This window comes from Streptomyces sp. YGL11-2 (genome assembly GCF_050054615.1).
GTDB lineage: Bacteria > Actinomycetota > Actinomycetes > Streptomycetales > Streptomycetaceae > Streptomyces.
The window spans coordinates 37448-94529 of the sequence record NZ_JBNHIN010000020.1 but is presented as its reverse complement, the minus strand read 5'-3'; the positions used below and the strand labels follow the sequence as shown (position 1 = coordinate 94529).

Below are 57082 nucleotides of genomic sequence, written 5' to 3'. Positions count from 1 at the left end.
CATCGGCGAACGCATCGGTTGGTCCGTGCTGCTGTGCGCCCTCGCCTTCACGCTCGCGGTGCTCGCCGGCACCCTGCTCGGGGTGCTGGCCGCCCGGCGCCGCGGCGGCCTGCTCGACCGCGCAATCACCTCCGCCGCCTACACCCTCGAAGCCGCGCCGCCGTTCTGGCTCGGACTGCTCGCCGTCTGGCTGGGCGCGATCGAACTGGGCGTGCTGCCGCCCGGCGGACTCACCGACACCGGTAGCGACGTCGCCACCGCGGGCCAGATCGCCCGCCATGCGCTGCTGCCCGCACTGGTGCTGGCCGTCTCCCAGCTCCCGTGGTTCGTGCTCTACGTACGGCAGGGCGTCGGCGACGCGCTGGACGAGGACCCGGTACGCGGTGCCAGGGCGCGCGGACTGCGGGAGCGGACCGTACTGCTCGGGCACGCGCTGCGCTGCGGACTGCTGCCGGTGCTGACCCTCGTCGGCTCCCGGGTCCCGGAACTGATCACCGGTGCGCTGCTGGTCGAGACCGTCTTCAGCTGGCCGGGCATCGCCGCCGCCACCGTCCAGGCGGCCACCGGCGTGGACTTCCCGCTGCTGGCCGCGCTGACGGTGCTCGCCACCGCCGCCGTGCTGGCCGGCAACCTGCTGTCCGACCTGCTGTACGGACTGGCCGACCCGAGGGTGGGGTTCGATGGCTGACACCACCAAGGCCCTTGAGGTGCACGGTGGTTGGCGCGACGTACCGGCCGCCGGACGCGCGGCCGGCGGCCGTACGGGGCGTGCCCTGCGGATGCGGGTCTGCGCCGGGCTGCTCGCGCTCGTCGTCCTCGCCGCGCTCGTCGTCCCGCCGCTCCTCCCGCTGGACCCGCAGGCGGTGGACCTGGCCGCCAAGCTCCAACCCCCCTCCCCGGCCCATCCGTTCGGCACCGACGAGGTCGGCCGCGACCTGCTGCTGCGCTGTGTCCACGGGCTGCGGGTGTCGCTGCTGGTCGGAGTGGTCGCGGCGCTGGCCGCCAGCGTCCTCGGCACCGCCGTCGGCGCGCTGGCCGGCGCCCTCGGGGGCTGGGCCGACCGCGCCGTGATGCGCGTGGTCGACCTCTTCTCCTCCGTGCCGCACCTGCTGCTGGGCATCTTCGTCGTGGCGATGTTCCGGCCCGGCGTCTGGCCGGTGATCGTCTCGGTGGCGCTGACGCACTGGCTGTCGACCGCCCGCATCGTCCGCGCCGAGGTGCTCTCGCTGCGTTCCCGGCCGTATCTCGACGCCGCGCTCACCGGCGGCGCCTCCCGCCGCCGGGTGATGGTCCGTCACCTCCTGCCCGCCGTACTCCCGCAGGCCGGACTCGCCGCCGTCCTCATGGTCCCGCACGCCATCTGGCACGAGTCCGCGCTGTCGTTCCTGGGCCTGGGGCTGCCCGCCCACGAGGCGAGCCTGGGCATCATGGCCAACGCCGCCCGCGGCTCCCTGCTGGCCGGGGCCTGGTGGCCCACGCTCTTCCCCGGCCTGTTCCTCATCGTCCCCACCCTCGCCGTCGCGGGCCTGGCCGGCGCCTGGCGGGAGCGGATCAACCCGCGCCGCCGATCGGAGCTGATGCTGTGACCGCCACCGACCCCACGGGCGCCGGTGGCCGGCCCGTGCTGTCCGTCCGCGGGCTGTCCGTCCGCTTCCGGATGCCCGGCGGACGGTCGGTCGCCGCGGTCACCGACGCCACCTTCGCGCTGGCGCCGGGGGAGTGCCTGGCCCTGGTCGGGGAGAGCGGCTGCGGCAAGTCCGTGCTGGCGTCGGCGCTGCTCGGACTGCTGCCCGGCAACGCGCAGACGGCCGGTACGGCGCTGCTGTCCGACGGCCGCGCGGAAACCGAGCTGCTGACCGCGTCCGAGGCCGAGCTGGCCCGGTCGGTCCGCGGCCGGCGCATCGGTCTCGTACCGCAGAGCCCGGCCGCGCACCTCACCCCCGTACGCACCGTACGCGCCCAACTGGAGGAGATCGTAAGGGAGTTGGCCGGGGTCAGGGGGCGGGTGGAGCTGCGGGCGGCGGCGGAGCGGGCCGCCGGGCGCGCCGCCTTCCCGCCGGACCACCTCGACCGCCACCCCCACCAGCTCTCCGGCGGCCTGGCCCAGCGCGCCGCGACCGCGCTCGCGCTGGTCGGCGACGCACCGCTGCTGCTCGCCGACGAGCCGACCACCGGCCTGGACCGCCCGCTGGTGGACCGTACCGTCGACGAGCTCAAGCGGCACACCGGCGGCGACCGTGCACTGCTGATGATCACTCATGACCTGGCGGCGGCCGAGCGGATCGCCGACCGGGTCGGCGTGATGTACGCCGGCCGGATCGTCGAACTCGCCGACGCCCAGCGGTTCTTCGGCACCCCCGGACCCCGGCACCCCTACGCCCGTGGACTGCTCGCCGCGCTGCCCGACCGGGCCTTCACCCCCATCCCCGGCATGCCGCCGGAGCTCGGTGCGCTGCCGGACGGCTGCGCCTTCGCCGCCCGCTGCGACCGGGTCACCGCGCGCTGCGCGCAGGTCCCCGCCCCTTATGACGGTGTCGCCTGCCACCACCCGGTCACGGCGGGGAAGGACGCACGCCATGCTTGAACTGCGCGACATCACGGCCGGATACGACCGCCGCGCCCCGGTCGTCCGTGGCCTCTCGCTCACCGTCGCTCCCGGGGAGGCGGTCGGGCTGCTGGGTCCCAGCGGCTGCGGCAAGTCCACCCTGGCGCGGGTCGCTGCCCTGCTGCACCGGCCCGACGTCGGCACCGTGACCGTGGACGGCGAGCCCGCCCGGGGCTGGCGGTACCGCGCGCCCCGGGAACTGCGCACCGCCTTCGGCGTGCTGTTCCAGCAGCCCCGGCTCTCCGCGGATCCCCGCCTGCGTCTCGCCGAGTTGATCGCCGAGCCGCTGCGCGCCACCGGCCGCCGAGCCGAGGTCCCGTCCCGGGTGGGGGAGTTGGCGGACCGGGTCGGCCTCGGCGCCGACCTGCTCGCCCGCCGCCCGCACGAGGTCAGCGACGGCCAGCTGCAACGCGCCTGCCTGGCCCGCGCCCTGGTACTGCGGCCGCGCTGGCTGATCTGCGACGAGATGACCGCGATGCTGGACGCCTCCACCACCGCGGCGCTGGTGGCCGTCGTGGAGTCGTACCGCCGGGAGAGCGGTGCCGGACTGCTCGCGGTCGGCCATGACCGCACCCTCCTGGAGCGCTGGTGTGACCGGACGGTCCGCTGGGCCGAGTTGGGCGGCTCCCCGGAAATGCCGCCCGCCCGCTGATCACCGCCGCCTACGATGGCCGACCAGGAAGCCGGGAGCGGGTACCCGTAGCGGGGACCCAGGAGAAACGGGAGAGATCGTGGCGGACGGGGCGAAGGCAGTGGTGGACGCGAACGGGACTCCGGAGGCAGGGGCGGCCGAGCCGTTCACCGTGCCCGTCACCGTCCGGGGCTATGAGACCGACACCCAGGGCCACCTCAACCAGAGCGTCTACCTCCAGTACGCCGAGCACGCCCGCTGGTCGCTGCTCCAGGCGTGCGGCATCGGGCAGAGCGCCATGGTGGCCACCGGCGTCGGCCCGGTGACCGTCGAGACCACCATCCGCTACCGGCGCGAGCTGCGGGCCGGCGACGAGGTCGAGGTGAGCGCCGCGATCGTCTGGGGCGAGGGCCGGACCTTCGTCTTCGAGCAGACCGTGCGCAAGACGGACGGCACGGTGGCCGCTGAGATCAGCGCTGTCTGCGGGCTGCTGGACCTCACCGAGCGCAAGTTGCTCAAGGACCCCGGGTCGGTGCTGCGCACGCTCGCTGACGACCCGACACCGCTCGGCCTGACCGCGAAGTGAGGCGGCCGGGGGAGACGCACCCCGCGCCTCCCCCGGGTCACGACCCGCCGCGCGCCGGCACCACCAGTACCTCCGTGCCGCCCGCGCGCACCGCCCGTACCTGCTCCGCCGGCAGCCCGTCGTCGACGATCAGCAGGTCGAAGTCGGCCAGCGGCGCCAGTGCGTAGAGCCCGTCCTTGGTGAACTTGGTGTGGTCGGCGACCAGCACCCGCCGCGCCGCGCTCTCCATCATGGCCCGTTTGACCTGCACCGTCTCCGGTGAGGTGTGGTAGCAGCGGCCGTTGGCGACGGCCGTGGTGGACAGGAACAGCACATCGGCGCGGTAGGCCCGTACGGCGTCCGCGGTGTGCAGCCCCATGAAGGCGTCATAGGCCGGGAAGTACGCCCCGCCGAGCGTGATCAGCGAGATGCCGGGCTCCTTGGCGAGCGTGGTGATGGCCGGCAGCGAGTTGGTGATCACGGTCAGCGGCGTGTGCTCGACGGCCTGGTGCGCCAGCAGCAGACAGGTGGTGCTGTCGTCCAGCAGCACCGTCTGGCCGGGAACCAGCAGCCGTGCGGCGGCCCGCGCCAGCAGCTGCTTGGTCGCCGCCATGGTCGCCATCCGCTCCGCCACGCTGCCGTGGAACTGCGCCGACGGCAGCCCGGTCGCCCCGCCCCGCACCTTGCGCAGCCAGCCCTGTGCCTGGAGCGCGTCCAGATCCCGGTGGGCCGTCATCAGGCTGATCCCGAACTCGGCGGCGAGGTCCGAGGTCCGGACGAACCCCCGGGCGATCACGCTCTCCCGTATCCGGCGCCGCCGTTCCTCCTGCGCCTCGACCCGGTCCATGGCCCCGTTCCTTCCCGCCGCCGCGCGGCGCACCGCGCTCCCGGCACGGCCCGCCCGCGTGAACTCGCCACGTTATGTTCGCACGGATTTAACACGGTGCCCGCGGGCGAGCGCACCGCAGATGCCGATTCCGCTCCGACGCAACACGGCAGGTCGCCGCCCCGATGCGAAGATTCCGGCCACCCTTGACGCCCCTTTCACGCCAGCGGTTGCATCACTGCGTCCTCCACCGGCCGCCGCCGAAACCCGCCGCAGAATCCCGCCGCAGAAAGGGGAGCTTCGATGACGAACCCTCCTCCGCGTCCGCCGATCACCCGCCGGACGCTGATCACCCGTCTCGGCATCCCGCCCACCCTCGCCTGGGGCTACCTCGGGCTGCTCCTCTTCATGGTCGGAGACGGAGTCGAGTCCGGCTACCTCTCGCCGTACCTCATCGACCGCGGCATCCCGGAGTCCCGGGTCGCGCTCCTGTTCACCGTCTACGGCATCGCCGCCGCCCTCGCCGCCTGGCTCTCCAGCGTGCTCGCCGACCTGTGGGGCCCGCGCCGGGTGATGTGGACCGGACTCGTCATCTGGGCCGCCTTCCAGCTGCTCTTCCTCGCCGCCGCGATCCCGTCCTCCAGCTATCCGCTGATGCTGCTCGGCTACGGACTCCGCGGTCTGGGCTACCCGCTGTTCGCCTACGGGTTCCTGGTCTGGATCGCCGGCGTCGCGCCCCGCGCACGGCTGGGCACGGCGATGGGCTGGTTCTGGTTCGCGTTCACCGGCGGGCTGCCGACGCTCGGTTCCCTGGTCGCCGGCGGGCTGATCCCGCGCATCGGCGCCTACGCCACGCTGTGGGCGGCGCTGGCCCTGGTGGCCGCCGGCGGGCTGATCGCGATGCTGCTCGTCCGCGACGACCACGGCGGCAGGCGGCAGCGGCCCGAGGGCGAGGGGCCGCTGGCCACCCTGCTCGGCAGCGTCACGATCCTCTGGCGCAACCCCCGGGTCGGCGCCGGATCCGTCGTACGGGTCATCAACACCGCGTCGCAGTTCGGGTTCTTCGTCATCCTGCCGATCCACTTCACCAAGACCGTCGGCTTCGGCCTCACCCAGTGGCTGCACCTGCTCAGCGCGATGTTCGCCACCAACATCTTCGCCAACCTGCTCTTCGGCGTGGTCGGCGACCGGCTCGGCTGGCGGCGCACCATCGCCTGGTTCGGCGGCGCCGGCTGCACCCTGAGCACCCTGCTCCTCTTCTACGTCCCGACGACCGCGGGCCCGAGCTTCCCGCTCGCCTTGGCCGTGGCCGCGTTCTACGGGGCTACGCTGGCGGGATACGTACCGATATCAGCGTTGATGCCTTCTCTGGAGCCGCGGCACAAGGGACAGGCGCTGGCCGCGCTCAACCTGGGCGCCGGCGCCAGCACCTTCGTCGGACCCGCCGTCGTCGCGGCCTTCGTCGGGCCGCTCGGCGTCGAAGGGGTGGTCTGGATCTTCGCGGGGATGTACGCGGTGAGCACCGTACTCACCCTCTTCCTGAAGCTGCCGGACGAGTCGGCCGCGGGGGCGGGCGCCGGCCGGGACGCCACCGCGCCGCACACCGCCTCGGCCCGGGCGTGAAAGGACACCACTGATGTCCGTACTGACCATCGACGTCGGCACCACCGTCATCAAGTCCGTCGTCTTCGACGACCAGGGCACCGAGATCGCCGTCTCCCGGGTCGCCACCGAAGTGCTCCGCCCGCACCCCGGCTGGGCCGAACAGGACATGGACGCCGTCTGGCACGCCGTCGTCCGCACCGTCCGCGAGGTCCTCACCGAGCTGACCGACCCGGTCTGGCTGGTCTCCTTCACCGCACAGGGCGACGGCGTCTGGCTCGTCGACGACCGCGGGCGCCCCACCGGCCCGGCGATCCTCTGGTCCGACGGCCGCGCCGGGGACCAGCTCACCGCCTGGCAGCGCGCCGGAGTCCTGGAAGCGGCCTTCCGCCGCAACGGCTCGCTGACCTGCACCGGCATGCCCAACGCCCTCTTCAGCTGGCTCGCCGCCCACGACCCGGACCGGCTCGCCCGCTCCGCCACCTCGCTCACCGCCGCCGGCTGGCTCTTCCTCCGCCTCACCGGCGTGTGCGCCAGCGACGAATCGGACGCCTCGGCGCCGTTCCTCGACCACACCACCGGTGACTACGACCCGGAGATCCTCGACCTGTTCGGCCTGGCCGCGTACGCCCGGCTGCTGCCCACCGTCCTCGGCGAGTCCCAGCGGATCGCCGAGATCACCCGCGAGGCCGCGGACCAGCTGGGGCTGCCGGCCGGGCTACCCGTCGTGATGGCCCCGTACGACATCGCCGCCACCGCCCGCGGTGTCGGCGTCGTCAACCCCGGCCAGGCGTGCAGCATCCTCGGCACCACACTGTGCACCGAGATCGTCCGCACCGAGATCGACACCACCGGCGAACCGTCCGGCATCAACATCGCCTACCGCGGGCGCGAACGCGTGCTGCGCGCCTTCCCCACCCTCAACGGCGCCGAGGTCCTCGGCTGGGCGGCCCGGCTGCTGCACCTCCCCGGGCCGCCGGAACTGGCCCGCCTGGCCTTCGAGTCGCGGCCCGGCGCCCGCGGCCTGATGTTCCTGCCGTACCTCTCCCCGGCCGGCGAGCGCGCGCCGTTCCTCGATCCGGCCGCCCGCGGCTCCTTCTGGGGCCTGTCCCTGGAGCACACCCCGGCCGACCTCGCCCGCGCCGTCTTCGACGGGCTCTCGCTGGTCCTGCGCGACTCGCTGGCGGCGGCCCGCACGGACGTCACCGAGCTGCGGCTGTGCGGTGGCGGTGCCAACAGCGACGCCTGGTGCGCGCTGATCGCCGACGCCACGGGAGTGCCCACCGCCCGCTCCTCGGACACCGAACTCGGCGCCAAGGGGGCGTTCCTCACCGGCCTGGTCCGTACCGGCGCGGAGAGCAGCATGCACCGCGCCGCGGACAAGTACGTCCGGATGCAGCGGAGTTGGCGGCCCGACCCGGAGCGCACGGAGTTCTACGCCGCGCTCTACGAAGACTTCCTCCACTGGCGCGCCATCACCCGGCAGGCGGGCTGGCGGGGCGCCGCGACCTGGCCCCCGGACGCCCGGCCAACGGCCCCCGGCACGTCCGGCACATCCGCCACGTCTGGGACGTCTGGGACGTCTGGGACGTCTGGGACGTCTGGGACGTCTGCCACGTCTGCCACGTCGACGGTTCGCCGCATCGACACCACCCACCACCCCGCCGCGACCCCCGCCCCTGGAGGCACCCGTGTCTGACCAGCACCCTCCCGGAACGACCGCCCCCCTCGACGGCATCTGGCTCGGCCTCGACCTCGGCACCCAGAGCGCCCGCTGCCTCGCCGTCGACGGCACCGGGCAGGTCCTCGCCGGCGCCGCCCGCCCGCTCACCAGCCGGCGGGTGGGCAGACGCCATGAGCAGGACGCCGAGGAGTGGTGGAGCGCGCTGTCCGCGGCCTGCCGGGAGGCGCTGGAGGGCATCGACGCCACCCGGGTCCGGGGGCTGGCCGTCGACGGCACCTCCGGCACCGTCCTGCTCGCCGACGCGCACGGCACCCCGCTCACCCCTGGGCTGATGTACGACGACGGGCGCGCCGCCGACCAGGCCGCGGCGGTCAACGAGGCCGGCGGAGCGGTCTGGCGCGAGCTGGGCTACCGCAGCATGCCGCCGTCCTGGGCCTTGCCCAAGCTCCGCTGGCTGCTGGACCACGAGCCGGGACTCGCCAACGGAACCCGGCTGCTGCACCAAGTCGATTACGTCACCTGGAAGTTGGCGGGGAGTCAGCTCCCGAGCGACGCCAGCCACGCGCTCAAGACCGGCTACCACCTCGTCGAGGAGCGCTGGCCGCACGAGGTACTGGACCGGCTCGGCGTCCCCGGGGCCCTGCTGCCCGACGTCGTACGGCCGGGCACCGTACTCGGCACCGTCTGCGCCGAGGCCGCCGACGCCACCGGCATCCCCGCCGGAACGGCCGTCGTCGCCGGCATGACCGACGGCTGCGCCGCGCAGATCGGCGCCGGCGCGCTCACGCCCGGCGCCTGGAACGCGGTACTCGGCACCACCCTCGTCCTCAAGGGCAGCAGCGACCACCTGATCCGCGATCCGGCGGGCGTGGTCTACTGCCACCGCGGACCCGGCGAGAGCTGGCTGCCCGGCGGCGCCTCCAGCAGCGGCGCGGGCGTCATCTCCCAGTACTTCCACAGCGAGAACCTCGACGTGCTCACCGAGCAGGCCGCCGCCCTGGACCCGGACGCGGTCGCCTACCCCCTGGTCTCCACGGGCGGCGAGCGCTTCCCGTTCCGCGCCCCCGAGGCCGAACCCTTCATCCTCGGCGACGTCCCCACCCGCGCCGCCGAGTTCCACGCCTACCTGCTCGGCGTCGCCTGCGTCGAACGGCTCTGCTTCGACTACCTCGACCACCTCGGCGCGCCCACCGACGGCCCGCTCACCTTCACCGGCGGCGGCGCCCGCAACGCCTACTGGTGCCGGCTGCGCGCCGAGGTCCTGGGCCGCCCGGTCCACGTCCCCGAACACGCCGAAGGCGCCCTCGGCATGGCCGTCCTCGCCGCCACCGCCTCCGGCGCGAGCCTCCAGGACGCGGCCGCCGCGATGGTCCGCCCCGGCACCGAACTCCGCCCCGACCCCGCCCGCACCGCCCGCTACCTCCCCGTCTACCTCCGCTTCGTCGACGAACTCACCCGCCGCGGCTGGCTCGACCCGGCCGTGGCCGACCACGCCCGCAGGAGGGCCGCGCAGTGACCGACTTCATCCTCGTACGCCACGGCGAGACCGTGTGGCACGCGGAGAACCGCTACGCCGGCCGCTCCGACGTCCCGCTCACCGACCACGGCCGCGAACAGGCGCGCGCCCTCGCCCAGTGGGCCGCCACCGCCGGCCTCACCGCCGTCTGGAGCTCCCCGCTCTCCCGCGCCCGGCTCACCGCCGCCCCCGCCGCCGACGCCTGCGGACTGACCCCGCACATCGACGAACGGCTCTACGAGGTCGACTTCGGCCAGGGCGAGGGCCTGACCCGGGACGAGATGCGCCGGCGCTTCCCGCAGCGGCTGGCCGCCTTCCTCGCCGACCCGGTCGAGAACCACCTCCCCGGCGGCGAGCACCCGCGCCGGGCCGCCGAACGCGCCGCCGCGTGCCTCGCCGACATCGCCCGCGAACAGCCCGACGGCCGGGTCCTCCTGGTCGCCCACTCCACCCTCGTCCGGGTCCTGCTGTGCCACCTGCTGGGCATCCCGCTCGCCGACTACCGCCGGGTCTTCCCCCAGCTGCACAACGGCGCCCTCACCGAGATCCGGGTGGCGCACGGGCAGACCGCGCTGCTGCGCCTCAACGCCCCCGCCCTCGCCCAGACCCCCGCCCTGCGCTGACCGGCCGCACGGCCCACAACGCCCCACCGCCTCTGAGGAGACACACTCCGCATGACCACCACCGTCCTCGCCGCCGGCAACCACTTCATCCGCCCGAGCCTGTTCAGCGCCGCCGTACGCAAGGCGGCCGGCGACACGCCGCTGGAGATACGCGAGCTCCAATTCGGCTGGCCGCACACGCCGTTCGGCCCGGTCGCCGAGGTCATCGAGGCTTCCGGCACCGAGGACGAGATGATCGAGGCCCTCCAGGGCGTCGAGATCTGCGTCACCGAACACGGCCCGCTGACCGAGCGCATCCTCGCCCACTGCCCCGACCTCCGGCTCTTCTGCACCAGCCGCGGCGGACCGGTCAACGCCAACCTCGCGGCCGCCACCCGGCACGGCGTCGCCGTCTGCCACGCCCCTGGCCGCAACGCCACCGCCACCGCCGAACACACCCTCACCCTGCTGCTGGCCGCCGCCCGCGGCGTCGGCGACACCCACACCGACCTGCGCCGCGGCGTCTGGCGCGGCGACTACTACGACTACGACAACTGCGGCATCGAGATCGACGGCGCCACCGTCGGCCTGATCGGCTTCGGCGCCATCGGCAGCCGCGTCGCCAGGGTCCTGCACGCCATGGGCGCCCACGTCCTCGTCCACGACCCCTACGTGCGCCCCGAAGCGCTGGCCGGCATCGCCGAGCAGGTCTCCCTCGACGACCTGCTCACCCGCTCCCGCATCGTCTCGCTGCACGCCCGGGTCACCCCGGAGACCACCGGCATGATCGGCCGCGACCAACTCGCCGCCATGCCGCGCGGCGCGGTGCTCGTCAACTGCGCCCGGGGCGCGCTGCTGGACTACGACGCGGTCTGCGACGCCCTGGAATCCGGGCAGTTGGCCGGCGCCGGCTTCGACGTCTTCCCCGAGGAGCCGATCCCGGCCGGCTCCCGCCTGCTGACCGCCCCCCGCGCCGTCCTCACCCCGCACATCGCGGGCGGCAGCCAGCAGGTCGCCCACAAGGCCGCGGAGATCGTCGCCGGCGACGTCGGCCGCTACCTGCGCGGCGAGCCCCTCCGCCACCAGGCCAACAAGTAAGCCGTACCAAAAGCGCCGGACGGGCTGGAAAATCCAGCCCGTCCGGCGCCTTGAGGACCGGGGTCCGGGGCAGAGCACCGCGCATCCGGACGGGAAGGTCCGGACGGCGGCACTGCGCGCGGTCAGCGCCTCCGCACCAGCGGGAACGGCAGCGTCTCGCGGATCGACAGACCGGTCAGGAACATCACCAGCCGGTCCACGCCGATGCCCAGACCACCGGTCGGCGGCATCGCGTACTCCAGGGCCTGGAGGAAGTCCTCGTCCAGCTCCATCGCCTCCGGGTCACCGCCGGCCGCCAGCAGCGACTGCGCGGTGAGCCGCCGCCGCTGCTCGACCGGGTCGGTCAACTCCGAGTAGGCGGTGCCCAGTTCGGTGCCGAACGCGACCAGGTCCCAGCGCTCGGCGAGCCGCGGGTCGACCCGGTGCTGACGCGTCAGCGGCGAGACGTCGGTGGGGAAGTCCTTGTAGAAGGTCGGCAGCGTGGTCTTCTCCTCGACCAGCCGCTCGTACATCTCCAGCACGATGTCGCCCCGGCCCATCTCCGGCTTCACCGGCACCGACGAGGCGTTGCACAGCCGCCGCAGCGCATCGGGATCGGTGTCCGCGTCGACCTCCTCGCCCAGTGCCTCGGAGATCGCGCCGTAGACGGTCTTGACCGGCCAGAGGCCCGAGATGTCGTGCTCGACCAACCGCCCGTTCTTGTCCGCCTTACGGGCCGTGGCGCTGCCGAACGCCGCGACCGCCGCGCCCTGGATCAGCTCCCGGGTCAGGTTGAGCATCACGTCGTAGTCGGCGAACGCCTGGTACGCCTCCAGCATCGTGAACTCGGGGTTGTGCTTGTACGAGATGCCCTCGTTCCGGAACGTCCGCCCCATCTCGAAGACCTTCTCCATACCGCCCACGCAGAGCCGCTTGAGGTACAGCTCCGGCGCGATCCGCAGATACAGGTCCAGGTCGTAGGCGTTGATGTGGGTCTGGAACGGGCGGGCGTTGGCGCCACCGTGGATCTGCTGGAGCATCGGGGTCTCGACCTCCAGGTAGCCGCGTTCGATCAGCCCCTGGCGCAGGGCCTGCACGGCCGTGCTGCGCGCCCGCACGTTGTCCCGCGCGTCCGGCGAGACGACCAGGTCCACATACCGCTGGCGGACCTTGGCCTCCGGGTCGGACAGACCGCGCCGCTTGTCCGGCAGCGGGCGCAGGCACTTGGCGGTCAGCCGCCACCCGGTCACGAACACGGTCAGCTCGCCGCGGTCGCTGGTGCCGACCTCGCCTTCGGCCTCGACATGGTCACCGAGGTCCACGTCCGTGGCGAAGCGCTCCAGCAGCTCGGCGCCGCTGCCGTCCCGGGTCAGCGCGATCTGCAGATCGCCCGACCAGTCCCGCAGCACCGCGAACAGCACACCGCCGTGGTCGCGGGTGAGCAGCACCCGCCCGGCGACGGTGACGGTCTTACCGGTACGCTCCCCGGCCGCCAGCTCCCGGTGCTCCTCGCAGACCTGGCCGAGGGTGTGCGTCCGCTGCACGCCGACCGGGTACGGGTCCGTACCGGTCTCCCGCAGTCGCTCCAGCTTGCGGTGCCGCACCCGCACCTGCTCGGGCAGCGCGGCCAGCTCCTGCTCCCGCAGCTCCTTCTCGCCGGCCGGCGGCGCCTGCACCAGGCCCAGCTCGTCCAGCGACGGCAGACCCGCGGTGCTCGCCGGGGCCAGCACCCGCTTCTTGTGTCCCTTGCCCCACAGCTTGCCCAGGCTCGGCACGGCCACGAAGCCCTCGGCGATACCGGAGGCCATACCGATCCGGGCCAGCGCACCGGCGTCCGCGTAGCACAGGAACCGCGGGTACCACTCCGGGAGGTACTTCGAGTTCGAGCGGTAGAGCGCCTCCAGCTGCCACCAGCGGGAGAAGAACAGCAGCAGCCGGCGCCAGAACTTCAGCACCGGACCGGCACCGATCCGGGCGCCCTCCTCGAAGGCGGACCGGAAGACCGCGAAGTTCAGCGAGACCCGCCGCACCCCGAGCGTGCCGGCCTGGGCGCACAGCTGGGCGACCATGAACTCCATCACGCCGTTGGGCGCGCTGCGGTCGCGGCGCATCAGGTCCAGCGAGATGCCGTCCTTGCCCCACGGGACGAAGGACAGCAGCGCGATCATCTTGCCGTCGCCGTCGAACGCCTCGGCCAGCAGGCAGTCGCCGTCCTGATCGTCGCCCAGCCGGTCCAGCGCCATCGAGAAGCCGCGCTCGGTCTCGGTGTCGCGCCAGGCGTCCGCGCGGTGGATGACCTCCTGCATCTCCGCGTCGGTCAGCTCGGAGTGGCGCCGTACGCGGAAGGTCGCGCCGGTCCGCTCGACGCGGTTGACGGCCTGGCGGGTGACCCGCATCTCACGGCCGTCCAGATCGAACCCGGCGACGTGCAGGATCGCCTCGTCACCGAGCTGCAGCGCGCCCATCCCGGCGCGGGCGAACGCCTTCGCGCCGTCCTCGCTGGCGCCCATGACGGCGGGCTGCCATCCGTAGCGTCCGGCGACCTCCAGCCACGCCTCGATGGCCGGCGCCCACGCCTCGCGGTCACCGACCGGGTCACCACTGGCCAGGCAGACACCGGTCTCCACGCGGTAGGTCACGGCGGCCTTGCCGCTGGGGGAGAAGACCACGGCCTTGTCCCGGCGGGTGGCGAAGTAGCCCAGCGAGTCCTGGCTGCCGTACTTGTTCAGCAGTGCCCGGATGCGGGCCTCTTCGTCGCCGTGCAGCGCGGCTTCCATCCGCTGCGAGCGGAAGAGGGTGGCGGCGGCGTTCAGCAGCGCCAGCGCGCCCAGCAGTCCGAGGACAGTACCGGTCCAGTGCGGCGGGTGTCCCTCGACGATCCGGCCGCCGACCAGCCCGCCGCAGACGCGGTTGGCGGCCCACAGCAGACGGTTGCCGCCGCCGTGCTCCAGCGACCCGGGCGCCAGCGAGACCAGCCCCCAGCCGAGCAGCACCGCCACCACGAGCCCGGCGCCCAGCACCAGGGAGGCCCGCAGGAACGCACCGCGCCGGGTGATCGCGTAGAACTCCCGGTGCGCGACGAGCAGCAGCACCAGCGCCCCGGCACACAGCACCAGGGAGACGCTGTACTCCCAGTACCCGGCGGCGAGGAACAGCGCGTCCGCCAGGACGTTCAGCATCATGTACGCGACAACAAACCACAGGGCGACCCGTTTGCGCGCGGCCATCGCCGCACCCAGCAGGAAGAGGAAGACCGCGTACGCGAAGTTCGGGGTCACCGGGATGGTGAGCGCGTCCAGCCAGTAGATCACCGAGTGGAACGCGCGCCGAAGGGGCCCGATCAGCGCCGTCAGGGCGCAGAAAAGCCCCAGCACGCTGAAGATGATGGCGAAGCCATTCGGGATGCGGCGCCGGAAGCGCCGCCACCCCGTGAGTTGATCCTGGTCCTGCACGGTGCTCATTCCGTCACATTAGGCTCTGAAAGGGGTTAGCGGCTCGACACAAGGGGCCCTGTATTTCTGCCACTGGTTTGCTGCTGTGCTGCTGCCGACGGGACCGGCCGACCATCCAGTCTCCGATTCCGTCCCTCTGTTGTCTCTCCCTCGTACGGAGGGTTCGGCGGTCGTTCATGGGGGTCACCCACCTGGACCTTGCCATAAAGCAGGCGTAAGTCCGAGTCCGGGAGTGGTGTAGGCGCCCGCATCGAGGTCCGCTCGCACGGCCCCGCTCCGGCCGATGGTGAAGCTCAGACCGTAGTCCCTGGTGAAGAAACGGCCGCCGCCGGAGTCCACGCCGTTGAGTTCGGCGCGCAGTGTGACTTTGGTCCCTGGCTTCCACTCGTCCTCCGGCCGCCAGGCGATCCGGTCCTTGCCGTCCCTGGTGCGCGCCCAGCTCCACGACCCCTCGGTGGGGCTGTCGGTGATCACCTTCAGCCGCCGCTCCACCGCCGCCCGCTGGGTCACCGGGAAGGCGAAGGTGAGGGTGATCGGCTCGGTGACGCCGACCACATCGCCGTGCGGGGCGGGACTGAGCCTCGCCCGGTTCCGCTTGGCCACCTTGCCGGTGGTCAGCGACTCCTTCGCCTCGCCGGTGTCGCCCTGCGGGTTCTTCGTACGGGCGAGTACGGAGTACTTGGTCTCCGGTGCCGCCTTGGCCCGCGACGTCCACACCGTCCCGCCCCCGGAGAGCCCGCCGACCAGCTGCCGGCCCCGGGGGTCGGTCACCGTCACCTCGGTCAGCACGCCGCCGTCGGCGCTCACCCGCAGCCGGTCCCCGGCCTGCACCGTCGCCGTCCCGCTGGCCGCCCCCAGCCCCACCTTCACCGGCTGCCCCTGGGACGCCGACGCCTTGGTGGCGTCGCACGCCGCGAGCGTGCCGAGCCCGATCAGTGGTACCAGCGCGAGAGCGGCATAGAACGACCGTGTCGGCCGGCGGTGCCGGTCGGGGCTCTGGCTCATGGGCAGGGACTTTCCGTCTGCGGTGGGGGAGGAACGGCGGCAATGTCGGCCGCTAAGACGGGCTTTCGCAACACTCCGTTGCGGGGAGTGATGTGATCCATGCCACAACTTCGCCGCGTTGTGGGGTAGTCCGTGAACAGCTGTGATGTGCCGGGAAGTTGAGGTTCCGCCGACGCGGGACGGGTGCGCACCGCGGCGCCGGAAGAAATCCCCGCCAACGCCCAGTGACCGGCAGTGATCACCTGTTTGGAGCACCCGGACTCGAACCGGACATACCTGGAAATGCGCCAAACTGGCCATCTCTTGCCGCCTGTTCGGGCGGCGGTCGAGGAGGTGTGGTGGCCGTGGCCGTGTCCGTCTCGGTGATCCTGCTGCTGGTGGTCCTGATGGTGATCTTCCTGCGCAGCGGCAAGCTCAAGTTCTCGCACGCCCTGGTCTGCGGGCTGCTCGGGTTCTATCTGGCGGGCAGCAGTCTCGCCCCGGACATCCACCACGGGCTGGCCGGCGCGGCCGATGTCGTCAGCAGCGTGCGCCCCTGACGCCGGCCCGCACCCGGTCACCGTAACCGCGCGGTCGCCGAGCGTGCCCCCTGCCCTGATCGGCTTCGACGGCCTCCTCGCCGCCGGCCGCGGGCGCGATCACTCGGTGGAGAAGACCCCGATGGCGTTCGCCACCGGCCGCTCCTTGCCCGTCGACGGATGGTTGCGCACCCGAAGCTCCTGGTCGTCGGGGTCGCGGCTGACGAACGTCGACGATCCGCCGCCGTCCAGATCCATTGCCTCCCGGGCCCCCAGCCGCACCATCAGCTCCGCCAGCTCCCGCACCGTCAGCCCCGTCTGGTGCCGTCCCTTCTCCCCGTCCGTCGCCATCAGATACAGCGTCCGGCCCCGGTCCGCGATGCCCACGGAGGTCCGCATCGTCACCGCGGCGGCGTTCAGCCCGCCCACCGGACGGGCGTTTCGCACGATCGGGAAGCCGCCGACCGCGAACCGCGGCCGGCCCGGCCGCTGCCCCACCAGCCCGTGGCCGATCCGCACCCGCTCGCCGACATGCAGTGTGCGCAGCCGCCGCGCCCCCTCCTCCCGGCCCAGCAGCACCACGCTCCCGGCCGCGATGCCGCCGTGACCCGGCGGGCCGCCCACCTTGGCCACCCGCCCGTGCCGGACCGTGACCTCGGCGGTGTCCTTGGTGCACCCCGCCCCCCGGTCGGTGTCGGTGCCGCAGACCGCGCGCTTGCGGGACACCGGACCCCATGCCGCGGTGAACGCGCCGATCCCGCCCACCGGCAGCGCGTACTGGTTCAGCCCGCGCAGCGGCCAGGAGCCCTCGGCGCTGCGGACCGTGCCGCGCAGCGCCAGCCGATCGAGCCGGGCCCGGTGGTCGCGGCCGACGGCGAGGACGTCCTCGGTGGTCGCGCCGGGCGGCAGTACGGGACCGAACCGCTGGCCGTTCGGCACCGCGCCCTTCAGCTCCCGACCCGAGGACACCGCGGGCCCGACCGGGGCACCGGTCACCGCGACGCCCGGGTGCTGGGCCTCGCTGATGTTGAAGAAATCGCCGTTGACGGCCCCCACCACGTCCTCGTCGTCGGCCAGCTCGGATACCGGGGCGCGCTCGGCGACCGCCGCCGGGTGCAGCAGGTCGACCGAGACGTCCGGATCGGTCAGGTCGACGGTCAGCAGATGGCCGTGCACGGTGCCGCGCGGCAGCCTCATCCGGAACTCGTCGTAGGTCACGCCGGGTGCCACCCGGACCGCTTCCGTATGCTCGATGCCGTGGTCCGCGGCGACGGCCCGGCCACCGTCCGCCAGTCCGCCGCCGACCACGACGCCCCACGCGACCAGCACCGTCGCCGTCGCCCGTGTCCGGCCGAATCGCTGCTTCACGAGAGCCCCCTGACGTCACGTCAACTGTCGCAGGTGCTGGAAGCGCTCACTATGACCCGCGGGTGTCGGGAATCCGTACACCTGCGGAACGGCCGTCGTGTCGCCCGGCGCGGGCGGCACCGCGGCTGGGTGACGGCCCGTCACATGTCCAGGATGTTCTCCCAGAACGCCGCCCTGTTGACCAGTTCCATGTAGCGGGCCCAGTCCCAGTACTGGCCGGGGTCCTTGTGGTCGGTGCCGGGTACCTCGACGTGCCCGATGATGTGCTCGCGGTCCTTGGGGATTCCGTAGCGGTCGCAGACGGCGGCGGTCAGCAGCGCGGACCGGGTGTAGAGGGCGTCGGTGAACCACTTCGGGTCGTCGATCCAGCCCTCGTGCTCGATGCCGACGCTGCGGGTGTTGTAGTCCCAGTTGCCCGCGTGCCAGGCGACGTCCCGCTCGTGGACGCACTGGGCGGTGTAGCCGTCGGCGGACCGTACGACGTAGTGCGCGGCGGCCTTGTGCGTGGGGTCCTGGAAGAGCCGGAGGGTGTCCGGGAAGGTCTCCTGGGTCACATGGATCACGATCATGTCGATCGGGTACCGCGACGGGCGGTGGGCGGCGGTGAAGTTGCCGGGGTTGGCCGGAGTCCAGTGGACCGGGGGGTAGGCGCCGCCGCCGCGTGCGGCCCGTTTCCGGGGTGCCGCGGCGGCGGTGGCCGTGGTGAGGGGGGTGAGTGCGGCGGCTGCGGCGAGCGCGGCCGCGCCGGTGAGCAGCCGCCGTCGGGCCGGGAGATGCGGGTCGGGCTCCATGTGGACTCCTGACAAGGACCGAGGGGTGGTCGCATACATGTCACGCACATGCCGATGAGTTCATCATGCGCAACAGTGCGCGCCCTGCCAAGGGAATGGCCGTTGTGTCCATGGCTTGACCAAAGACGGGCCGCGGTGGTTCGAAAGAGCCCGATCACCCCTGATCGGACGTCACCCGGGTGCCGGACAGGGATTCTGAGGGGACGCCAGAAGGCGGCGCGGCCGGCACCCGGGCGGGGGCGTGGTCAGTGGCCGATCTCGACGTCCTCCAGCACGCCCAGCGCGTCCGGCACCATGACCGCCGCCGAATAGTAGGCGCTGACCAGGTACTTGATGACGGCCTGCTCATTGATGCCCATGAAGCGCACCGACAGACCCGGCCGGTACTCGTCCGGGATACCGGTCTGGTGCAGCCCCACCACGCCCTGGTTCTCCTCGCCGACCCGCATCGCGATGATCGAGCTGGTCTGGTCCGGGTTGACCGGGATCTTGTTGCAGGGCAGCAGCGGAATGCCCCGCCAGGCGCGCACCGCCGTCCCGTCGATCTCGGTGTTCGCCGGGTAGATCCCGCGCGCGTTCCACTCCCGGCCGATGGCCGCGATGGTGCGCGGATGCGCCAGCAGGAACTGGGTCTTGCGGCGCCGGGAGATCAGCTCGTCCAGGTCGTCGGGGGCGGGCGGGCCGCTGCGGGTGTGGATGCGCTGCTTGAGGTCGGCGTTGTGCAGCAGCCCGAACTCGCGGTTGTTGACCATCTCGTGCTCCTGGCGCTCGCGCAGCGCCTCCACCGTGAGCCGCAGCTGCTGGTCCAGCTGGTTCATCGGGTCGTTGTAGAGGTCGGCGACCCGCGAGTGGATCTTCAACACGGTCTGCGCGACGCTGAGTTCGTACTCCCGCGGTGCGCGCTCGTAGTCGACGAAGGTGCCCGGCAGCTCGGGCTCGCCGACATGGCCGGCGGCCAGTTCGATGGCCGCCTCACCGTGCTTGTTCTGCGCGGGCACCAGCGCCGTACGGAAGTTCTCGACGTGCTCGCGCAGCGCCTCCGAACGGCCCAGCACCTCTTCGTACTCGGCGCGCGACAGCGTCAGCGCGGTGCCGCGGGTGACCGCCCGTACGGTGTGCTCCCACTCGGCGTCCGGCCTCAGCAGCGCCACCTCGCCGACCGCGTCGCCGTCGGCGAGCACCGCCACCACGGTCTCGTCGCCGTACTTGCCGGTGCCGAGCCGTTCGAGCTTGCCGTGGGCGATCAGGATGACCTGGTCGGTCGGCGTGCCCCGTTCGGCGAGGATGTCGCCGGGGGCGAAGTCCCGCTGGACGAACCGGTCGGCCAGTGCCTCCAGCGTCGGGTTGTCGTCGAAGCTGCGCAGCGGCGCCATCTCCCGCAACTCCTGGGGAATGACCCGGACTTCGGCGCCCTGGGTGACGAACTCCACCCGGCCGTCGCCGAGCGTGTGGGTCAGCCGCCGGTTCACGCGGTAGGTGCCGCCGCTGACCTCCGTCCAGGGCAGGATGCGCAGCAGCCACCGCGAGGAGATGCCCTGCATCTGCGGCGGCGTCTTCGTCGTGGTCGCCAGCTTGCGGGCGGCGGCGGTGTCCAGGCTGGAGCGCAGCTGCTCGATGCCGGACGCCTGCGGGCCGGAGGTGGGATCCACCGATGTGGTCATGGCGAGGGTTCACCTGTTCCGTTCGGTACGTAACGCTCTGCACGAGCGGTGGAGAAGACAAGGAAGAAGACGTGCGGGAGGGGGCCGGAACGCCGGGTGCGCGGTCCGACCGGACGGCGAGGTGGTTTCCCCTCAGTGGCCGATTTCCACGTCCTCCAGGACGCCGAGCGCATCGGGAACGAGAATTGCCGCCGAATAATAGGCGCTGACGAGATAGTTCATGATGGCCGTGTCGTCGATTCCCATGAAACGCACCGAAAGGCTCGGCTCGTATTCATCCGGAATTCCACTGCGGTGCAGACCGACCACGCCCTGCTTGTCCTCGCCGGTGCGCAGCAGCAGCACCGAACTCGTCCGCTCCTTCGTCACCGGGATCTTGTTGCACGGGAAGATCGGCACCCCGCGCCAGGACGGCACCGAGTGGCCCATGAAGGAGACCGGGTCCGGGTACAGCCCGCGGGCACTGCACTCCCGGCCGATCGCCGAGATGGTCCTGGGGTGCGCCAGCAGGAAACCCGGGTCCTTCCAGACCGTCGCGAGGAGTTCGTCGAGGTCGTCGGGGGTGGGCGGGCCGGTGCGGGTGTGGATGCGCTGCTTGAGGTCGGCGTTGTGCAGCAGCCCGAACTCGGGGTTGTTGATCATCTCGTGCTCCTGGCGCTCGCGCAGCGCCTGGACCGTGAGCTTCAGCTGCTCCTCGACCTGGTTCATCGGGTCGTTGTAGAGGTCGCCGACCCTGGTGTGGGCGCGCAGTACGGTCTGCGCGACGCTGAGTTCGTACTCCCGCGGGGCCGGCTCGTAGTCGACGAAGGTGCTGGGCAGCGACGGCTCGCCGTGGTGGCCGGAGGCGACCGCGACCGCGGACTCGCCGCTCGCGTTGGTCGGCGGCCCGGCGCCGTCGGTGGCCGAGGCGAGATGCTCGCGCAGCGCGTCGGAGCGGCCGATGACCTCATGGGCGTCCTGCCGGCGCAGTGCCATGGCCGTCACCCGGGTCACCGCGCGGTAGCTGAACTCCCAGTCGCCGTCCGGGCTGGTGAGCGGTTCGTCGCCGAGGTGGTCGCCGCCGGCCAGCGCTTCGAGGACGGTCGCGTCGCCGTACTTGCCGGTGCCGATCCGGTCGACCCGGCCGTGGGTGATGAGCACCACCCGGTCGTGGGGCGTACCGGCCTCGGCGATCAGCTCACCGGGCGCGTACTCGTGCTGAGTAAACCTTTCGCCGAGTGCCGCGAGCACCTCGGTGTCCGTGAACTCCCACAGCGAGGGCAGTTCGCGCAGCTCGTCCGGGATGATCGAGACCTGGGTGCCGATGATGTCGAAGTCGATCCGCCCGTCGCCGACGGTGTACGCAAGCCGGCGGTTGACGCGATACGTACCACCCGAGACCTGCACCCAGGGCAGCAGCCGCAGCAGCCAGCGGGAGGTGATCCCCTGCATCTGCGGCGCGGTCTTGGTGGTCGTCGCCAAGTTCCGTGCGGCTGCGGTACTCAGACTGGAATGCGGGGTCTCTTCGGTGCTTCCGGGCGGTGTTTCGCCGGCAATCGTCACCATGTCACCTATCTCGTGGAGGGTGCGGCGCGGACCGCCCGGAGAGCGCACGGCGCAGCTCCCCGGCAGCTCGCCGCACCGAAGATAGTTGCCTGACTTTTCGCGGCACAATCGCTGGATGGGGTGGCATGGAATTCGGCTTCTCTGGAAAGGGTTTAGCGGTTTTCAGTACCGGGAACGGTGTGCCGGGGAAAAGGTCAGCGGATCGTCCAGAACGGTCCGGAGCGCGGCGTGCGCGGCGCCGAACAGCGGCCCGTCGGCACCCAGTTGGGATACGGTCACCAACGGCCCCCGGGCATCGGCCGGTTGGGCCGCGACGGCCGTCCGCAGCGTCAACTCCCGCTCCAGGGACGGCAGGACCCACGGCGCCAGCCCGGCCAGCGAACCGCCGAGGACCACCGTCCGCGGATCGAGCAGGTTCACCGCTCCGGCGAGCGCGATCCCCAGTGCGGTGCCCGCCTCGTGCAGGGCGCGGACCGTCGCCGCGTCCCCGTCGGCGGCCCGCCGCGCCAGCAGCGCGACCGCGGCCCCCGGCCCCGGGCGGCCGGCCGCCGCCCGCTCCGGTGAGAGCCCGCCGGCGCGCAGCACGGCCCGCTCGCCCGCGTACTGCTCCAGGCAGCCCCGCCCGCCGCAGTCACACGGGCGGCCCTCCGGGTGGACCGGGACGTGCCCCAGCTCACCGGCGAACCCCCGTGCGCCCCGCAGCAGTTGACCGCCCACCACGACCGCGGCGCCGATGCCGATCTCGGCCGAGACGTGCAGGAAGTCCGGCGGTGTGGGCCCGCCGGTGCCGCCGCCCAGCCGCAGTTCGGCGAGCGCGCCGAGGTTCGCCTCGTTCTCCACGGTCAGCGGTATGGCCCCGGCGCCGTACTCCGGGGCCAGGGCGGGTGCCAGGTCGGCGTCCCGCCAGCCGAGGTTGGGGGCGTGCACCACCGTCGTCGAGCCCCGGGCCACCAGCCCCGGGACGGCGACCGCCAGCCCGGCCGGCCGCAGCCCCTCGGCGGCGATCCCCGTGCGCACCTCCGCCACCAGCGCGGACAACCGTCGGAGCACCGGCCCCGGTTCGCTGTGCCGGTTCGCCGCGTCCGCCGCCACCCGGGCGCGGACCCGGCCGCGCAGATCGACCGCGCACACCGCCAGGTGGTCGACGCCTATCTCCGCCCCGATCCCGGCCGGTCCCCGGTCGCCGATCGCCAGTTCGCTGCCCGGCCGCCCGCGCCCGCCGGTCGCCGCCGGCCCGGTCTCCACCAGCAGCCCGGCCCGCAGCAGCGCGTCGACCAGCGGTGCCACGCCCGCCCGGGTCAGCCCGATCCGCGCCGCGACACCCGGCCGGGACAGCGGCCCTTCGGCCGCCACCACCCGCACCACCCGGGCCAGATTGCGGCGGCGGATGCCCTGCGGGGTGTCGTCGGCGGGGGCGGGCATGGCGGTCTCCCGGGAGGGTCGTAAGGGGGTTGTGAGCAAGGCGAGTTGGGGTGATCCGCAACGCGGCGAAGCAGGACCTGTGGTAGCGGGCGGTCAGCGGCGGCTGAGCAGGGCCGACCCGTCGGCGAGCGTGGCCGCCAGCCGGTCGCAGGCGGCGGTGTCCCGCTCCACCGCCTCGAACGCCGCGCCGCGGGCCGTCCCCCAGCGGCGCGCCACCGCCGCCGGATCCTCGCCCAGCAGCAGCCCGGCCGCCTGCGCCGCGGCGCCGAGCGCCACCAGCTCCTGCGCCTCGGGCACCACCACCGGGCGCCCGGAGAGCCGCCGTACGGTCTCCCGCCAGGCGCGGCCCCGGGCCCCGCCGCCGATCAGCAGCAGCGGCGCGTCCGCTGCGGCATCCGCGTCGAGTACCTGCTCCAGGGCCTGGAGCAGCGCGAACACCGCACCGTCGTAGGCCGCTTGGAGGAGCTGGCCGGCCGTGGTGTCGTGCCGCAGGCCATGCAGCAGCCCCGAGGCGTGCGGCAGATTCGGGGTCCGCTCGCCGTCCAGGAAGGGCAGGAGTACGGCGCTGCCGCCCGCCTCGACTGCCTCCCGGTCGCGGCCGAGCAGCGCCGCCACCCGGTCCACGGCGAGCGTGCAGTTCAGGGTGCAGGCCAGCGGCAGCCAGTCGCTGCGGGCATCGGCGAAGCCCGCGACGATCCCGGTCGGATCGGTCGGCCGGCGGGTGGCGATCGCGTAGACCGTGCCGGAGGTGCCCAGGCTCAGCACCGGCTGCCCGGGGCGCAGACCCAGGCCCAGCGCCGCCGCCATGTTGTCGCCCGTCCCGGCGGCCACCAACGCCCCCTGGGGAAGCGGCAGTTCCGTGCTCCGTACGGTGCCCGCCGCCTCGCCCGGGAGCGCCACCCGCGGCAGCTTCTCCGGGGCCAGCCCGACGTGCTCCAGGATCTCCGTGTCGTACGCCTCGGTGGCCGACGCCCACCAGCCGGTCCCCGACGCGTCCCCGCGGTCGGTGACGCCCTGGCCGGTCAGCCGCTGCGTCAGGTAGTCGTGCGGCAGCCGGACCGCGGCGGTGGCCGCGGCGGCCTCCGGCTCGTTGTCGCACAGCCAGGCCCACTTGGCGACGGTGAACGCGGACCTCGGCACGCTTCCGGTCCGCCGCGCCCAGACCTCGGCGCCGCCCAGCTCCCGGATCAGCCGCTCGCTCTGCGGCGCCGCCCGTACGTCGTTCCACAGCAGCGCCGGGCGGACCGGCGCGCCGGACGCGTCCAGGGCGACCAGCCCGTGCTGCTGCCCGGCGACGGACACCGCGGACGCCTGCCGGGCCGCCGCCCCGCACCGGTCCAGCGCCTCACCGAGCGCCCGCCACCACTGCTCCGGATCGCTCTCCTTGCCGCCGGGTTCGCCCCCGTCCGCTCCCGTGCCGCCGCTGACGGTGTGCGGGGCCTGGCCCCGGGCCAGCACCTCGCCGGTCTCCGCGTCCACGACCAGCGTCTTGGTGGACTGCGTCGAACTGTCCACCCCGACGACGAGCGGTCCGGCCGACTGTGCGCCCATCGTGCACTCTCCCTTGGCGGCTGGTGGCCCGGGGTGCGAACTCCCCGGGGTTGCCCGGCGGTCCGGGTTTCTCCCAGGGGGTTCCCCGGTGTGCTGCCGCATATTAATTTGTCCGCGACGCAATTTGTAAAGCTCGTTGACTAAATGGGTGGGGCGCGGCGCCGGACGCCACGACCGGGTGTGCCGGCCCGCACCGCACGCCCCGGACGACCCGACCGAGGGAGCCGCCATGAGCCATCACCCCGTGCCCGCGGACAAGTTCAGCTTCGGCCTGTGGACCGTCGGCTGGCAGGGCCGGGACCCCTTCGGGGACGCCACCCGCCCCGCCCTGGACCCGGTCGAAGCGGTGCACCGGCTGGCGGAGCTGGGCGCGTACGGCGTCACCTTCCACGACGACGACCTGATTCCGCCCGGCTCCGGCGACCGCGCCCGCGAGACCGCCGTCAAGCGCTTCCGCACGGCGCTGGACGCCACCGGCCTGGCCGTCCCGATGGCCACCACCAACCTCTTCACCCACCCCGTCTTCAAGGACGGCGCCTTCACCGCCAACGATCGCGACATCCGCCGCCACGCCCTCCGCAAGACGCTCCGCAACATCGACCTCGCCGCCGAACTGGGCGCCCGCACCTACGTGGCCTGGGGCGGCAGGGAGGGCGCGGAATCTGGCGCCGCCAAGGACGTCCGCTGCGCGCTGGACCGGCTGAAGGAGGCGTTCGACCTCCTCGGGCAGTACGTCACCGAGCAGGGCCACGACCTGAGGTTCGCCATCGAGCCCAAGCCCAACGAGCCGCGCGGCGACCTCCTGCTGCCCACGGTCGGCCACGCCCTGGCCTTCATCGAACGGCTGGCGCGCCCCGAGCTCTACGGCGTCAACCCGGAGGTCGGCCACGAGCAGATGGCCGGTCTGAACGTCCCGCACGGCGTCGCCCAGGCGCTCTGGGCGGGCAAGCTTCTCCATATCGACCTCAACGGCCAGAGCGGCGTCAAGTACGACCAGGACCTCCGCTTCGGCGCCGGCGATCTGCGGTCCGCGTTCTGGCTGGTCGACCTGCTGGAGACCGCCGGCTACGACGGTCCCCGGCACTTCGACTTCAAGCCGCCGCGCACCGAGGACCTGGACGGCGTCTGGGCCTCGGCGGCGGGCTGTATGCGCACCTACCTGCTGCTGCGGGAACGCGCGGCGGCCTTCCGCGCCGACCCGGCGGTCCAGGATGCGCTACGGGCGGCGCGGGTCGGCGAACTGGCGCGGCCGACCGCCGAGGACGGCCTGGCGGGACTGCTGGCCGACCGCGGCGCGTACGAGGCGTTCGACGCCGAGGGGGCGGGTGCCCGGGGTATGGCGTTCGAGCGGCTGGACCAGTTGGCGGTGGACCACTTGATGGGGGCGGTCGGCTGACGGACGGAGCGGCGACCCTGGAGGGGGACGAGGGGGACAAGGGAGGCGAGAGGGCTCGGCTCAGGGGCGGACGATCTCCCCTGAGGCGACCGGCCGAGGGGCCGGGGCGGGTCCCCTCAGCCGAACAGCTCGCGGACGAACCGCAGCTCCGCCGCCCGCTGCTCCCCGCCGCCGCCCTCATGTGCGTTGAACCGCCACACCTGGAGCTCCTTCTCGCCCGCGTAGTGGTGGTACGCGGCGAACCCGGTGGACGGCGGCACGACGGCGTCGCGCAGCGCCGTACCGAAGAGCGCCGGGGCGCTCGCGCGGGCCGCGAAGTTCAGCCCGTCGAAGTGGTCGAGGGTGTGCAGCGCGGTGTCGATGCGGGTGCGTTCGCCCGCGAAGTAGCCGACCAGTTCGCCGTAGGGTCCCTCGTCGGTGATGTCGAGGGCGCGCCGGATGTGCGTCAGGAACGGCACATCGACCAGCGCGCCCGCGAGCCCCGGGACCAGCCCCGTCATGGCGAGCGCGAGGGCACCGCCCTGGCTGCCGCCCGCGACCACGATCCGCTCCGCGTCCACCGCCGCGTGCCCGCGGGCCGCCTCCACGGCCCGGACCGCGTCGGTGAACAGCCGCCGGTAGTAGTAGTCGTCGGGATCGAGCAGGCCCTGTGTCATCTTGCCCGGTACGCCGGGGTGCGGGGCGCCGACCGGATCGGGTGTGTCACCGGGCCGGTTGGGTCCGCTCTGCCCCCGGGTGTCCATGACGAGCGTCGCGTACCCGGCGGACGGCCACAGCAGCCAGTCGTGCGGCAGCAGCCGGCCGCCGCCGTAACCGAGGTACTGCACGACGCAGGGCAGCGGGCCGGCGGCCGCCCGCGGGCGCAGGAACCAGCCGCGGATGCGGTGCCCGCCGAAGCCGGAGAACTCCACATCGGCGGTGTGCAGCAGCGCCAGCCCGGCATCGACCTCGGTGAACCGCGCGTCGAGTGCATGGCCGCGGGCCTCGTCGAGCGTCCGCCGCCAGAACGCGTCGAACCCGGCGGGCTCGGGCAGCGGTGGGCGGTAGCGGCGCAGTTCGTCCAGGGGCAGGTCGGTGAACATGGAGCACCTCCGGGCCGTCGGGCGTACACGTTAGGGTCTCTCCGGGCGATCGCGGACCAGGGCCGGTCCTTGGCCGCTCGTCGCCAACGGTGCCCAGCGGATGGACATTTCAGACCAGGGATGTCCGGGGCTGGCCACCACGTCCCTCAAAACACCGTAAAGAAGCGATCAATTCCGCCATGAGCTATCCGCCGCCTCCGCCGTCGAACCAGCCGCCGCATCAGCAGGCCCCCGGCACCCCCGGTGGTTTCGGCCCGCCGGGCGGCGGCTACGGACCCGGCGCGCAGGGCCCTGGGCAGGGCCCGTACGGACCGGGTGGCTACGGGGCGGGCGGCTACGGGCCGTCCGGACCGGCCGGCCCGACGGGACCCGCGGATCCGTCGACCGGTGGCGGCCCGGCGGCCTCCGGGCCGTACGGCGCCTCCGGGGGTGGCGACTTCGGACCCCCCGGCTCGGGCGGCCCCGGTGGTCCGGGTGGTCCGGGTGGTCCGGGTGGCTGGCAGCAGCCGCCCGGCCCTCCGCAGCGGGGCGGCGGCAACGGCAAGGCGATCGCGCTGATCGTCGGCGCCGGTGTGCTCGTGCTGGCAGCCGTCATCGGCACCCTGGTCTGGGTCAACAGCGGCAGCGACGGCACGCACCAGGCCAAGCCCTCGGGCTCCGGCCCCAGTTACCCGTCCAGCGCGAGCCCGTCCGACTCCGCCTCCGCGACCCCGTCCGGCACCCCCTCGCCGTCCACGGCACCCACCGGCCCGGGAGCCGGCGCGGCCTCGCCCAGCAGCCGCACGATTCCCTTCTACGAGCTGAGGCGGGGCGACTGCTACGACATCCCGCCGGGCGACGACGGCGGCAACAGCAACGCCGCCGCCTGCAACGGCGCCCACGACGCCGAGGTCGTCTTCGTCTACACCCTGCCGTTCGGCCTGTCGTCCGAGAACGAGATCAAGGACAAGGCATCCTCGCTCTGCGCCTCCGAACTGGAGAGCAAGGCGTCCAAGCAGCCGGCCGGAACCGCCGAGGGCACCTACGTCCAGTTCCCCAGCCTCAAGGGGTACAAGCTGGGCATCAAGTCGGTGATCTGCAGCCTGACGGCCAACAAGAGCGGCACCAAGAAGCTCACCAGGCCGCTGGTCTGACCACGCCTTGCCGCTGGTGTGACCACCCCTTGTTTTTTCCCCGCCGCCCACCCCCCTTCGGGGGGTGGGCGGGTGTAGTGGGGAGGTTGGGGGCGGGGGGGGGGCGGGGCAGGCGGAGGGGCGCCGGCGTGCGTAACAGGAGCGCAGGCGCTCGTATCGCGCGGCCGTAGGTGTGGGGCGAGCCGTAGGTGTGGGGCGAGCCGTACCCTGCCACCTCAACGCCCCAGTGCCGCCGCCAGTTCCCTGATCGTCTCCGGGCCCACCCGGCAGCAGCCGCCGATCAGCCGGGCCCCCGCGGCCACCCATGCGGCGACGCGGTCCCCGCTGAACGCCGGGCTGCCGCACCACGCCCGCGCCGCCGCATCCCAGATCTCCCCGCTGTTGGGGTAGACCACCACCGGCTTGCCGGTGACCCGCGCCGCGATCTCCACCGCGCGGTCCGCGTCGTCCGGCGCGCAGCAGTTCACCCCGACCGCGATCACCTCCTGCGCATCCGCCGCCGGCGCGAACGCCTCCGCCAGCGGCTGCCCGGCCCGCGTACGGTCCCCGGCCACGCTGTACGACAGATAGGCCGGAACACCCAGGCCGCGTACCGCCCGCAGCAGCGCCACCGCCTCGTCCGCGTCCGGCACCGTCTCCAGTGCCAGCACGTCCGGCCGGGCGGCCGCCAGTACCTCCAGGCGCGGTCGGTGGAAGCGCTCCAACTCGTCCACCGACAGGCCGTAGCGACCGCGGTACTCGGACCCGTCCGCCAGCATCGCCCCGTACGGACCGGCCGACGCGGCGACGTACAGCGGTCCGGCGACGCCGCCCGCCTGCGCCCGCGCGGCTGCCGCCCGCGCCAGCTCCACGCTCCGGCCCATCAGCGCCGCGGCGTCCTCCGCGGAGATGCCGCGCCGCGCGAACCCCTCGAACGTCGCCTGGTAGCTGGAGGTGATCGCCACCTGCGCGCCCGCCTCGTAGTACGCGAGATGGGCCAGGACGACGGCCTCCGGCTCCTCGGCCAGCAGCCGGGCCGACCACAGTGCGTCGCTCAGGTCGTAGCCCGCGGACTCCAGTTGGTTCGACAGCCCGCCGTCGAGGACGACCGGTCCCGCGGCGAGCGCCTCGGCGAACGACGGCGTCGCCGCGGGGGAGGACGACGGTGTCGAAGGCCCGCTCATGGTCCACACCTCCTGGGGATCAGACGTGCTCGACCGCCTGGATGTCCAGCTCGATCCGGATCGTAGCGCCGATCGCGGCGATGCCCCTGGCCAGCATCGTGCGCCAGTCCAGGGTGAAGTCCTCGCGGTGCAGTTCGGTGACGGCCGTGCACGCCGTACGGGTCTCGCCCGCGATGCCCGTGCCGATGCCCAGGTAGCGGGCGTCCAGCTGGACGTTGCGGCTGACGCCGTGCAGATGCAGCACGCCCTGTACGGCCCAGCGACTGCCGCCCTTGTGGACGAACCGCTCTCCGGCGAACTGGAGACACGGGTACCGCGCCACGTCCAGGAACTCCGCCGACCGCAGATGGTCGTCGCGCATCCGCACACCGGTGTCGATGCTCGCCGCGTCGATGGTCACCTCCACCCGGGAGTCCCGCATCCGCTCACCGATCCACAGCCCGCCCTCGAAGTGGTTGAACCGGCCGTGGATCTCCGCCAGTCCGATGTGCCGGGCGGTGAAGCGGATGGCGCTGTGGTCGGGGTCGATCCGCCACTGCCCCGGGGCGGGCAGCGGCAGCGCCGGCGCCAGTTGCAGGGCGACCGGCCGCGGCACCGTCCGCTCGCCCGCCACGACCACCGCCTCGATGCGCACCGGCCGGAAGCCGTCGGAGGTCACCACGAGGCGGTACGTGGCGGGCGGCAGCGTCACGGTCAGCCGGCCGTTCGGGTCCGTCCGGCCGTGCGTCACTTCCTGACCGTCGGTGTCCCGGACCGATATCTCGACTCCGGCCATCGGCAGGCCGACCGGATCGTGCACGGACAGGTCCAGCGCGCCCGCCCCGTGGGGGAGCGGTGACTGCGGGCTGTGCGGCGAACGGTCGCGCAGGCGCTGGAGGATGGCGAGCGGCATGACAGGACGGGGCCTCTCGGTCGAATCACGGAAAGAATTGTGGAAAAGGTGCAGATGCGTCTCCATCCTGTCATTGCCGTGCATCGGAGTGGTCATCGGGTGTCAAGAGCGGGAGAAAGGTGACGTTGGCTGCAGGGGCTTCTTCAGTGCGCGAGGGGACTTCAGTGCGCGAAGGGGCTTCAGCGGGCGGAGGGCGGCGCGATGGTGGTCAGTCGCCGTCCGAGGGCGTCGTCATCCCGGCCAGGGCCGCCGCCGGGTCGTCCGTGGCCGGGCCGGCGGGCGTCCACTGGCCGGCCTCCTTGCGGTACGGCCACCAGCGCCCGTCGCGGCCGTAGCGGAGCTGGGCGTCGCCGCCGAGCACCGTCCAGCGGTTGCCGGCGGCGCGCAGCCGGGGCCGTGTCCCGCCGTCCTCCCAGGCCGCCGCGAGCCGTTCGCCGGCGCGGGCCAGCACCGCGGGTTCCGGAGTCCAGTCCTCCTCCAGGACCGCCAGGCCGGCCGGGCCGCCCAGCTCCCAGGCCCGTACCGCCCGTGCCAGGCCCCGTATGTCGCGTCCCGAACCGGCGGCCAGGCGCGCCGCCATGACCGTGCCGGGTCCGTCTGCCGCCAGCCGCACGGCGTCCTGTTCCGGCGTCAGTCCGGGCGGCGGCGGGGTGTCGGGGTGCCAGGGGGAGAGCGCGTCGGAGAGCAGCCGCCGGGCGCGCGCCGCCGCGTCGTCGACGAGGAACTCCAGCGCGGCCACGTCGACACCGGGCGCGGGCGGGGTGCCGCCGCCTAGCACCGGAGCGCCGCCCGGCTGCGTGACCACCGGCGGCGGCGCGGGCAGCGGCGGCAGGATGTCCCGCGCGGCGTACACCTCGGCGGCCGCTACCCCTGGCGCGTTCCCGTTTCTATTTCCGTTCCCGTTCCCGTTCCCGTTTCCGCTTCCCTGGCCGGTTGCTGCCGTGGCGTCCGGCGCCTCCCCGGAACGGCCCGCGGGTGCGTCCGCGGTCGCCACTTCGCCCGTGGTCACCGCGGCGCGGGCCGCGCTCCGCTCCTGGAGCTCGTCCAGCAGCGCCTGTTCGCCCCGGCCGCGCAACAGCAGCAGGACGAACGGATCCTCGTCCAGCAACCGCGCCACCTGATAGCACAGCGCGGCGGAGTGCGCGCAGTGGTCCCATGCCCCGCAGTCGCACTCCGGCTCCAAGTCGCCGATGCCCGGGAGGAGTTCGATCCCGGCGACGGCGGCGTCCTCGACGAGGGCCGGCGGCATGTCCCGGTCCAGCAGCGCAGCGATATGCCCGGCCCGGTCCGCGACCAGGTCCAGGAAGCGGTCCCAGTCGGCCGCCCCCAGCTGCTGCAGCAGGACGTCGGAGCGGTGCCGGGTGTGGTCGCGGTCCTGTACGACGGCGGTGACCCGGCCGGGGCGTACCGATACCGCGCCGACCGCCCCGGCCCGCGCGTGCCGGCGGCCGAGTTTCAGCTGCTGCCCGTCCAGCGCGGTGTCCTCCAGTGCCTTCAGCCACGCCTGCCCCCACCAGCTGCGCGCGAACGCCCGCCCGCGCGCCGCCGGCAGCGCGGCGAAGGTCCGCTCGGGACCTTGCCCGTCCGTCTCCAGGCCGTCCCGCATATCTGCCGTATCCCCCATGTCCTGCACTTCCCGCGTGTTCCGTGTGGTCATCGTTCGCTGCTCCCCCTCAGTGCGACCAGGTCCGCCAGTTCCGCGTCGCTGAGTTCGGTCAGTGCGGCCTCGCCGGAGCCCAGTACGGCGTCCGCCAACCGCTGCTTGCGGGAGAGCATGTCGGCGATCCGGTCCTCGATCGTGCCCTCCGTGACGATCCGGTGGACCTGCACCGGCTGGGTCTGCCCGATCCGGTACGCGCGGTCGGTGGCCTGCGCCTCGACGGCCGGGTTCCACCAGCGGTCGAAGTGCACCACATGCGCCGCCCGGGTCAGGTTCAGGCCCGTACCGGCCGCCTTCAACGACAGCAGGAACACTGGGACCGAGCCGTCCTGGAAGCGCCGCACCATCTCCTCCCGCCGGGCCACCGGCGTTCCGCCGTGCAGCAGTTGGGCGGTGACGCCGCGCGCCGCCAGATGCGCCGCCAGCAGCCGCGCCATCTGCACGTACTGGGTGAAGACCAGCACGCTCGCCCCCTCGGCGAGGATGGTGTCGAGGAGTTCGTCCAGCAGCTCCACCTTCCCCGACCGCCCGGCGAACCGCGCCGCGCCGGCCTCCGACGAGCCGCACCGCTCCGTCACGTACGGCTCCCTCTCGTACGGCTCGCCCTCGTACGGTTCCTTCACGTACTGCGCGGGGTGGTTGCAGATCTGCTTGAGCGAGGTCAGCAGCCTGACCACCAGGCCCCGGCGGGCGAACCCATCCGTCCCGGAGATCTCGCTCAGCCCCTCGCGCACCACCGCCTCGTACAGCGCGGCCTGCTCCTTCGTCAGGGCCACCACCCGGTCGGTCTCCGTCTTGGGCGGCAGCTCCGGCGCGATCCCCGGATCGGACTTGCGGCGGCGCAGCAGGAACGGCCGTACCAGCCGGGCCAGTCGCTCCGCCGCCGCACCCGCCTCGGGGGACGCCGCGCCGCCCTCGATGACCCGTGCGTAGCGCCTGCGGAACCGTCCCAGCGGCCCCAGCAGTCCGGGCGTCGTCCAGTCCAGTACGGCCCACAGCTCGGACAGGTCGTTCTCCACGGGCGTGCCGGTGAGCGCCACCCTGGCCCCGGCGGGGATGGTGCGCAGTGCCCGGGCGGTCGCGGAGAAGGAGTTCTTGATGTGCTGCGCCTCGTCGGCGACGACCAGCCCCCAGCCCGCCGCGGCCAGCTTCCCGGCATCCAGCCGCATCGTGCCGTACGTGGTGAGGACGAACTCGCCGTCCGCGGGCTCCCCCAGACTGCGCCGCCCGCCATGGAACCGGCGCACCGGAGTACCGGGGGCGAACCTCTCGATCTCCCGCTGCCAGTTGCCCATCAGGGAGGTGGGGCAGACGACCAGGGTGGGGCCGGCGGATGCCGGGTCGGTCTGCCGGTGCAGATGGAGGGCGATCAGGGTGACGGTCTTCCCCAGGCCCATGTCGTCGGCCAGACAGCAGCCGAGGCCGAGCGAGGTCATCCGGTGCAGCCAGCCGAGCCCGCGCAGCTGGTAGTCGCGCAGGGTGGCGGCGAGGGCGGCCGGCTGCTCCACGGGGGCGGCGTCCGCACGCTCCGGATCGGCGAGCCGGTCGCGCAGTTGGGCCAGCATGCCGGACGCGCGCACCTCCACCCGGTGGCCGTCGCCGTCCGCGACGCTGCCGGTGAGCGCGGCACCGAGCGCGTCGAGCGGGGTGACCTCGCGGTCCCGCCGGTCCCGGGCGGCACGCACCGCCGCCGGATCGATCAGCACCCACCGGTCGCGCAGCCGCACCAACGGCCGGCCGGCCTCGGCGATCCGGTCCAGCTCGGCCCGGTCGATCTCCTGGCCGCCGATCGCGAACCGCCAGCTGAACGAGAGCAGCGCCCCGGCGGACAGCAGGGACGGCATACCGGATCCGGCTCCGCCGGAATCGCGACCGCTCCCGTCCCCGTCCCCGTTCCTTTCCGCTGCCTCGTCTCCTCCCCGGATCCCGGGGCGGGGGCTGTCGTCCGCCGCCGTCCGGTGCCCGTCGCCACGGGCGGTGCGGTACGCGGCGGTGGTCGCCCCCGTCCCGGTCGCGCCCATGGCCCCGGGCGGTCCCACCACGGCCTGCGTGGTCAGCGTGCGCGCCAGCTCCTTCGGCCAGTGGACCGGCACCCCGGCGGCGGCCAGCGCGCCGGACGCCGGGCCCAGCAGTTCCGCGATCTCCTCGTCGGCGAGTTCCAGCGCGTCGGGGACGGCCGCGGACAGCAGCGGTGTCAGCGGAGCCCACACGTGAGCCGCACGGCGCAGTGTGAGCAGGGTGTCCATCCGGGCCCGCGGCCCGAACGCCTGCCCCGTCGGCGTCGTGCCGGCCCAGACCTCGGCGGCATCCGCGCACAGCGCGGGGTCGGTCGCGCTGTGGAGCTGAAGGACGGCGCTGAAGGTGACGTCGGGTGCGGCCGCCCGGCCCAACTCGCCCGGCCCGCAGGGCGCGGCGGGCTCGTGCGGCCCGCGCAGCCCGTCGCGGCCGGACAGCCCGTCCCGTGCGCCCCGCACCTCGACTCGCAGGGAGATCCGCACGCCCGCGTCGTGTCCGGCGGCGACATCCGCGGCCCAGGCGCGCTGCTCCGGGATGTGCTGCGGGGCGGCTGCGGCGAAGGCCGTTCCACCAGCCGCCAGTACGGCCGCGGGAGTACGGGGCAGACCGTCGGCGACCGCGTCCAGGAAGGCCCGGAGATGGCGCTCGGGCTCCGGCAGCGCCACCGGGTCGGTGCCGGGGAGCGGGGTGGCGTGCGCGTACGGCGGCATCGCGGCGGCGAGGTCGCGCAGCCGCCGGATGTCGTCAGGGTCGAGCGGGCCCAGCCGCCAGGCGTCGTGGCCGGCGGGGCTCAGACCGGGCAGCAGCCGGCCGCGGGCGGCGATCTGGAGGGCCAGTACGGAGGCCGCTCCCCAGAAGGCGGCGGCCGGTTGGGTGCCGCTCGCGGCACGGGCACGGGTGAGGACCGGCAGCGCGGCGGCGACCGGCAGCACCAGGGCCGGTACGGCGCATACGGCGATCCCGGCGTCCGTGCCGCCGTTCCGGGTGCGGCCCGCCCCGGCGCCGTCGGAACCGTCCGCCGAGGCCACCGGCAGCGCGACCGGTATCTCCTCCGTCGCCGGCCCGCTCTCGCCGGGGACCTCGTCGCCCCGCGTGCCGCCGTGGTACGTGTCCCGGGGTGAGGCGCCCAAGGCGCCCGAAGTGCCCATGACGGGGTCGCCGTCGGGGCGCCAGAAGGCGATCCGGCCGAGCCGGGGTGGATCGGACGGCAGGAAGACCGCCGCACAGCGGGAGAGGTCGGAGAGCAGATCAGGGGTGACCGCGGTGAGGGAAGCCACTGGAACCGAGAACTCCTCAAGTTTGACTACTTGCCCTTGAGCCGCCCGAGGGTACAGGAGGAACGGCCGCGGCATGGAACCCGCGGCATGAAAAGGGCGTTCAATGGAATACACAGAGCGCGGCATGCGCCGCGGAAGGGGCGTGAAGGATGTCCACACAGGCGAAGGTCGCGATCGGCGGCGTCGTGGTGGGAGTGATCCTGCTGTCGCTGCTGCCCTTCTGGGCGGCCGTATTGGTCATGGTCGGTATCCCGGCCATCGCGTATCTGACGCTCGACCCCTCCCAGCGGCGCCGGCTGCGTCACGCCGGCCGCAAGCAGATCGACCGCTGACCTCACGGACCCCCGTCGTACGCCGGGGGTGCGGGGCCGCGGACGTCCCGCGCCGCCGCGGCAGTCGGGGGTCGGAACGACTGCACCGCAGGCCACCGACCGCGGCCCTGCGAGGCGGTTTTGATGCCGCCCCGCGGCGAGCGTCAGACGGGGCGTGCCGCCAGCGCGTCCAACGACGCGAGCAGACCGGGCAGTTCGGGCCCTCGGCCCACCGGATGCACCTCGCCGGGCTCGTCGTCCAGCAGCACGAACGCGATGTCGTCGGTGCGGGCGACCAGGCTCCAGCCCGGCCCGTCGACCCGCAGCGTACGGGCCTCGCCCACCGCGAACGACGACCGCACCCGGCCGGGCGGCGGCGGCTCGGAGAGGTAGCCGCGGGCCTCTTCCAGTACCCGCCGCACGCCCTTGTGCGACTGCTCGCCCGGCTCGGCGAAGGTGACGTCCTCGTCGTCCACCTGCGCGCGCCACGCCGCCCACTGGAGTGCGATCTCGTCCGCGCCCAGCCGCCGCTGCGCCGGGCCCCACTCCGCGGCGTCCGGCGGCGTGAGCGTCGCCGGGCCGCCCTCCTGCGGTTCCGGGTCGTGCGGCTGCGGCACCCCGGGTGCGGACACGGCGAGGGGGAGCGGCCAGCCGGGCAGCGCCGCGACGAGGCTGTCGTCCGTGGGCGACAGGTCGTACTCCATGCCGCAGTCCCAGGCCGCGATCGCGCAGGCCACCAGCGTCACGTCCTCCGTGGCCACCGTCCAGCGCGCGCCGGCGCCGTCCTGGCCGAGGACCAGCCCGTAGCCTTCCGCGTACGGTTCGAGACCGAGGCCCGCGCACACTTCCGGGTAGTCGTCGCCGAGCACGCTCGGGAACTGCGCGGGCGTCAGCAGCACCGCCGTCAGCACGAACAACTCGTCGCCCGACGGGTCGCTGTCGGCGCTCTCGGTCGTCGGCACGCGGGCCTCCCCATCCATTCCGATCCGCACTACGTCGGCGCACCCTAATTGGCTTGGTCCGGCCTTGTCACCAGCCGTACGCTGCACCGATGTGTTTCTACCGCAGCCGGGTGCACTTCGTGTGCCTGGAGTGCCGCGCCGCGTACAAGAAGACGGCGGGCTCGCGGGGAGCCGACCGTTGCCCGCAGTGCCACGGGGAGCTGATCGACGCGGGCGCCGATCTGGTCGTCCCCAAGCGGCGGGACACCGCGGGCTGGCGGGCGCTGGAGGCGGTGCTGCGCGCCGGGCTGACCTTCCACGGCGGCTGCTGCGGTACGGGCCCCGGCTACCGTCCGCGCACCCCGCGTGAGGTCCGGGACCGGCTGGCGCTCGCGGCCCGCACCGGAATGCCGGTCGCGGCGGCGCTGGCCGTCGCGGACCCCACGCTGATCGACCGCCACGGTGCCACCGCGCGCGCCCGAGGGGGTGCCGGCGCATCCCGTCAGGACACCGGCAGTCCGAGCAGTTCGTAGGCGACCTCCCGGGGGGACTGCGCACGCTCCCGCGCCAGTGCGATCACCGCCCGGCAGGCCAGCTCGTTGACGCCGAAGGCGAGAGCCTCCGGCGACACCCACGCCGCCGCCTGCGCGGCGCACTCCTCGTCCTCCTCGGCGGCTGCCGCCACGTAGCAGGCCGCGGCCTCGAAGAGATTGTGCGGGCGGCCCGCGAGAGGGTGCCCGCGCTCCGCTCCCGGCCGTCTGCCGCTGTGGAACACCCCGACGATCTCGCGTATGAATCCGGTCATCCCGACTCCCGATCCGGCGCCCGTACCGTCGTTGAAGTGTGCCCGCAGCGCCTAATGTTGGAACGTCGGCTGACGAAAGGACGGACAGCAGGTGCGGCGTTACGACTGGCTCAAAGAGATCCGGCGGCTCGATCCGGAGCGGGACTTCCTGCGGATCTACCGGATCACCGCCACCTACGAGTTCCCCTGGGACGTCACCAGGGCCCTGGAACTGGCCCTCTACCGCACCTACGCGGTACCGAGCATCGGCCGACTGCTCGCCGAGACCGCGGAACTGACGGACCGTACGCAGAAGCGCTACGACGACACCGCCCTCCTCCTGGACGCCGTCCTGGAGCACGGTTTCGACGCCGACGAGGGCCGCACCGCGCTCCGCCGCATCAACCAGATGCACCGCAGCCACGACATCAGCAACGACGACATGCGCTATGTGCTGTGCACCTTCGTGGTGGTGCCGATCCGCTGGATCGACCGGTACGGCTGGCGGCGGCTGAGCGAACACGAGAAGTGCGCCATAGCGGCCTACTACCGCACCCTCGGGCGCCACATGGGCATCACCGAAATCCCGCAGACCCACCAGGACTTCGCTCGCTGCCTCGACGCCTACGAGACGGCGCACTTCGGCTGGGACCCCGGCGCCCGCCGGGTGTCGGACGCCACCCTGGACCTGATGGCGGGCTGGTACGGACCGCTCGCACCGGTGGTGCGCGGTGCGAGCATGGCCCTCCTGGACGACACGCTGCTGGACGCCTTCCGCTACGACCGGCCCAGGCCCGCGGTCCGGAAGGCGGTACGCGGCGCCCTCAAGCTGCGCGCCCGGGCCGTGCGGCTGCTGCCGCCCCGCCGCACCCCGCACTACGCCCGCCAGAACCCGGAGATCAAGGGCTATCCGAACGGCTTCCGGGTGGCCGAGCTGGGGACGTTCCCCGCCGCGCGCCGGATGGGCGGCTGCCCCGTTCCTCATGAGGAGGACCCGGCGGCATCGTGAGGCACGGCGTCCGCCGGGGGCTCACCCCCGGCGGACCGCCAGCGCCAGGTAGCGGGAGTCCTCGTCCACGTACCGGACCAGGTCCCAGCCGCTGCCGGCCAGGAGGGGCCGCAGGTTCGGCTCCGCCCGGAGGTCGCCGGGCGTGAGCGGGCGGCCCTTGCGCGCCGCGAGGGCCGCCCGGCCGACGGGGTGGAAGAGGGCCAGCCGGCCACCGGGGCGGACGACCCTGGCCAGTTCGGACAGGCCGCCCGCGCAGTCGGGCAGATGGGAGATCAGCCCGGCGGCGAACACGGCGTCCAGGGTGGCGCCGCGGAGCGGGAGCCGGGTCACATCGCCGAGCAGCAGGGCTCCGTGGGCGCCGCGTCCGGCTCGTACGGCGGCGTGCAGCATCTCCGGGGTGAGGTCCGCGCCCAGCACCGTTCCGCGCGCTCCCACGGCCTCTCTGAGGGCCGGCAGGGCGCGTCCCGTGCCGCAGCCGGCGTCCAGGACGTGATCGCCTCTCCGGAGCGACAGTTCGGCGACGCCCGCCGCGTAGGCGGGGCCGTCATCGGGGAACTTGGCGTCCCAACTCGCGGCGCGCGGCGCGAAGAACGCGCGGACCTCGTGCGGCCGGTCGGCGTGGTGGTCGGTCATCGGGTTCCTTCGGGGGCTGCGGGACGGGGGTCGGCCAACGGGGCGGTGGCGGCGTACAGGGCGCCCGCGACGAGCAGGGCGACCACGACGCCGAGGTTCATGGCGCCCAGGGTGCCGTGTGCGGCGCTGTCGGTCAGCAGATAGCCCACCACCCGGGCGATGTGGGGATCCGCGGAGGTGATCAGGCCGAGTCCGACGGCGGTGGCGACGGCCAGGGAGAGCACCGCCGGCCATCCCACGGCGGGCACGGCGTCCAGAGCGAAGCCGGTCCGGCGGCGGCGCCACTGCTCGACCAGGAAGACCGCCGTCCAGGCGGCCATCGCCACCCCGATGATGGACAGGAACGCCTGGAACGTGGCGAAGAAACCGGGCGAGACGAACAGCACGTACCAGCCACCCGCCGCCATCAGCACACCGTCCACCAGCACCGCGAGATGCCGGCGGACGGGGATGCCGAGGGCCAGCATCGACATGCCCGAGCTGTAGATGTCCATGATCGCCCCGGAGGCGAAGCCCCCGATGGCGGTCAGCAGATACGGCACCAGGAACCAGGTCGGCAGCTCGGCGGCCAGCGCGCCCACGGGGTCGGCGGCCGCCGCCCGCGCGAGCCCGGGGTCACCGGCGTTCAGCAGCACCCCGAAGACCAGCAGCACCACAGGGGCCAGTACCCCGCCCAGCGTCGTCCAGCCGGCGATCGCCCGGCCGCTGCTCCTTCGGGGCAGGTAACGGCTGTAGTCGGCACCGCAGTTGACCCATCCCAAGCCCAGGAGCGTCATCGCGAAGACCACGCCCCCGATGACGGTGCCGAGATCGGCCGGTGGGCCGTGTACGAGGGCGGACGGGTGGACACGGCCGGCCATCAGCACCATGTAGACCACCGTCGTGACGGTGATCGAGGCGGTCACATAGGTCTGCACCTTCATGATCAGCGCATGCCCGTAGATCCCGACGACGACCACGGAGACGGCGGTCACGGCGAAGCACAGGGCCTGGGCCCCGGTGGTCGGGGTCCGCCCGTCGGGCCGGGCGAAGACCTCGGGCGAGACGCGCGCCAGGATGGCGGCTCCGCCCAGCGAGGAGAGCGCGACCAGTACGGTCTCCCAGCCGACGTTCGAGACATAACTGAACAAGGTGGGCAGCTTGTTGCCCTGCCGTCCGAAGGAGGCCCGCCCGATGGCCATCGTGGGTGCCCCCGTACGCGCACCGGCGATCGAGACCACGCCGACGAGGAGGAACGACAGCACATAGCCGATGACACCGGTGGCCACCGCCTGCCAGGGGTTGAGCCCGAGGCCCATGAGATAGCTCCCGTAGGCGATGGACAGCAGGGACAGCCCGGACGCGGCCCACGGCCAGAACAGGGACCGGGGCGCGCCATGCCGCTCGGCTTCCGGAACCGGGTCGATGCCGTTGCGCTCCACGGTGCCCGCCGTGGTGTGCGCGCCCGCGGGCGGGCCGGGCCGCCGCTCCGACTGCTGCTGCGTCATGGGCTCATGTTCTCCCATGAGCACGGGCCGCAGGGGAACGGGTGTGCGGTAATCGGCTTGGCCGGAGACCATCTTGACCAGAGCCTTTGGCAGCTTTCGTGAATTCGAGGACATCCCGATCAGCGGGCGGTACGGTCCTCGCCATGGATTTCGGACGGCGCTCCGTGCCGCCGTCGGCTCCCCCTGCCGAGCCATGGATCCGCACGCCCCGCGATGCGCGGGACCCGCACCCTGAAGGAGACGGCCGATGAACGCCGCACAAGGGGCCCCGGAAGGCGCAGCCCTGGACCCTGACCCCGAATTGTCGCTGAAAATCTTAGTCGCGGGCGGATTCGGGGCGGGCAAGACCACCCTGGTCGGCTCGGTCAGTGAGATCCGGCCGCTGCGTACCGAGGAACGCCTCAGTGAGGCGGGCCAATCCGTGGACGACACCGGGGGAGTGGACAGCAAGACGAGTACCACCGTGGCGATGGACTTCGGCCGCATCACCATCAGGGACGGCCTCGCCCTGTACCTCTTCGGCACTCCTGGGCAGGACCGTTTCTGGTTCCTGTGGGACGACCTGTCGGAGGGCGCCCTGGGGGCCGTGGTGCTGGCCGACACCCGCCGGCTGCAGGACTGCTTCCCGGCCGTCGACTACTTCGAGCGCCGCGCGATACCGTTCCTCGTGGCCGTCAACTGCTTTGCGGAGGCCCGTTCCTACGGTGCCGACGAGGTCTCCCACGCGCTGGACCTGGACCGCGGCATCCCCGTCGTCCTCTGCGACGCCAGGGACCGCGACTCCGGCAAGGAGGTGCTGGTCCGTCTCGTCGAGCACGCCGGGCGGCTGCGCTCCGCCCGCCAGCTGGATTCGGTGGGCTGACCCGCGGCGGGGCGGCGCGGGCAGCGGCTGACCCGCGGCGCCCCCGCCCGTCAACTCGCGAGATCGGCGACCGCGACCACCTTGTCGATCCGGACCCGGACCACCAGTTCGCCCGGCACGCCGTTGCGGGCGCCGTACTCCTGCGCGCGCTCCTCGCCCACGTAGCGGGCCGCGATGCGGGTCGCCCAGTGCCGTACGTCCGCCAGCTCCTCGCTGAGTTCCGCCGTCCCGTGCACGACGACGAACGCGAACGGCGGCCGTTCGTCGTCGACGCACAGCGCCACCCTGCCGTCGCGGACGAGGTTGCGGCCCTTGACCGACTTCTTGCCGGTGTTGAACACCAGCTCGTCACCGTCCATGAGGAACGACACCGGGGCGACGTGCGGGCTCCCGTCGGCCCGTACGGTCGACAGCTTTCCCGTACGGGTGCCCTCGGAAAGGAACGCCCGCCACTCGTCCTCGGTCATCGTCCGCGCCATGCCGACATCCTGGCCGCCGGCACGGTCCCGCGGTACTTGGCGCGCCGGGCGTAGTGCCGCTTGCCGAGACGGCAGACCTGGGACAGGCTGGCACGGCAGTCTGCGGACGGACCGCGAACTGCCGTCCGGCCGCGCGTGCGGACGGGGATACGGGGAGGAACCGGCATGGCATTGAGCAGCGGACTCGACTGGCTGCTGGACGACCTGACCAAACGGGTGGAGAAGGTGCGGCACGCGTTGGTGCTCTCCAACGACGGGCTGGTGACCGGCGTGAGCCAGGGGCTGGAGCGGGAGGACGCCGAGCATCTCGCCGCGGTGGCTTCGGGGCTGCACAGTCTGGCGAAAGGGTCGGCACTCCACTTCCGTATCGGACGGGTACGCCAGACCATGATCGAGTTCGACGACGGGGTGCTGTTCGTGACGGCGGCGGGGGACGGCAGCTGCCTGTGCGTGCTGGCCGGAGCCGACGCCGACATGGGCCAGATCGCGTACGAAATGACGCTGTTGGTCAATCGCGTGGGGGAACACCTCGGCGTCGCGGCCCGCCGGTCGGAGAGTTATCCACAGGCTTGAGGCGGGCGTTGACTCGCGGTCGCCTCCCGCGGCACAGTCGTCACTGTCAGTGATGGAACGAGTTGCGGGGGAAGCAACATGACAGTGATGTGCGACGGGCGGCAGACGCTCGCGATGGGACGGGCGGCCCGGGAACTGGAGCTGCGGAGCGGCGAGTTCGAGCTCGCCACCCAGCTCGGACAGGTACGGACGGTCCCGGCCGGGCCAGAGGACCGGCCGGGGCGTGCCGGGCCGCCGGTCCGGCGCCGGGTGCCGGCGGAGGAGATCGCCCGGCTGCAGGCCGAGCCGGGCTTCCCGGAGGCGCTGCGCGAACGCCTCCACACCCTCACCACGAACGAGGCCGCCACGCTGATGGGCATCGGCCCCGGCCGGGCCCTGCGGCTGACCCGCGCCGGCTGCGTGAGTCCCGTGCGGTTCTATGTGAACCGCTTCGGCGCCGTGGTCTGGCTCTATCTCGCCACGGAGATCGCGGAGTTCGCGGAGCGCCAGCCGGAGCTGATGCAGGGCAGCACCCCGGCCGCGATGCGGGTGATGCTCGACAACGGGCAGGACTGGCGGGCCCGGGAATGGCGCAGCCGCCGGGTCGCCCAGCTCATGGGCCAGGCCGACGACCCCTGGGCCTCGGCCGCGGTGATCGCCGCCGTACTCCCTCCGGAAGAACTGGCCTCGGTCGCCCAGGACCCGCTGGAGCGCACGCTGCTGCGCAGGCTGCGCCCGGCCCTCGCCTCCATGATCACGGCGACCTCCGCGGCCCGCGAAGCCTTCGAACGGGTCCTGACAGCCGAGGAGTTCGACGAGGTGATGTGGTACAGGGTCAGCCTCTCCCGGTCCCTGGAAGAGGCCCGTCGGGAAGACCCCGGACGACCAAGGACGCCGACCGCTCCAACTACCGCCGCTCGCCCGCCACTTCAGCCGCCCAGCTTGCGGAACAGCCCCTCCTGCAAAGGTGTTATGCGGTAGCCGGGTGCGCTGGATCATGGGGACGAAAGAGCCCCTCCTGGACGACGGAGACAAGCAGCCTGCCCTCGCGGTCGTAGATCCGTCCGCGGGCCAGGCCCCGGCCGCCGGTGGCGATCGGGGACTCCTGGTCGTAGAGGAACCACTCGTCCGCGCGGAAGGGGCGGTGGAACCACATGGCGTGGTCGAGGGAGGCCATGTCGAAGCCGCGCGGGCCCCAGAGGGGCTCGATCGGGATCCGGACCGCGTCCAGCAGGGTCATGTCGCTGGCGTAGGTCAGCGCGCAGGTGTGCACCAGTGGATCGTCACCCAGCGGTCCGACCGCGCGCATCCAGACGGCGCTGCGCGGCTCCGCGCCCTTGATCTCGTCCGGCGTCCAGCGCAGCCGGTCGACGTACCGGATGTCGAACGGCTGCCGGCGCGCCATCCGCTCCAGCGCCTCGGGCAGACCGCCCAGGTGCTCACGGACCTCTTCCGCGACGTTCGGCAGATCGTCCGGGTCGGGTACCGCCCGGCGCATCGGCAGTTGGTGTTCGAAGCCGGGTTCCGGCTTGTGGAAGGAGGCGGTCAGATTGAAGATCGTGCGTCCCTGCTGGACGGCGACGACCCGGCGGGTGGTGAAGGACCGCCCGTCGCGGACCCGCTCGACCTGGTACACGATCGGCACCCCGGGCCGGCCGGGGCGCAGGAAGTACGCGTGCAGCGAGTGGACCGGGCGGTCCCCTGCGGTGGTCCGCCCGGCAGCTACCAGCGCCTGGCCGGCGACCTGCCCGCCGAAGACCCGCTGGAGGCTCTCCTGGGGACTGCGGCCCCGGAAGATGTTCACCTCGATCTGTTCGAGGTCCAGCAGATCGACCAGCTTCTCGGCCGGATTCGTCGTCACCGGTGGCCCTCCGTCATCTCCTCCGGCGGCCTCGGGCGAAGCCGTCGCCTCACAACTGCCCCACATTCGTGACCCGCACCACCGCGCGTCCCTCCTCGTCGGAAGCGGCCAGGTCCACCTCCGCGGAGACGCCCCAGTCGTGATCGCCGTTCGGGTCGGCGAAAGTCTGCCGCACCTGCCACAGCCCGTGTTGGGCATCCTCCTCGATCTGCAGGAGCTTGGGGCCGCGCGCGTCCGGGCCGGTGCCCAGCTCGTCGTATTCGTCCCAGTAGGCGTCCATGGCCTCGCCCCAGGCGTCCGCGTCCCACCCGGACTCCGCGTCCATCTCGCCGAGTTCCTCGACCTTGTCCAGTGCCGCCAGCTCCACCCGCCGGAACATCGCGTTGCGCACGAGGACGCGGAACGCCCGCGCATTGGCGGTGACCGGCCGGACCTGGTCGGCGCGCTCGGCCGCCTCGTCCGCCGTCTCCTCCTCCGGATTGGCGAGCTGCTCCCATTCGTCCAGCAGACTGGAGTCGACCTGCCGGACCATCTCGCCCAGCCAGGCGACGATGTCCTGGAAGTCCTCCGACTTCAGATCGTCCGGCACGGTGTGGTCCAGGGCCTTGAAGGCGCTCGCCAGGTAGCGCAGGACGATGCCCTCGGTGCGCGCCAGCTCGTAGAAGGAGGTGAACTCCGTGAAGGTCATGGCGCGTTCGTACATGTCGCGGATGACCGACTTCGGCGACAGCGGGTGGTCGCCGACCCACGGGTGGCTCTTGCGGTAGAGGCCGTAGGCGTGCGACAGCAGCTCGTCGAGCGGCTTGGGGTACTCGACGTCCATGAGGCGCTCCATGCGCTCCTCGTACTCGACGCCGTCGGCCTTCATCTGGGCGACCGCCTCGCCCCGCGCCTTGTTCTGCTGGGCGGCCAGGATCTGCCGGGGGTCGTCGAGCGTGGACTCCACGACCGAGACCATGTCCAGCGCGTACGACGGCGACTCGGGGTCGAGCAGGTCGAACGCGGCCAGTGCGAAGGTCGACAGCGGCTGGTTGAGCGCGAAGTCCTGCTGAAGGTCGACGGTGAGCCGGACGATCCGGCCCTCCGCGTCCGGCTCCGGGAGCCGCTCCACGATCCCGCCGTCCACGAGGGAGCGGTAGATCGCGATCGCGCGGCGGATGTGCCGCAGCTGGTTCCGCCGCGGCTCGTGGTTGTCCTCCAGGAGCCGGCGCATCGCCTCGAAGGCGTTGCCCGGCCGGGCGATCACCGACAGCAGCATCGCGTGTGTCACACGGAAGCGCGAGGTCAGCGGCTCGGGATCGGACGCGATGAGCTTCTCGAAGGTGTTCTCGCCCCAGTTGACGAAGCCCTCCGGCGCCTTCTTGCGGACGACCTTGCGGCGCTTCTTCGGATCGTCGCCCGCCTTCGCCAGCGCCTTCTCGTTCTCCACGACATGCTCGGGAGCCTGTGCCACCACAAAGCCCGCCGTGTCGAAACCCGCCCGGCCGGCGCGGCCCGCGATCTGGTGGAACTCGCGTGCCCGCAGCGTCCGCACCCGCGTCCCGTCGTATTTGGTCAGCGCGGTGAACAGCACCGTACGGATGGGGACGTTGACCCCGACGCCGAGCGTGTCGGTGCCGCAGATGACCTTCAGCAGCCCTGCCTGGGCCAGCTTCTCGACGAGCCGGCGGTACTTCGGCAGCATGCCGGCGTGGTGCACGCCGATGCCGTGCCGGACGTACCGCGACAGGTTGCGCCCGAACTTGGTGGTGAAGCGGAAGTTCCCGATGAGCTTGGCGATCTCGTCCTTCTCGGCGCGGGTGCACATGTTGATGCTCATCAACGCCTGCGCCCGCTCCACGGCGGCGGCCTGGGTGAAGTGCACGATGTAGACCGGCGACTGGCGGGTCTCCAGCAGTTCGGTCAGCGTCTCCGTCAGCGCCGTCGTGCGGTACTCGTACGACAGCGGTACGGGCCGGGTCGCGGAGCGCACCACCGAGGTCGGCTTGCCGGTGCGCCGGGTCAGATCCTCCTCGAACCGCGACATGTCGCCGAGCGTCGCCGACATCAGGATGAACTGCACCTGCGGCAGTTCCAGCAGCGGAATCTGCCAGGCCCAGCCGCGGTCCGGCTCGGCGTAGAAATGGAACTCGTCCATCACGACCTGGCCGATGTCGGCGTGCTTGCCGTCACGCAGCGCTATCGAGGCGAGCACCTCGGCGGTGCAGCAGATGACCGGCGCGTCCGCGTTGACCGACGCGTCACCGGTGAGCATGCCGACGTTCTCGGTGCCGAAGAGCTTGCAGAGGTCGAAGAACTTCTCCGAGACCAGCGCCTTGATGGGCGCGGTGTAGAACGTGACCTGGTCGTTGGCGAGAGCGGTGAAGTGCGCGCCGGCCGCCACCAGGCTCTTTCCGGAGCCGGTGGGGGTGGACAGGATGACGTTCGCCCCCGAGACCACTTCGATCAGCGCCTCCTCCTGGGCAGGGTAGAGCGCGATGCCCTGCTGCTCGGCCCAGCCCGAAAAGGCTTCGAAGAGGGCATCGGGGTCGGCGTCGTTCGGCAGATGATCGATGAGGGTCACGCCCCCATACTGCCTGCCTTCGACCCGGATCCGGGAACCGGTGCTCCGGATGGAGACCAACTGGAGATCGACGGCCGGTGGAGATACCCGATCCGCGGGTGTCCGCGCCGCGCTGTGCCGGACCCGACGCCGGACCGTGGTGTCGGCCTGGCGGTCCTGACCTGCGGGGACGGCATGCGGCGGGCTCCCCTCGGGGGCCGCGCGGCGCTGCGGGCGCTGCTGGGCCGGTGCGCGGGTCCACGGAGACTTTCGCGCAAGGTCTTCACATTCTGTACACGGCAGTGTGCGGAATGCGGTCGCCGTCGCGGTGCCCGGTGGCACGTCGGGCGGGCCGGCTCTCCCGAACCCCCGCTCCTCGTGGAGAGATCATTTGACGCTACGCTGAGTGTCCGACCGGGCGTCAGATATGCAGTGGAAACGCAACGCGAAGGCAACGCGTCATGCGCCGACGTCAGAAGCGCAGAGCAAGGGGTGGGGAACGACCATGATGGGACCGGCGCACTCGCTGTCGGGGGCGGCGGCCTGGCTGGGGGTGGGAGCGGCGGCCTTTGGGGCCGGCTCTCCGATGCCCTGGCCGGTGCTGGTCAGCGGCGCCCTGATCTGTGCCGGGGCGGCGCTCGCGCCGGATCTCGACCACAAGGCCGCCACCATCTCGCGCGCCTTCGGGCCGCTGTCGCGGGGGCTGTGCGAAGTGGTCGACACCCTGTCGCACGCGGTGTACAAGGCGACGAAGATGCGTGGGGACGCGCACCGTTCGGGCGGGCACCGGACGCTCACCCACACCTGGCTCTGGGCCGTGCTGGTCGGTGGCGGTATGTCACTGCTGGCGACGGAGGGCGGGCGCTGGGCGGTGCTCGGGATCCTCTTCGTCCATATGGTGCTCGCCATCGAAGGGCTGCTGTGGCGGGCGGCGCGGGTCTCCAGTGACGTACTGGTCTGGCTGCTGGGCGCCGCGACGGCGTGGATACTGGCCGGGATCCTCGACGAGCCGGGCAACGGCGCGAACTGGCTGTTCGCGGAGCCGGGGCAGGAATACCTGTGGCTCGGACTGCCAATCATGCTCGGTGCGCTGGTGCACGACATCGGCGATGCGCTGACCGTTTCGGGCTGCCCGATCCTGTGGCCCATCCCGGTGGGCCGTAAGCGCTGGTATCCACTGGGTACGCCCAGGCCGATGCGCTTCCGGGCCGGGAGCTGGGTGGAGCTGAAGGTGCTGATGCCGGGCTTCATGCTGCTGGGCGGCATCGGGGCGCTGGGCGCGCTCGGGTACATCTGACCGAGGGGGCTCCCGGCGGACAGGGGTGGGGCGCCCCCAACTCCGTACTCCTCGCGCCCCGTATGCCGTATGCCGCGGGCCCGTATGCCGCGGGCGTGCGCCCCCCGTGCGCCTCTGCCCCCGGGCACCACCCACCGGTTCGTCGGCCGGCCCGGTGCGCTCTGGTGCGACGGGCCGGCCGGTGGGCCTCAGCCGTGCCACGACTTCCAGAGTGCGGCGTACGCCCCGTCGGCGGTGACCAGTTCCTGGTGGCTGCCCAGTTCGCTGATGCGGCCGTCCTCGACGACGGCGATGACATCGGCGTCATGGGCGGTGTGCAGGCGGTGGGCGATGGCCACGACCGTGCGACCGCGCAGGACCTTGCCCAGTGAGCGTTCCAGGTGGCGGGCCGCCCGCGGGTCCAGCAGCGAGGTCGCCTCGTCCAGGACCAGGGTGTGCGGGTCGGCCAGGACCAGGCGGGCCAGCGCGATGTGCTGGGCCTGGGCCGGAGTCAGGTTCTGGCCGCCGGAACCGACCTCGGTGTCCAGGCCGTTGGGGAGGGCGCCGGCCCAGCCGTCCGCGTCGAGCGCGCCCAGCGCCGCCCAGAGTTCGGCGTCGGCCGCGCCGGTGCGGGCCAGCAGGAGGTTGTCGCGCAGCGTTCCGACGAAGACGTGGTGCTCCTGATTGACCAGCGCGACGTGTTCGCGGACGCGTTCGGCGGGCATCGCGGAGAGTTCGGCGCCGCCCAGGGACACCGTGCCGGTGCGCGGGCCGTAGATGCCGGCCAGCAGCCGCCCCAGGGTGGACTTGCCGGCGCCGGACGGGCCGACCAGTGCCACCGTGCTTCCCGGGCGGACGTTCAGCGAGACCTGGTGCAGTACGTCGACGCCCGCGCGGTAGCCGAAGCTGACGTCGTCGGCGCGCACGCCCCGGCCGTCGGGGAAGACCGTCGCGTCGGCCGTCTCCGGCTCGATCTCGCGGACGCCGACGAGGCGGGCGATGGACACCTGGGCCACCTGGAGCTCGTCGTACCAGCGCAGGATCAGGTTAACCGGCTCCCGCAGCATCTGTGCGAGGAGCGCGCTGGTCGTCAGCTGGCCGGGGGTGATCCATCCATGGAGGACGAAGACCCCGCCGAGCAGCAGGCCCGCCCAGACGACGGCGATGGACAGTTCCGGTACGGCCTCGCGCATCGCCTCGGCGAGCCGGTCGATGTCCGTGGTGATCCGGGAGAGCAGGTCGCCGGTGCCGGCCCGCTCCAGGACGCCCGGCGGCAGCGCCACCGACCGGACGAGGAAGTCCTCGCGCAGATCGGCCAGCATCTGCTCGCCGAGCATCGCCCCGCGCAGCCGCACCATGCGGACGAAGACGGTCTGGGCGATCAGGGCGAGGGCGAACAGGGCGAGGGTGCGGCCCAGTTGGATGTCTCCGCCGCGGCCGGCGGACAGGTCCTCGACCAGTCCGCCGAGGAGGTAGGGGCCGACCATCGAGGCGATGACCGCCGCCGCGTTGACGGTGACGAGCATCGTGAAGGCGCCGCGGTGGCGCCGGACCAGGGTGGCGACGTAGGAGCGTACGGTCGCCGGTGAGCCGACGGGCAGGGTGGTGGCGGTCTGCGGGGTGTCGGGATCGTGCACCGGCGGTGCCAGGCCGATCATGCGGTCTCCTCGTGGTGGTGGGGCCGGTCCGGTTCGCGGGTGACGACCGCGCGGTAGTCGGGGTGGGTGCGCAGCAGTTCGCGGTGGGTGGCCGCGCCGGTGGCCTTGCCGTCCTGGAGGAACACCACCTGATCGGCGCGGTCCAGCAGGAGCGGGCTGGAGGTGAGGACGAGGGTCGTACGGCCCGCCCTGATCTTCCGCAGTCCGTCGGCGATGCGCGCTTCGGTGTGCGAGTCGACGGCGCTGGTCGGCTCGTCGAGCACCAGTACTTCCGGGTCGGTGACCAGCGAGCGGGCCAGGGCCAGGCGCTGCCGCTGGCCGCCGGAGAGGGACCGGCCGCGTTCGGTGATGTGGGTGCGCATCGGGTCGCCGGAGTCGTCGGCGGATGCCTGGGCCAGGGAGGCCAGCACATCGCGGCATTCGGCCGCGGCCAGCGCCTCGGCCGTGGTCACCCGGCCGGATGCCGGGACGTCGAGGAGGTCGCCGAGCGTGCCGGAGAGCAGCACCGGGTCCTTGTCCTGGACGAGTACGGCGGTGCGGGCGGTGTCGCGCGGGATGTCGTCCAGCGGGGTGCCGCCGAGGACGACGGAGAGCGGGCGGCCGGTGGATTTCCTCCGGGCCTCGTCGCCGTCGTCGCCGCCCTCGCCCTCGCCACGGTGCGGGGGGTGGCCGCCCAGGCGCTCGGCGAGCCGGCCCGCCGCGTCGGGGTCGCCGCAGACCACGGCGGTCAGCCGGCCGGCCGCGGCGGTCAGTCCGCTGACCGGGTCGTGCAGATCGCCGGACGGTGGTTCCGGTGCGGTGAGCCGGCCGTCGACCGGCCGGCTCAGGGCCAGTACGCGCGCCGTACGCGCCGCCGCCGGGCGGGAGAAGGAGTAGGACATGGAGATCTCTTCGAAGTGGCGGAGGGGGTAGAGCAGGAAGGCCACCGCGCTGTAGATCGTGACCAGTTCGCCGACGGCGATCCGGCCGTGCCGGGCGAGGCCGACGCCGTACCAGACCACCGCGATCAGCAGCAGCCCGGGGAGCAGGACCTGGACGGCCGAGATCAGCGACCACATCCGGGCGCTGCGGACGGCCGCGCCGCGCACCTCCTGGGAGGCGCTGCGGTAGCGGCCGAGGAACAGCTCCTCGCCGCCGATGCCGCGCAGGACGCGCAGTCCGGCGACCGTGTCGGAGGCGAGCTCGGTGGCCCGGCCGGCCTTCTCCCGCTGGTCGTCGGCGCGCCGGGTGGCGGCCGGCAGCAGCGGCAGCGCGGCCAGCGCCAGGGCGGGCACGCCCAGGGCCACCACGAGGCCCAGCTCCGGTTGGTAGACGACCAGGGCGAGGCAGACGCCGACCGTGGTCACGGCCGCCGCGCAGAACCGGGAGAGGACCTCGACGAACCAGCCGATCCGCTCCAGGTCGCCGGTGCTGACGGCGGCGACCTCACCGGCCGCCACCCGCCGGGTCATCGCCCCGCCCAGTTCCGTGGTCTTGCGGGCGAGCAACTGCTGCATCCGGGCGACCGTGACGATCCAGTTGGTCACCGCCGCCCGGTGCAGCATGACGTCGCCGAGCGCGACCAGTACGCCCAGCAGCGCCAGCAGGCCGCCCGCCAGGGCGAGTCGGGAACCGTCACGGTCCACCGCGGCCTGTACGGCGAGCCCCACCGGGAGCGGGAACGCGGCCACCGCGCTCATGTGCACAAGACCCCAGAAGAGCCCTTTGACCTGCCCGCCGAGCTGCCGTCTGCACAGCCACAGCAGGAATCTGCCACCCGTACGGACGTCCGGGACGCCGGGGTCGGGATGCGGAAGATCGCGAATACGCATGATGTCCAAAGGAGTTGAAGCGGCAGGCGGGGGGCGGGCCGAGCATGCTCGGCGGGCCGGGGCGGAGGGGCGGCGGTCGTGGGCAAGGGGGCGGCGGGGGCCGTCCCGGGCAGGGCGAAATGCCCCTCTCGCACGTCTCGGCCATCTCGACGTGGACGGAGGTAAGGGAAGGTTCGCCCGTCGCGTGGGCCGTTTTCAAACGGTTTTTCCACAGCGGGGCGGTAAAGCCGATGAATCGGCGGTGATGTGCACAACGCCGTTGCTGAAGGACCGTCAGTGCGGCGGTGGCACCATGGAGCCATGCGGACAGCGGCGGGTGCGACACGGGCGGTGGCGGTGGCCGCCGCGGGACTGGTCCTTGTGGCGGGCTGCGGAGGCGGCGCCGGTGCACGCGGCGGCGGTGCGCACGGCAGCGGCGCCGGGAACGCGGAGGGCGCCAAGGGGGGCGACGGCGCGCGGGCGGGCGAGCGGCCCGGCGGGCCACCGGCGGCCACTCACCTCGCGGACATCCCGGACGTCGGCCCCGCGCTGCGGTCGCGGATCCCGGCCGGCGCCCGTCAGGTCGTGGCGGTCTACGGCAAGGGGGCCGACTCCCCGGACGCCACCGTCGTGCTGTACGACAAGGGCGCCAAGGGGTGGGACCGCAAGGGGAGTTGGCCCGCGCACAACGGGCGACGCGGTTGGACGGCGGACCATCACGAGGGCGACCAGCGCAGCCCCTTCGGGGTGTTCTCGCTGACCGATGCCGGGGGAGTGCTCGCCGATCCGGGCGCCAGGCTGCCCTATACGCGATCGGCGGCGTTCACCCCGCCGTCGTACTGGTCCGAGAACACCCGCCATGACTTCGACTACGTGGTGGCGATCAACTACAACCGGGTGCCGGGGACGTCCCCGCTGGACCCGATCCGCCCCCTCGGGCAGTCCAAGGGCGGCGGGGTGTGGCTGCACCTGGATCACGGGACCGGTACCTCGGCCTGTGTGACCGTGGCGAAGTCCGCGATGACGGCGTTGCTGCGGGCTCTCGACCCGGCCCGGCACCCCGTCGTGGTGATGGGCGACAGGGACCGTCTTTCGTCCTGAAAGGCCCCGTTCGGGTGCGCGGGGGTGGTCTTCAACGATGCGCTTCGTGCCCGCGCGCTCGGCGTCGTCGCGGCCCGAAGAGGAGAAAGCGCCGGAGGCGGACGGTGTCTCCGGCGCCCCCGGCGAGAGGTGACACCCCGGGCCCGGGGGCGGACGGCCGCCGCCCACCGCCGGGCCCGGACCGGCGACCAGCCGGCGGAGGTCGGACCAGGGACGGCAACTCCCGTTATTCGGACGGCTTTTGGGAGTCCATTCCCGGTCGGGCCTTCTTCCACAGGCCCCGGCTTCAGCTGGAGCCAGGATCCACGCCAGGATCGCCGACCGGCGCCGTGATGCGCTGCACAAGCTGACCACTCGTCTCGTTCGTGAGAACCAAACGATCGTGATCGAGGACCTGACCGTGCGCACCATGGTCAAGAACCGGAGCCTGGCCCGCGCCATCAGTGACGCGGCGTGGTCGGACTTCCGGAGCATGCTGGAGTACAAGGCCGCCTGGTACGGGCGGGAAGTGATCGCGGTGGACCGCTTCTTCCCCTCCTCCAGGCTGTGCTCCCACTGCGGCGCCTTGCAGGGCAAGATGCCGCTGCACGTCCGCACCTGGAGGTGCGGCTGCGGCGCTAAGCATGACCGGGACGTGAACGCCGCACGTAACGTGCTGGCCGCCGGACTGGCGGTGACAGCCTGTGGAGCTGGTGTAAGACCTCAACGGAGAACTCCGGGCGGGCAGTCGGCGACGAAGCAGGAAACCCCACGGCTCGAGCCGTAGGAATCCGCCTCCTTCCAGGAGAGGGATGAAGTCATCGGTCCTCCGGGGAGTGCGGATGGTACGCGGGACAGTCGTGAACCTCCGCGAGGACTCTGGTGGTTGCTTCGGCTGGGGCGCAAGAAGGCCAATTGGACTACTGGTGTGCAGAGTTGGATGTTTCGCTGCCGGTATGTGCGCTCCGCGACCGGCCGGGAACGCTCCGCTGCACCGTCCGGCCGGCCCCCGCCACCGTCTTTCGCAAGGCGCTGAAAACCCTTGCTTGAAACCTTGACGTGTCCACGCGTGGAACGGCAGGCTCCGAAGCGAACCCCCCATGGCGGCCTGGCGCGTGGCTGCTCTCGTGGGCGCGGTGCGCCGTGCCCCATGACGAAGGAGCCGCAAGATGCAGCAACGTTCCCGTGTGCTGGGCGGGACGCTGGCCGGCGTGCTGGCCGCGGTCGGCCTCGCCACCTTCGCCCCCTGGTCCTCGCAGGCCACCCCACCCGGCGACAAGACCGTCACGGCCACCCTCTTCGAGTGGAAGTACGCGGACGTCGCACGGGCCTGCACCGATCAGTTGGGGCCGGCCGGCTACGGCTACGTGGAGGTCTCACCCGCCTCCGAGCACATCCAGGGCGACCAGTGGTGGACGTCGTACCAGCCCGTCAGCTACAAGATCGCCGGCCGGCTGGGCGACCGCAACGCCTTCGCTGCCATGGTCGGCGCCTGCCACGGCGCCGGCGTCAAGGTCCTCGCCGACGCCGTCGTCAACCACATGTCGGCGGGGTCCGGCACGGGCACCGGAGGCACCCAGTACACCAAGTACAACTACCCCGGCTACTACGAGGACCAGGACTTCCACAGCTGCCGCAAACCCATCTCCAACTACGCCGACCGCAATGACGTCCAGAACTGCGAACTGGTCGGCCTCGCCGATCTCGACACCGGCAGCGAATACGTCCGCACCACCATCGCGAAATACCTCGACGACCTGCGGTCGCTGGGCGTGGACGGGTTCCGGGTGGACGCCGCCAAGCACATCTCCGCCACCGATCTCGCCGCCATCAAGGGCAAGATGAAGGACCCCGGGTACTGGGTGCAGGAGGTCGTCTACGGCGCCGGCGAGGCCGTCCAGCCCGACGAGTACACCGGAATCGGCGATGTCGACGAATTCCGCTACGGCACCCACCTCAAGAGCGCCTTCCAGGGCGGCAACATCGCCCAGCTCAAGTCCGTCGCGGACGGCAAGCTCAGTGGTGACAAGGCTCGTACCTTCGTCGACAACTGGGACACCGAGCGCAACGGCTCCACGCTGACCTACAAGGACGGCGCGGTCTACACCCTCGCCAACGTCTTCATGCTCGCGTCGCCCTACGGCTCGCCCAACGTCTATTCCGGGTACACGTGGACCGACAAGGACGCGGGCCCGCCGGCCTCCGGCAGCGGCGGCTGGACCAATGAGCACGCCAAGCAGGAGATCACCGGCATGGTCGGATTCCGCAACGCGGTGGGATCGGCGGAGCTGACGGACTGGTGGGACAACGGGGGCAGCGCGATCGCCTTCGGCCGGGGAAAGGCGGGCTTCGTCGTCGTCAACAACGGTGACGGGGAACTGCACCAGACCTTCGCCACGCCGCTGCCGGGCGGCACGTACTGCAACGTCGTCGCCGCGGCGCCCGCCTCGTGCGACGGGCACACGGTCACCGTGGGCGCGGACGGGAAGGCACAGATCACCGTCCCCGCCAGGAGCGCCGTGGCGCTGCACATCACGCGCTGACCCGCGCCGGCCGGGGGAGTGCGCTCAGGCCGGGCCGGGACGCGTCGCGTACTCCAGCGCCAGGAGGGCCGAGCAGTAGCCTCGGCCCTCCGTCGCGTGGTCCATGCCGATCTCGCACATCCGGTTCGCCGAGAGGTGCGCGTCGAAGTGGCGGGCGGTGACCTCGGCGGCCTCCCTCGCCGTCGCCGACTCGGTCAGTTCCCTGTGCAGCATGCCGCGGTCGCCGGCGAACGCGCAGCAGCCGGCGTCGTCCGGCACCACCACCTCGCGGGCGCACGCCTCGGCGACCTGCCGGAGCCGGTCCTCGTCGCCCAAGTGCCGCATGGAGCAGGTGGGATGGAGGACGGCGGAGCCGAGGGTGCGGTGGATGTCGAGGCGGGGGAGGAGTTCGTCGGCGGCCCAGACCAGGGAGTCGACGACCGTCAGCTCGGCGTGCAGGGCGCGGTGAAACGGCGTCAGATACGGCACGACCTCGCGGGCGATGCCCAGGGTGCAGGAGGAGGCGTCGACGATCAGCGGCAGTTCGCCGCCGGCCGTCCAGCCCCAGGCCGCCTCGACGATCCGCTGGGCCATGACGCGGTTGCCGCCCTCGTAGCCCTTGGAGTGCCAGATCGTGGCGCAGCAGGTGCCGGTGACGTCCGGGGGGATCCAGACCGGGCGGCCGGCCCGCAGGGACACCGCGACCACCGCCTCGGGCAGTGAGGGCCCCCGGTGGCCGGCCGGCTCGCCGAAGATCCGGTTCACACATGCCGGGTAGTACACGGCCGCCGCGCCCGCCCGCTGCGTCCTGGGCGGCTTCCGGGCCGCGGCCCCCGGGATCTGTGGCAGCCACTCGGGCACCAGATCGGGGCGAACGGCCCTGCGGGCGGCGCCGGTCACCGACGTCAGCAGTCGGTCTCCGATCCGGTCCGCGGCGGCCACCGCCAGCCGCGCCGCCCGCTCCACCGCCGCGAACCGCCGCGCGGTCTGCTCGGCCGCCCACTCCTCGCGCGGCGAGTGCCGCAGATGCCGGAAGTCCCTCATCAGCGCCCCGGTGTCGATACCCACCGGGCAGGCCAGTTCGCAGGTGGAGTCGCCGGCGCAGGTGTCCACCGCGGCATAGCCGTACGCGTCGAGCAGCGCCTCGCCGACGGCGGAGCCGGGCGGCTGGCGCAGCATCTCGCGGCGCAGCACGATGCGCTGGCGGGGCGTGGTGGTCAGGTCCTTGCTGGGGCAGGTCGGTTCGCAGAAGCCGCACTCGATGCACGGGTCGGCGACGGCCTCGACCTGCGGGATGGTCTTCAGCCCGCGCAGATGCGCCCGGGGATCGCGGTCCAGGAGGATGCGCGGGGCAAGAATGCCGTGCGGGTCCACGGTCTGCTTGGTCCGCCACATCAACTCCGTTGCCCGCGGCCCCCATTCGAGCTCCAGGAAGGGCGCGATGTTGCGGCCGGTGGCGTGCTCGGCCTTGAGCGAGCCGTCGAAGCGCCCGACGGTCAGCCGGCAGAAGTCGTCCATGAAGGCGGCGTAGCGGGCCACGTCGTCCGGGTCGGCCGCGTCGAACGCCAGCAGGAAGTGCAGGTTGCCGTGGGCGGCATGGCCGGCGACGGCCGCATCGAAACCGTGCCGGGCCTGGAGATCCAGGAGCGCCGTACAGGCGTCGGCGAGCCGGTCCGGCGGCACCGCGAAGTCCTCCGTGATCAGCGTCGTACCGGGCGGCCGGGATCCGCCGACCGCGGTGACGAAGGCCCGCCGGGCCTTCCAGTAGCCGCCGATGACCGCCGGGTCCCGGGTGAAGGCGTTGCTGACCGAGGCGACCGGCGCGACCAGCTCCAGCCCGTCCAGCAGCCGTGCCGCGGTCCGCTCGTACGCCTGCCGCGCGGCCTCGTCCGGCGCCCGGAACTCGACCAGCAGCGCGGCGGTCTCCTTCGGCAGCTCCGCCCAGTCGGCGGGCACCCCGGCCACGCTCACCGAGGCGCGCAGCGTGTTGCCGTCCATCAGCTCCACGGCCCGCGCGCCCGCCGCGTTGAAGCGCGGTACGGCGGCGGCAGCGGAGGCGAGGGCCGGGAAGAAGAGGAGCGCGCTGGTGGTGTGCCGGTCCAGCGGCAGGGTGTCGAAGACCGTCTCGGCGATGAAGCCGAGCGTGCCCTCGGAGCCGACCATCAGCCCGCGCAGGATCTGCACGGGCGTGCCGCCGTCGAGGAAGGCGTCCAGCCGGTAGCCGTTGGTGTTCTTGATCCGGTACTTGGCGCGGA

Annotated in this window: 46 protein-coding genes and 1 pseudogene (1 of these 47 only partly in view); 23 read left to right on the top strand and 24 right to left on the bottom strand. The window is 72.8% G+C overall.

Going from position 1 to position 57082, the window contains the following annotated elements:
• From ACO1BR_RS23070 to ACO1BR_RS23050, 5 genes are all read left to right on the top strand, one after another.
• Positions 1 to 688 carry the 3' portion of an ABC transporter permease gene (locus ACO1BR_RS23070; RefSeq protein ID WP_426797019.1) on the top strand. It extends 278 nt beyond the left edge of the window, so 688 of the gene's 966 nt are visible here — the last part of the coding sequence; the start codon falls outside the window, past its left edge; its stop codon occupies positions 686 to 688.
• A complete protein-coding gene (locus ACO1BR_RS23065) occupies positions 681 to 1586 on the top strand; it encodes an ABC transporter permease (protein WP_426796976.1) in 906 nt (301 codons plus the stop codon). Before ACO1BR_RS23070 ends, ACO1BR_RS23065 begins: the two co-directional genes overlap by 8 nt.
• Before the next feature lie 71 nt (positions 1587 to 1657).
• Positions 1658 to 2584, top strand: a complete 927-nt coding sequence (locus ACO1BR_RS23060) for an ABC transporter ATP-binding protein (protein WP_426797018.1) — start codon at positions 1658 to 1660, stop codon at positions 2582 to 2584.
• Positions 2577 to 3257, top strand: coding sequence for an ABC transporter ATP-binding protein (locus tag ACO1BR_RS23055; RefSeq protein ID WP_426796975.1), 681 nt, complete (start codon positions 2577 to 2579; stop codon positions 3255 to 3257). The genes ACO1BR_RS23060 and ACO1BR_RS23055 overlap by 8 nt, the downstream gene beginning before the upstream one ends.
• A gap of 79 nt (positions 3258 to 3336) precedes the next feature.
• Entirely contained in the window at positions 3337 to 3822 is a 486-nt protein-coding gene (locus ACO1BR_RS23050) for an acyl-CoA thioesterase (RefSeq protein WP_426796974.1), read from the top strand.
• A 37-nt stretch (positions 3823 to 3859) separates the two neighbouring features.
• On the opposite strand, the gene ACO1BR_RS23045 is transcribed toward ACO1BR_RS23050, so the two are convergent.
• Entirely contained in the window at positions 3860 to 4648 is a 789-nt protein-coding gene (locus ACO1BR_RS23045) for a DeoR/GlpR family DNA-binding transcription regulator (protein WP_426796973.1), read from the bottom strand.
• A 282-nt stretch (positions 4649 to 4930) separates the two neighbouring features.
• Between ACO1BR_RS23045 and ACO1BR_RS23040 the strand changes: the two genes are divergently transcribed.
• Genes ACO1BR_RS23040 through ACO1BR_RS23020 form a run of 5 tightly spaced genes read left to right on the top strand, consistent with a single transcriptional unit; the run spans position 4931 to position 11129 of the window.
• The gene (locus tag ACO1BR_RS23040) at positions 4931 to 6250 is read left to right on the top strand and encodes an MFS transporter (RefSeq protein ID WP_426796972.1); all 1320 of its coding nucleotides are present in this window, start codon (positions 4931 to 4933) and stop codon (positions 6248 to 6250) included.
• A 13-nt stretch (positions 6251 to 6263) separates the two neighbouring features.
• On the top strand, positions 6264 to 7928 hold the full coding sequence (locus tag ACO1BR_RS23035; RefSeq protein WP_426796971.1) for an FGGY-family carbohydrate kinase: 1665 nt from the start codon (positions 6264 to 6266) through the stop codon (positions 7926 to 7928).
• Entirely contained in the window at positions 7921 to 9429 is a 1509-nt protein-coding gene (locus ACO1BR_RS23030; RefSeq protein WP_426796970.1) for an FGGY-family carbohydrate kinase, read from the top strand. Before ACO1BR_RS23035 ends, ACO1BR_RS23030 begins: the two co-directional genes overlap by 8 nt.
• Positions 9426 to 10052 (top strand): histidine phosphatase family protein, encoded by a 627-nt coding sequence (locus ACO1BR_RS23025; protein WP_426796969.1) that lies wholly within the window; start codon positions 9426 to 9428, stop codon positions 10050 to 10052. The genes ACO1BR_RS23030 and ACO1BR_RS23025 overlap by 4 nt, the downstream gene beginning before the upstream one ends.
• Before the next feature lie 51 nt (positions 10053 to 10103).
• Positions 10104 to 11129, top strand: coding sequence for a 2-hydroxyacid dehydrogenase (locus ACO1BR_RS23020; protein ID WP_426796968.1), 1026 nt, complete (start codon positions 10104 to 10106; stop codon positions 11127 to 11129).
• A gap of 122 nt (positions 11130 to 11251) precedes the next feature.
• On the opposite strand, the gene lysX is transcribed toward ACO1BR_RS23020, so the two are convergent.
• On the bottom strand, positions 11252 to 14569 hold the full coding sequence (lysX, locus tag ACO1BR_RS23015; RefSeq protein WP_426796967.1) for a bifunctional lysylphosphatidylglycerol synthetase/lysine--tRNA ligase LysX: 3318 nt from the start codon (positions 14567 to 14569) through the stop codon (positions 11252 to 11254).
• Positions 14570 to 14743: 174 nt separating this feature from the next.
• Entirely contained in the window at positions 14744 to 15565 is an 822-nt protein-coding gene (locus ACO1BR_RS23010; protein ID WP_426796966.1) for an Ig-like domain-containing protein, read from the bottom strand.
• Between the two features lie 344 nt (positions 15566 to 15909).
• On the opposite strand from ACO1BR_RS23010, the gene ACO1BR_RS23005 reads away from it, so the two are divergent.
• Entirely contained in the window at positions 15910 to 16104 is a 195-nt protein-coding gene (locus ACO1BR_RS23005; protein ID WP_159510224.1) for a hypothetical protein, read from the top strand.
• A 99-nt stretch (positions 16105 to 16203) separates the two neighbouring features.
• Here ACO1BR_RS23005 and ACO1BR_RS23000 read toward each other — a convergent pair whose 3' ends face one another.
• The 6 genes from ACO1BR_RS23000 to xylB form a co-directional block, all read right to left on the bottom strand.
• Positions 16204 to 17451: a phosphodiester glycosidase family protein gene (locus ACO1BR_RS23000; protein WP_426796965.1), complete on the bottom strand. Its 1248-nt coding sequence runs from the start codon at positions 17449 to 17451 to the stop codon at positions 16204 to 16206.
• A 140-nt stretch (positions 17452 to 17591) separates the two neighbouring features.
• Positions 17592 to 18242 (bottom strand): N-acetylmuramoyl-L-alanine amidase, encoded by a 651-nt coding sequence (locus tag ACO1BR_RS22995; RefSeq protein WP_426796964.1) that lies wholly within the window; start codon positions 18240 to 18242, stop codon positions 17592 to 17594.
• Positions 18243 to 18487: 245 nt separating this feature from the next.
• Entirely contained in the window at positions 18488 to 19903 is a 1416-nt protein-coding gene (locus ACO1BR_RS22990; protein WP_426796963.1) for a family 2B encapsulin nanocompartment shell protein, read from the bottom strand.
• Positions 19904 to 20035: 132 nt separating this feature from the next.
• Complete coding sequence (locus ACO1BR_RS22985; RefSeq protein ID WP_426797017.1) at positions 20036 to 21448, bottom strand: family 2B encapsulin nanocompartment shell protein; 1413 nt, start codon at positions 21446 to 21448, stop codon at positions 20036 to 20038.
• A gap of 162 nt (positions 21449 to 21610) precedes the next feature.
• Positions 21611 to 22870, bottom strand: coding sequence for an ROK family protein (locus ACO1BR_RS22980; protein WP_426796962.1), 1260 nt, complete (start codon positions 22868 to 22870; stop codon positions 21611 to 21613).
• 93 nt (positions 22871 to 22963) lie between these two features.
• Complete coding sequence (gene xylB, locus ACO1BR_RS22975; protein ID WP_426796961.1) at positions 22964 to 24421, bottom strand: xylulokinase; 1458 nt, start codon at positions 24419 to 24421, stop codon at positions 22964 to 22966.
• A 229-nt stretch (positions 24422 to 24650) separates the two neighbouring features.
• Here xylB and xylA point away from each other — a divergent pair, with 229 nt between their 5' ends.
• Positions 24651 to 25817, top strand: coding sequence for a xylose isomerase (gene xylA / locus ACO1BR_RS22970; RefSeq protein ID WP_426796960.1), 1167 nt, complete (start codon positions 24651 to 24653; stop codon positions 25815 to 25817).
• A gap of 116 nt (positions 25818 to 25933) precedes the next feature.
• Here xylA and ACO1BR_RS22965 read toward each other — a convergent pair whose 3' ends face one another.
• The gene (locus ACO1BR_RS22965; RefSeq protein WP_426796959.1) at positions 25934 to 26899 is read right to left on the bottom strand and encodes an acetylxylan esterase; all 966 of its coding nucleotides are present in this window, start codon (positions 26897 to 26899) and stop codon (positions 25934 to 25936) included.
• A gap of 179 nt (positions 26900 to 27078) precedes the next feature.
• Here ACO1BR_RS22965 and ACO1BR_RS22960 point away from each other — a divergent pair, with 179 nt between their 5' ends.
• Entirely contained in the window at positions 27079 to 28032 is a 954-nt protein-coding gene (locus tag ACO1BR_RS22960; RefSeq protein ID WP_426796958.1) for a hypothetical protein, read from the top strand.
• Between the two features lie 215 nt (positions 28033 to 28247).
• Here the strand turns inward: ACO1BR_RS22960 and mmuM are convergent, their stop codons facing one another.
• The 4 genes from mmuM to ACO1BR_RS22940 all read right to left on the bottom strand — a co-directional run bounded on the left by mmuM (position 28248) and on the right by ACO1BR_RS22940 (position 35040).
• Positions 28248 to 29195: a homocysteine S-methyltransferase gene (gene mmuM, locus ACO1BR_RS22955; protein ID WP_426796957.1), complete on the bottom strand. Its 948-nt coding sequence runs from the start codon at positions 29193 to 29195 to the stop codon at positions 28248 to 28250.
• Between the two features lie 19 nt (positions 29196 to 29214).
• Positions 29215 to 30087, bottom strand: a complete 873-nt coding sequence (locus ACO1BR_RS22950; RefSeq protein ID WP_426796956.1) for a YceI family protein — start codon at positions 30085 to 30087, stop codon at positions 29215 to 29217.
• Positions 30088 to 30295: 208 nt separating this feature from the next.
• On the bottom strand, positions 30296 to 31711 hold the full coding sequence (locus tag ACO1BR_RS22945) for an SWF or SNF family helicase (RefSeq protein WP_426797016.1): 1416 nt from the start codon (positions 31709 to 31711) through the stop codon (positions 30296 to 30298).
• A 29-nt stretch (positions 31712 to 31740) separates the two neighbouring features.
• Positions 31741 to 35040, bottom strand: a complete 3300-nt coding sequence (locus ACO1BR_RS22940) for a DEAD/DEAH box helicase (RefSeq protein ID WP_426796955.1) — start codon at positions 35038 to 35040, stop codon at positions 31741 to 31743.
• Positions 35041 to 35189: 149 nt separating this feature from the next.
• Between ACO1BR_RS22940 and ACO1BR_RS22935 the strand changes: the two genes are divergently transcribed.
• On the top strand, positions 35190 to 35372 hold the full coding sequence (locus ACO1BR_RS22935) for a hypothetical protein (RefSeq protein ID WP_159506979.1): 183 nt from the start codon (positions 35190 to 35192) through the stop codon (positions 35370 to 35372).
• A gap of 143 nt (positions 35373 to 35515) precedes the next feature.
• Here the strand turns inward: ACO1BR_RS22935 and ACO1BR_RS22930 are convergent, their stop codons facing one another.
• Complete coding sequence (locus ACO1BR_RS22930) at positions 35516 to 36313, bottom strand: hypothetical protein (RefSeq protein ID WP_426796954.1); 798 nt, start codon at positions 36311 to 36313, stop codon at positions 35516 to 35518.
• An 89-nt stretch (positions 36314 to 36402) separates the two neighbouring features.
• Here ACO1BR_RS22930 and ACO1BR_RS22925 point away from each other — a divergent pair, with 89 nt between their 5' ends.
• On the top strand, positions 36403 to 36825 hold the full coding sequence (locus tag ACO1BR_RS22925) for a hypothetical protein (RefSeq protein ID WP_426796953.1): 423 nt from the start codon (positions 36403 to 36405) through the stop codon (positions 36823 to 36825).
• Here ACO1BR_RS22925 and ACO1BR_RS22920 read toward each other — a convergent pair.
• Positions 36795 to 37097 (bottom strand): hypothetical protein, encoded by a 303-nt coding sequence (locus ACO1BR_RS22920; protein WP_426796952.1) that lies wholly within the window; start codon positions 37095 to 37097, stop codon positions 36795 to 36797. The two genes, ACO1BR_RS22925 and ACO1BR_RS22920, sit on opposite strands and share 31 nt — an antisense overlap.
• Before the next feature lie 91 nt (positions 37098 to 37188).
• Here ACO1BR_RS22920 and ACO1BR_RS22915 point away from each other — a divergent pair, with 91 nt between their 5' ends.
• On the top strand, positions 37189 to 38085 hold the full coding sequence (locus ACO1BR_RS22915; RefSeq protein ID WP_426796951.1) for an oxygenase MpaB family protein: 897 nt from the start codon (positions 37189 to 37191) through the stop codon (positions 38083 to 38085).
• A gap of 21 nt (positions 38086 to 38106) precedes the next feature.
• On the opposite strand, the gene ACO1BR_RS22910 is transcribed toward ACO1BR_RS22915, so the two are convergent.
• Complete coding sequence (locus tag ACO1BR_RS22910) at positions 38107 to 38718, bottom strand: class I SAM-dependent methyltransferase (protein WP_426796950.1); 612 nt, start codon at positions 38716 to 38718, stop codon at positions 38107 to 38109.
• Positions 38715 to 40205: a purine-cytosine permease family protein gene (locus ACO1BR_RS22905; protein ID WP_426796949.1), complete on the bottom strand. Its 1491-nt coding sequence runs from the start codon at positions 40203 to 40205 to the stop codon at positions 38715 to 38717. The genes ACO1BR_RS22910 and ACO1BR_RS22905 overlap by 4 nt, the downstream gene beginning before the upstream one ends.
• Positions 40206 to 40452: 247 nt before the next feature.
• Between ACO1BR_RS22905 and ACO1BR_RS22900 the strand changes: the two genes are divergently transcribed.
• The gene (locus ACO1BR_RS22900) at positions 40453 to 41067 is read left to right on the top strand and encodes a GTP-binding protein (RefSeq protein ID WP_426796948.1); all 615 of its coding nucleotides are present in this window, start codon (positions 40453 to 40455) and stop codon (positions 41065 to 41067) included.
• A gap of 50 nt (positions 41068 to 41117) precedes the next feature.
• On the opposite strand, the gene ACO1BR_RS22895 is transcribed toward ACO1BR_RS22900, so the two are convergent.
• On the bottom strand, positions 41118 to 41546 hold the full coding sequence (locus ACO1BR_RS22895; protein ID WP_426796947.1) for a PPOX class F420-dependent oxidoreductase: 429 nt from the start codon (positions 41544 to 41546) through the stop codon (positions 41118 to 41120).
• A 165-nt stretch (positions 41547 to 41711) separates the two neighbouring features.
• On the opposite strand from ACO1BR_RS22895, the gene ACO1BR_RS22890 reads away from it, so the two are divergent.
• Positions 41712 to 42119 (top strand): roadblock/LC7 domain-containing protein, encoded by a 408-nt coding sequence (locus ACO1BR_RS22890; protein ID WP_426796946.1) that lies wholly within the window; start codon positions 41712 to 41714, stop codon positions 42117 to 42119.
• 78 nt (positions 42120 to 42197) lie between these two features.
• Positions 42198 to 43079, top strand: coding sequence for a DUF6397 family protein (locus tag ACO1BR_RS22885; RefSeq protein WP_426796945.1), 882 nt, complete (start codon positions 42198 to 42200; stop codon positions 43077 to 43079).
• On the opposite strand, the gene ACO1BR_RS22880 is transcribed toward ACO1BR_RS22885, so the two are convergent.
• Positions 43069 to 43959: an acyl-CoA thioesterase gene (locus tag ACO1BR_RS22880; protein ID WP_426796944.1), complete on the bottom strand. Its 891-nt coding sequence runs from the start codon at positions 43957 to 43959 to the stop codon at positions 43069 to 43071. The two genes, ACO1BR_RS22885 and ACO1BR_RS22880, sit on opposite strands and share 11 nt — an antisense overlap.
• 49 nt (positions 43960 to 44008) lie before the next feature.
• Positions 44009 to 46522, bottom strand: a complete 2514-nt coding sequence (locus ACO1BR_RS22875) for a DEAD/DEAH box helicase (RefSeq protein ID WP_426796943.1) — start codon at positions 46520 to 46522, stop codon at positions 44009 to 44011.
• A 484-nt stretch (positions 46523 to 47006) separates the two neighbouring features.
• On the opposite strand from ACO1BR_RS22875, the gene ACO1BR_RS22870 reads away from it, so the two are divergent.
• Complete coding sequence (locus ACO1BR_RS22870; RefSeq protein WP_426796942.1) at positions 47007 to 47798, top strand: metal-dependent hydrolase; 792 nt, start codon at positions 47007 to 47009, stop codon at positions 47796 to 47798.
• A 188-nt stretch (positions 47799 to 47986) separates the two neighbouring features.
• Here ACO1BR_RS22870 and ACO1BR_RS22865 read toward each other — a convergent pair whose 3' ends face one another.
• On the bottom strand, positions 47987 to 49435 hold the full coding sequence (locus ACO1BR_RS22865) for an ABC transporter ATP-binding protein (RefSeq protein ID WP_426796941.1): 1449 nt from the start codon (positions 49433 to 49435) through the stop codon (positions 47987 to 47989).
• The gene (locus tag ACO1BR_RS22860; protein WP_426796940.1) at positions 49432 to 51246 is read right to left on the bottom strand and encodes an ABC transporter transmembrane domain-containing protein; all 1815 of its coding nucleotides are present in this window, start codon (positions 51244 to 51246) and stop codon (positions 49432 to 49434) included. Before ACO1BR_RS22860 ends, ACO1BR_RS22865 begins: the two co-directional genes overlap by 4 nt.
• 300 nt (positions 51247 to 51546) lie before the next feature.
• Between ACO1BR_RS22860 and ACO1BR_RS22855 the strand changes: the two genes are divergently transcribed.
• The 3 genes and pseudogenes from ACO1BR_RS22855 (at position 51547) to ACO1BR_RS22845 (ending at position 54848) form a co-directional block, all read left to right on the top strand.
• A complete protein-coding gene (locus tag ACO1BR_RS22855) occupies positions 51547 to 52326 on the top strand; it encodes a hypothetical protein (protein WP_426796939.1) in 780 nt (259 codons plus the stop codon).
• A gap of 295 nt (positions 52327 to 52621) precedes the next feature.
• A pseudogene (locus tag ACO1BR_RS22850) lies at positions 52622 to 53092 on the top strand (RNA-guided endonuclease TnpB family protein); the annotation flags it as partial.
• 382 nt (positions 53093 to 53474) lie between these two features.
• Positions 53475 to 54848 carry an alpha-amylase gene (locus ACO1BR_RS22845; protein ID WP_426796938.1) on the top strand — a complete coding sequence of 458 codons (1374 nt, stop codon included), beginning with the start codon at positions 53475 to 53477 and terminating at the stop codon, positions 54846 to 54848.
• Between the two features lie 24 nt (positions 54849 to 54872).
• Here the strand turns inward: ACO1BR_RS22845 and ACO1BR_RS22840 are convergent.
• On the bottom strand, positions 54873 to 57082 hold a 2210-nt coding region (locus ACO1BR_RS22840; RefSeq protein ID WP_426796937.1), incomplete at its 5' end, for an FAD-binding and (Fe-S)-binding domain-containing protein.

Excerpts from the sequence above, each read along its gene's own strand:
- ACO1BR_RS23065 (WP_426796976.1), top strand. The coding sequence starts at position 681 with ATGGCTGACACCACCAAGGCCCTTGAGGTGCACGGTGGTTGGCGCGAC.
- ACO1BR_RS23060 (WP_426797018.1), top strand. The coding sequence starts at position 1,658 with ATGCCCGGCGGACGGTCGGTCGCCGCGGTCACCGACGCCACCTTCGCG.
- ACO1BR_RS23055 (WP_426796975.1), top strand. The coding sequence starts at position 2,577 with ATGCTTGAACTGCGCGACATCACGGCCGGATACGACCGCCGCGCCCCG.
- ACO1BR_RS23045 (WP_426796973.1), bottom strand. The coding sequence starts at position 4,648 with ATGGACCGGGTCGAGGCGCAGGAGGAACGGCGGCGCCGGATACGGGAG.
- ACO1BR_RS23040 (WP_426796972.1), top strand. The coding sequence starts at position 4,931 with ATGACGAACCCTCCTCCGCGTCCGCCGATCACCCGCCGGACGCTGATC.
- ACO1BR_RS23035 (WP_426796971.1), top strand. The coding sequence starts at position 6,264 with ATGTCCGTACTGACCATCGACGTCGGCACCACCGTCATCAAGTCCGTC.
- ACO1BR_RS23020 (WP_426796968.1), top strand. The coding sequence starts at position 10,104 with ATGACCACCACCGTCCTCGCCGCCGGCAACCACTTCATCCGCCCGAGC.
- lysX (WP_426796967.1), bottom strand. The coding sequence starts at position 14,569 with ATGAGCACCGTGCAGGACCAGGATCAACTCACGGGGTGGCGGCGCTTC.
- ACO1BR_RS23010 (WP_426796966.1), bottom strand. The coding sequence starts at position 15,565 with ATGAGCCAGAGCCCCGACCGGCACCGCCGGCCGACACGGTCGTTCTAT.
- ACO1BR_RS22995 (WP_426796964.1), bottom strand. The coding sequence starts at position 18,242 with ATGGAGCCCGACCCGCATCTCCCGGCCCGACGGCGGCTGCTCACCGGC.
- ACO1BR_RS22990 (WP_426796963.1), bottom strand. The coding sequence starts at position 19,903 with ATGACCACATCGGTGGATCCCACCTCCGGCCCGCAGGCGTCCGGCATC.
- ACO1BR_RS22985 (WP_426797017.1), bottom strand. The coding sequence starts at position 21,448 with ATGGTGACGATTGCCGGCGAAACACCGCCCGGAAGCACCGAAGAGACC.
- ACO1BR_RS22980 (WP_426796962.1), bottom strand. The coding sequence starts at position 22,870 with ATGCCCGCCCCCGCCGACGACACCCCGCAGGGCATCCGCCGCCGCAAT.
- xylB (WP_426796961.1), bottom strand. The coding sequence starts at position 24,421 with ATGGGCGCACAGTCGGCCGGACCGCTCGTCGTCGGGGTGGACAGTTCG.
- xylA (WP_426796960.1), top strand. The coding sequence starts at position 24,651 with ATGAGCCATCACCCCGTGCCCGCGGACAAGTTCAGCTTCGGCCTGTGG.
- ACO1BR_RS22965 (WP_426796959.1), bottom strand. The coding sequence starts at position 26,899 with ATGTTCACCGACCTGCCCCTGGACGAACTGCGCCGCTACCGCCCACCG.
- ACO1BR_RS22960 (WP_426796958.1), top strand. The coding sequence starts at position 27,079 with ATGAGCTATCCGCCGCCTCCGCCGTCGAACCAGCCGCCGCATCAGCAG.
- mmuM (WP_426796957.1), bottom strand. The coding sequence starts at position 29,195 with ATGAGCGGGCCTTCGACACCGTCGTCCTCCCCCGCGGCGACGCCGTCG.
- ACO1BR_RS22950 (WP_426796956.1), bottom strand. The coding sequence starts at position 30,087 with ATGCCGCTCGCCATCCTCCAGCGCCTGCGCGACCGTTCGCCGCACAGC.
- ACO1BR_RS22945 (WP_426797016.1), bottom strand. The coding sequence starts at position 31,711 with ATGGGGGATACGGCAGATATGCGGGACGGCCTGGAGACGGACGGGCAA.
- ACO1BR_RS22935 (WP_159506979.1), top strand. The coding sequence starts at position 35,190 with ATGTCCACACAGGCGAAGGTCGCGATCGGCGGCGTCGTGGTGGGAGTG.
- ACO1BR_RS22925 (WP_426796953.1), top strand. The coding sequence starts at position 36,403 with ATGTGTTTCTACCGCAGCCGGGTGCACTTCGTGTGCCTGGAGTGCCGC.
- ACO1BR_RS22920 (WP_426796952.1), bottom strand. The coding sequence starts at position 37,097 with ATGACCGGATTCATACGCGAGATCGTCGGGGTGTTCCACAGCGGCAGA.
- ACO1BR_RS22910 (WP_426796950.1), bottom strand. The coding sequence starts at position 38,718 with ATGACCGACCACCACGCCGACCGGCCGCACGAGGTCCGCGCGTTCTTC.
- ACO1BR_RS22905 (WP_426796949.1), bottom strand. The coding sequence starts at position 40,205 with ATGACGCAGCAGCAGTCGGAGCGGCGGCCCGGCCCGCCCGCGGGCGCG.
- ACO1BR_RS22900 (WP_426796948.1), top strand. The coding sequence starts at position 40,453 with ATGAACGCCGCACAAGGGGCCCCGGAAGGCGCAGCCCTGGACCCTGAC.
- ACO1BR_RS22895 (WP_426796947.1), bottom strand. The coding sequence starts at position 41,546 with ATGGCGCGGACGATGACCGAGGACGAGTGGCGGGCGTTCCTTTCCGAG.
- ACO1BR_RS22890 (WP_426796946.1), top strand. The coding sequence starts at position 41,712 with ATGGCATTGAGCAGCGGACTCGACTGGCTGCTGGACGACCTGACCAAA.
- ACO1BR_RS22885 (WP_426796945.1), top strand. The coding sequence starts at position 42,198 with ATGACAGTGATGTGCGACGGGCGGCAGACGCTCGCGATGGGACGGGCG.
- ACO1BR_RS22870 (WP_426796942.1), top strand. The coding sequence starts at position 47,007 with ATGATGGGACCGGCGCACTCGCTGTCGGGGGCGGCGGCCTGGCTGGGG.
- ACO1BR_RS22865 (WP_426796941.1), bottom strand. The coding sequence starts at position 49,435 with ATGATCGGCCTGGCACCGCCGGTGCACGATCCCGACACCCCGCAGACC.
- ACO1BR_RS22860 (WP_426796940.1), bottom strand. The coding sequence starts at position 51,246 with ATGCGTATTCGCGATCTTCCGCATCCCGACCCCGGCGTCCCGGACGTC.
- ACO1BR_RS22855 (WP_426796939.1), top strand. The coding sequence starts at position 51,547 with ATGCGGACAGCGGCGGGTGCGACACGGGCGGTGGCGGTGGCCGCCGCG.
- ACO1BR_RS22845 (WP_426796938.1), top strand. The coding sequence starts at position 53,475 with ATGCAGCAACGTTCCCGTGTGCTGGGCGGGACGCTGGCCGGCGTGCTG.